Consider the following 57,671-nt stretch of genomic DNA (forward strand, 5'->3'; position numbering starts at 1 on the left):
AGGCATTTCTGCAATCGCGAGGGCTGGCGGCCATGTCATCATTCAGGATCCGCAGACTGCATTTGCCGCCGCAATGCCCGAAGCGGGCCTGGCGTTGTGCCCCGACGCGACAGTCCTGTCGCTCGATGGCATATCTGAATATTTGAGGAGGATCGGCTGATATGGGCCAGGTTTCGTTTCTTTTGGTGGACGATCTCGAGGAGAACCTGATCTCTCTCGAAGCCCTGCTTCGTCGTGACGGTCTCAACCTGCTTAAGGCCCGCTCGGGCGATCAAGCACTGGAGCTTCTCCTAGAACACGACGTGGCGCTCGCCCTGATCGACGTTCAGATGCCCGGGCTCAACGGCTTCGAACTGGCCGAACTGATGCGTGGAAACGAACGCACGCGTCGGGTGCCGATCATTTTCGTCACGGCTGGGAATACAACTGATAGCCGGTGGCGGTTTCAGGGCTACGAGGCGGGCGCCGTCGATTTCATTCAGAAGCCGATCGAGCCGGATGTCCTGCGGAGCAAAGCAGAGGTTTTCTTCGAGCTTTATGGCCAGCGCCAGCAGATCGCAGCACAGCGTGACGAGTTGCAACAACAAGCCGAGGCGCTGAAGGATGCTGATCGTCGCAAAGACGAGTTTCTGGCCACGCTGGCGCATGAGTTGCGAAACCCGCTTGCGCCACTGCGGAATGGCCTCGACATTTTACAACGCAATCCCAATGGAGGGAATGCAGCAGAGATCCGCGACATGATGGATCGACAGCTTGTCCATCTGGTCAGACTTATTGACGATCTTCTCGATGTATCGCGTGTCAGCCAAGGTAAAATCGAACTTCGGAAAAACACGGTGCGCATCGATGAAATTATAAGGGCGGCCATGGAATCCAGCCGACCGCTGATCGACGGCGCCGGTCACAAGCTGACGATCGAGATGCCGAGCGATGTCCTGTGGGTAGATGGCGATAAGGTGCGATTGTCGCAAGCGATCTCGAACCTTTTGAACAATGCAGCCAAATACACACCCGAAGTTGGACTGATCGATCTCCATGTGAGCCATGACGGGCAGCAGGTGGCTATTCGGGTCACTGACAACGGCGTCGGCATTCCGCCAGACATGCAATCGAAGGTCTTTCATCTGTTCACGCAGATCGACGATCACTTGCAGCGATCGCAGGGGGGGTTGGGTATCGGCCTTGCGCTGGTCAGGCAACTTGTCGAAATGCACGGCGGTTCGGTTGACGCCTACAGTTCCGGCCCCGGCAAGGGGAGCCGGTTTACGATCAGGCTTCCCATGGCGGCTGCGCCAGAGCAGCCGGAGGTCGCGCTACCGCAGAACCAGGAAACGGCATCCTTCCGTTCCCTTAGAGTGCTCGTGGTCGATGACAATCCGATTATCGCCGACACGCTGGGCATGATGCTGGAAGACATTGGCCACGAGTTCGAAGCAGTCCACGATGGCCGCGAGGCCCTAGATGCCGCACGGCACTACCGTCCGGATGTCATTCTACTCGATATCGGTCTGCCGGGGATGAACGGTTACGAGGTCTGCAAAGCCTTTCGGGGCGAGCCCGACTTCGTACATATACCAATCATCGCACAGACCGGCTGGGGTCAGGATCGCGACAAGGAGCTGGCAACGGAGGCTGGGTTTGATTTTCATCTGACAAAACCCGTTCCCCTTGAGCAACTCCAAAAGGTGTTTGCCGGACTTTAGGCTGAACGGCTCGCTTGCGGGATTGGATCAAGAAGCCAATATATCTAGGTGGATGGTTCAGCGCGCCAGTCGCTCGTTAAGTCTTAGCGTGAACTGCTGAGATCGGTAGAGTCATGTTATCGGTTTCACGAGTTTCATCGCCGACGCTGGCTTCAAGCAAAGGACCGAGCAGTAGAGCTCTTGAGCGGAGCCGAATTAACGACGCCGCTCTTCTAGTAGGTCTGGCGCGATATTCTAGAGAGGTCAGGACCTAGAAGGCTAAATCCTCGCGTTCCTGGCCTCCGGCCTGCCGCTGATGGAGGATGATCGTCGGTTTTCGGTGCATGGGCCACAGGGGACACGGATCACTGCCCAAACGCTAGTTTTATGTCATGCATCTGATCACTCAACATCAGGACGGTGAGACTGCTTAGCTAGCTGGCTGCCCTGGACGGCGCTTCCTCCAGATCGTTGCCGCAGCAAGACCTGCACCGCAGTAGCTCGACGGTAGTGGGGTTGCGACAAAGCACATCTAGTGTGCGGTGCACTCAAGCTAACCAAGCATCTCGCGGTAGACTGCTCTAAAAGCCCAGCGCCCATCAAAGGTGCTTCGTAGACACAGTGGCGAGCGATGCCGCATCCTGCACAAGCGCAGAAGTTGCTCGTTCCCACGCCCCATCGTCCGCGTTGAGAGCCGTCTGAAGCCAGGCAAGTGTCAGGCGCCGCGTCGCTTCCAGTACGTCTGGGGATTCTGTTTCCGTTTCCTTTGCGTCAAGTGAGGCGATTCCGCCCAAGCCGTGACCGACGCCATGCATGGTCAGCATTGCTTTAGCGCCCGGCGCATCGTGAAACGCATCTGCATGCCACTCAGGGCCGCGGGTGGTGAAATGTGGATTGTCCATATCACTACAGACAACGAGGCTGTTTGTCTTCAAGGTCGAGAAGTCGACATCAAAGAATGGAAACCGAGCAGCGTTCTCTTCGGTGATATCCTTGCCGCCGCGGCCCGGCGTTGTCAGGAGAATGCCCGTCGAGATGCGAGGATCAGAAAAATCCTCACCATTCAGCTGCGCTCCCAGCAGAAGTCCAACGGTATGGCCGCCAAGGGAATGACCGACTACACCGATGCGTGAATGATCCATCCGGCCCGCGACAGCGGTAGCCTGCCGCTCGACCTCGCCCAAATGGTCGAGGATTGCCTTTATCTCCTCAACACGCTGGCGCCAGAAAAATGGTGCGCCCGGGGAATCCTTCGGTAGGCCGCCGACCCGCGAACTCGCATGGGTCGGCTGGATCACGACGAAGCCTCTTTCCGCCCAAAACTGGACGAGGGGAGCGTAGCCATCCTTAGAGGGGATATAGTTTGAAGGGCCGTAGCCATGCGACAGCAGCACGATCGGCAGCTTGTGGCCGCTCGCGGGCGCGGTCAGCCGCAGTTCCAGGGGCTGGCGGCCCGGCATCAGAAGTCGGATCGGCGTGTAGGCGACAGTGAGAGCGGCTTCAGGCGTCGGAATACGCTTGGCGAGATTGATCAGATTGTTCATGGCTCTGGACCTTCAAAGGAGGGTTTCGGATGGTGACGTTCAAGCGAGCAAATGAGCCGCTTCGCGGTACGAGGTTTCCGCATCAGTGCCGGCGGGGATCTTCATCGGCGCGTCACTCTCAGTCACAGACCGCCAGACGGCCTCTGCAACCGCATCCGCTGTCGTAACCTCTTTGTCCGAACGCAGCTTCGTCATGTAGTCGTCGACGAAGGCGGTGTAGGGCTCGGGAATTTCCATGCCCATGCGCGAGACAGCATTCTTGCCGAAGCCGGTCGTCGGCGCCGAGCCAGGCAAAACAAGTTTTGCGCGGATGCCGAACAGAGCCGCTTCGAGCGCAAGGCTCTCCGTAAACGCGTTGAGCGCTGCCTTGCTGGCGCTGTAGACCGAGAGAGCGGGCAACGGCCTTATCGTGACGGCGGAGCTGACATTAACGATGACGCCGGAACGACGGACTCGCATCTGCGGGAGGAAAGCCTTTGTCATCGCCATTGCGCCGAAGACATTCGTCTCGAACAGTTCGCGCACCTTCGAAAGATCGGTGCCTTCGAGCACATTCAGCATGCCGACGCCGGCGTTGTTGACCAGAGCATCGATCGTGCCGGCGGCTTTGACCGCCTCAGCAATGCTGTCCGTGCTGGTGACATCCAGCGGCAGGATTTCGAGCCCGTCGTTCGAAGGCAGAAGGTCCTTTTGCGGCGTGCGCATGGTTGCGACGACGTGCCATCCGACGTTCAAGAATTTCTGTGCGATGGCGAGGCCAAAACCGGACGAGCAACCGGTGACGAGGATCTTTGGCATGTTCCGTCTCCTGACATTTGACTAGGCTGAAGATGGACCTAATAACCCGGACCTGCTATAGGCGTACGTCCGAAAGCGTTTAGCGAAAGTCCGAATTTATGGCCGATCCGGTTGCTGAGGTGGTTTCATTGTTGAAGCCGAGCCCGTCGATCTCAAAGCTGGTGACGGGCGGCGGTCGGTGGATGGTTGAGCGCACGGAGCTCGAAAGCCCCTTTTACTGCGCCGTGGTCGAGGGCCGTTGCCTGATGACGATAGCCGGTCGTGAGGCCATGGTGCTGGCTGCGGGCGACTTTGTCCTGGTTCCGAAGATCTTCTCGTTCATGATGAGCAGCATGGAGCCGCCGCCACGGGGCGCACTTGCCCAGCGCCTGGAGACCAGCCCCGGTGTCTTTCGTCTGGGCGATCCGGAAGGGCCGGCGGAGATCAAGGCACTGGTTGGTCATTGTCAGTTCGGCTCGGATGACAAGGCCCTTCTCGTATCACTGCTGCCGGAGGTCATCCATGTTCATGGTGAAGAGCGACTGACGGCTCTCGTCCGGATGATTAACGAGGAGACGAGGGCCGACCGTGCCGCGCGTGAGATGGTGCTCCATCGCTTGCTCGAAGTGTTGTTCATCGATGCAATACGGTCGGCCGCAAGCGCCAAGGCACCGCCGGGTCTCCTGCGTGGCATGGCCGATCCATTGCTGGCGCCGACATTACGCCGTATTCACGCAGATCCAGGTCGCAGCATCACGGTGGAGACGCTTGCCCAAGAGGCTGCCATGTCTCGTTCGACCTTCTTCGATCGTTTCCGCAAGGAGGTAGGCGTCGCGCCGATGGAATACGCAACAGGGTGGCGGATGGCCTTGGCGAAGGAGCTTCTTCGCAACGAGGTCGCGATGGCGGAAATCGCTGAACGCGTCGGCTATGGCTCGACGAGCGCTTTCAATGTCGCCTTTAGCCGGCATGTGGGGATGCCGCCTGGGGCTTATTCTCGCGCAATCGCTGCCGCGTAAGCATGTATGACCTTTTGAAAGGCTGGCTAGCGAAGCTTCAGCAGCCGACCGCCGCGCGTCATGAACTCGCAACTGTGCGAAAAGCTTAACAAGTGGTGAGGCGGCACTCGCGTCATCGATGCGATGGAGCCGATATACTTTCCGAAACCTTGTTTACCCTAAGTGCGTAGTTGACCGTCGATATCTGCGTATATTTTCAGCGGGTGACTGCACCCGTTTCTGCGACACGGCCGATCGGGTCTCTTAATCGCCCTCGCAAGCATCGGCTGCGCATAGCACCCCTGCGCGAGGCGTATTCTGAATCGAACAAACTGGAGTGTGGAGTGTCTTATGAATGCTCGATATAGAGACGGGCGGTCATGCCCGCGCTCGTCATGACGATCCTTAGCTTCAGCGTGATGACCGCGAGTTCCACCTCGGCCGCCCTGGCTGTGGAAGAAGCGGCAACGTCCGGTACGGTGATTTCTCACAGGCCGCACAACATTTCACCGCAGATCAGGGACGCGCAGAGCTCATCGTCCACACCATTCAATCAATGTCCGGAGACCTTATAACGGCATCGAGCCTTCTTTTTGTGCCAGACGGACCGGCGCCACACGGTGGATGGCCAGCGATTGCCTGGGCACATGGGACGACGACACCTGGCAATAAGCTGTGCGCAGCCAGCCTCACAGATGAACTTGATGGTTGGCGCCACGGTCTCCAGGATCAAACAGTCCCGCAATTTGAATTGGAAGGAAGGCGACATTGTTGTTGCCTTACTCGGGTTGGCATACCCATGCCATCTCCGACGGAAGCGATTTGCGAGACATCGATCCGCATGCCGCTCCGATCTCGACCGGACTGCGTGTCCTGGGCATGACCCGCTTCTCAGCCTATGCGGGCCTGCGCAACATCGGGCGCCCGAAGCCCGGAGAGTGTTATCGTCGCCGCAGCCAGCGGAGGGGGTGGCTCAGTCGTTGGTTAGCTGGCCAGGATCGACGGCGCGCGCGCCATTGGAATAGCCGGGGTGCTCAGAAGTGTGCGTTCGTCAAAAACGAACTGGGCTTTAACGCCGCGATCAATCACCGTGATTCAGACTCCGCGCAACAGCCCGCCGAGGCCTTCCCGTATGGGATCGATGTCTATTTCGCAAACGTCGGCGGCGCCGTCTGGAATGCGGTCATCCCACTCCTCAACAATTGCGCGCGTGTGCCACTCTGCGGAATGATCTCCCACTACAATGACGAGGCCCTGGGACCGCCATCCGTTGACCGGCTTCCTTCTTCCATGAAGGTCATTCAGCAGAAAAGCATCACGGTTCGAGGTTTCATGAACGTGGAGTTCATTGAGCAGCAACCCACCTTCTTGAGGAAGCCGCTGGTTGGGTCGCTGACGCAGGTTGAAGTATCGAGAGGACATTGTGGACGGTCTCGACAACGCTCCCACAGCATTCATAGGTCTTCTTGAAGGGCGCAATTTCGGCAAGCTGGTCGTTAGGGTGTAGGACCGCTAGTAGACGACGGCGCGATCGTCAGGGAGCTAGCCTCGCTGGCGATCGTATTCTATTTGCGCTCGCTCGAGCTCCGGGCCGTAGGTCATGGACCAGGCGTATAGCGCCTCGAAGGGCTGCTGAAGCGAGCGGCCGAGCGCGGTGATGGTATATTCGACGCCGACCGGCGTCGTGGTCGTTAGAACTTCACGGCGGATGAGCCCGTTGCGCTCCAGTCTTTTCAAAGCTTCGGAAAGCGCTTTATGCGTGATCCCATCGAGGCGCCGCATGATCTCGTTGAACCGTGACGGTCTGGTGCATAATACAGTCAGGATCAGCACAGACCACTTGTTAGCGATCTGCTCCAGCACCGGCCGGGCCTTCTCGACGTCCAACAAAGCTTCAACCGAGACAGGCTTGGGCCGGCTAGGCATGCTGGCTTTGGTGGACACGCCTCCGTCATTCAATGACATAGGTATACTCCGCGATATCTGCTTTACACATAGTGCGTAATTGACCGTAGGTATCGAAAATATATCTGATTCCATTATCAGTGATGGAGTTAGCATGAACAGTTTAGCAAACAAGATTGCACTCGTTGTTGGGGGCGTCGGTGGCATAGGCGGAGCCATTTCGCAGAGATTTGCCAGCGAGGGCGCGGTGGTCTACGCGACCAGCCGCAAGGGCGGAGAGAAGAACATTTCAGAAGCAGAGGCCACTGGCGGAATCCGGGTCATTCAAGCGGACGCCAACGAAAAGTCCGATCTGAAGGGCGTCATCGAGCATATCCGGTCGAAAGAAGGCCGCATTGACATACTTGTCGTGAACGCGGGCTTGTCCGAATACGCACCGCTCGAAGAGATTTCGGACGACCATTTCGATCGGGCATTTGGGCTGAACGTCCGATCCCTCGTATTGGCAGTGCAGGGTGCGGTCGACCTCATGCAATCCGGCGGAACCATCGTCCTCATCGGCTCTATTGCGGGCGACATCGGCACGAAGGGCTATGGCGTGTATGGAGCGACGAAAGCAGCAGTCCGTTCGTTTACGCGTACCTGGGCCAACGAACTTGCTCCCAGAGGCGTTCGCGTCAACGTCGTCAGCCCTGGACCGACTGACACCGCGATGATGGCAAGCGCCTCGCAGGAGGTGCGAGATGCACTGTCCAACATGATCCCTCTTGGACGCATGGGGAGGCCCGAAGAGGTGGCCGCGGCCGCGCTCTTCCTGGCAGGCGACGAGAGCAGTTTCACGACGGGTGCAGAGCTCGTTGTCGACGGAGGCATGGCACAGGTCTGACGCCAGCCTTCCGGCGTCAAGAGCATCTAAGCTACACCATCGGTCACACTGCAGACCAGATCCTCCGGAGATGAAGTATGCCCGTCTCTGGAGGGACAATGCTTGAGTTCAGTATCAGCTGATCGCGCCGAGCGACCAATTTCCGTTGATTCGTGGCAACCACAATTGAAGGTCTTGATGAGATCCGGACGATCGACCCCGTAGTAAGCTACGGTGGCGACAACGACGTCTAAATTTCAATTTCCAATCATTATCATCAACAGGACGGGCAGCTTCACTGAGAGGAGCAGTGTGACGATGTGTGATCCATCAAGATCCAAATGTCTGAACCCTGCTACAGGCTGCTGGGCCAAGCTGCACATCGTCCAAGAAGCAACTCACGGCTTCAGGTTGAACCGAAACCGCGCGAGACATCTCCTTTCAGCGATAGAAGGGGCGCCGTCAGCACCCCCTCGATCGCTTCTACCTAGGTGGTTTCCTTCTGCTCAAAAATCCTCCCAGTCATCTTTGGCCATAGCTGGCACGGCCACTGCCGCAGCACTGCGGCCGCCGCCGAAGGCTTGGGCGATCTTGCTGACCATACCACGCGCCGGCGACGGGCGGGCGACGGATTGGCTGGAAGCTGACCGCACCGGAGCAGCCATGACCGAAGCGGTCTGGTGCAGTGCCGCGGTCTGGTAGGACGACTGCATCGCGGTGGCGCCTCCCAGCTGGAATTGCCCGACGATCTCGCGCAGGCGTCCGGCTTCGGTGGCAAGCGTGGCGCCGGCGGCGTTGGCTTCCTCCACCATGGCGGCATTCTGCTGGGTCACCTGGTCCATCTGGTTGACCGCAGTATTGACCTCCTGCAGGCCGAGCGACTGTTCGCGCGCCGAAGTGGCGATCGCATCCATGTGCTCGTTGATGGTGACCACATAGCGCTCGATCGTCTTCAAGGCGTCGCCCGTGGCGTTCACCAGCTTGACGCCGGTTTCCACCTCGATCGTCGACTTGCCGATCAGGTCCTTGATCTCCTTGGCGGCACTGGCCGACCGCTGGGCAAGCTCGCGCACTTCCTGGGCGACAACCGCAAAGCCCTTGCCGGCTTCCCCGGCACGCGCCGCTTCCACGCCAGCGTTCAAGGCGAGCAGGTTGGTTTGGAAGGCGATGTCGTCGATCACGCCGATGATGTTGGAGATCTGGCCCGACGACTGCTCGATGCGGCCCATCGCATCCACGGCATTGGCGACCACGGCACCCGAGTGGCGGGCACTGTCGTTGGCCTGGATGGCGACCGCGCGCGCTTCTTCCGCCCGCTTGGTGGAGTTGGCGACATTGGTGGTGATCTGGTCGAGCGCGGCTGCGGTTTCTTCCAGCGAAGCCGCCTGCTGTTCGGTGCGCTTGGACAGATCGTCTGCACTCTGGCTGATTTCACGCGAGCCGCTATCGATCGCGCTGGTCGCCTTGGCCACCGAGCCCAGCGTGCCGCGCAGCTGCTCCACCGCCGCGTTGAAGTCGGCGCGCAAGCTCTCGAAGTCGGACGCGAAGGGGCGTTCCAAGGTGAAGGTCAGGTCACCGGCGGACAGGTGCTTCAAGCCGGTTGCCAAGCCATTGGTGGCTTCCGCCATGGCTTCGGCGCGAAGGCGCTCCTGCTCGGCATTGCGTCGGCGCTGGTCTTCGGAAAGGTTGCGCTGTTCTTCCGCTTCCCGCTCCAGCGCTTGCGTCTTCAAGGCATTGTCCTTGAACACCTGTACGGCCTTGGCCATTTTGCCGATTTCATCAGGGCGACCGTCGCCGGTGATCTCCGCATGAAGATCCCCCGAGGCCAGCCGGCCCATCGTGCCGGTCAAGCGACCGATCGCATTGCCGAGCGACTTGGCGAACAGAAGGAAGCCGAGCGACGAGAGCAGCGATACAACAACAGTGCCGGCTATCGTCATCCAGGTGGCAGCTTCAGCGTCCTTGACGGCAGACGTCACATCGGAAGCAATCTCGATCACGCCGATCTTCTCGCCGGAGAAGTTCGTGAATGGCGTCGCTTCTACCCGGTAGATGCTCTCGCCGAGCGTCATTTGCTGCCGAACAGCGTCGCCATCATAGGCAGACTTCAGCTGATCCTCGGTGAGGAGCACCGTGTCTGCAGTCGAGGCTTGCTTCTGGAACTTCCCATCAACCAGGACATGCACATTGATCTGTCCGCCCATGCGGTCGGCCAGTGGTTTGAAGTAATCGTTGGTCAGGCTGGTGCCCGCGTCCACGATACCGATGACCTTGCCATCACGGACGACTGGCGCCGATGCAAACATGCTGACCGCGGTGCGGCCTGGCTCGGTGCCGGCAACCAGCTTCCCGCTGGCTAGTGCGGCGACGATTGTCTTGCGGCTGCCCTTCATATCGTCGCCGAACTTATCGGGCGTGTGGATCCGCGCGACTGCTTCGCCGGCAGCGTTCACGAAGGTGATGAGCTGAACGTTACCTTCGCTGACGATGTTTCCCATGCTGTTGGCGTAGCGCGCGATAATCTCTGCGCGGGCGTTGCTCTCGATGAGACTGGCAATCTCCGGCTCGCCTGCAATCGCAAGGGCAAGCGCTGAAGTGGCCTTCTTCTGCGCAATCATGTCGGTGTCGAGGAGAGCCTTGTCGCCCAGCGCTTCGCGCGTCAGAGTGTCTTCCTTGGCAGCTTCCTGACCGTACCATGCCGTTCCACCAATGACCGCGCTCGAGAACAGCACGGCGGCAAAACCACATGCCGTGATCTTGACCCAAAGCGGCTTCCTAACTTTATTCTCAGACACTGCTTGAACTCCCCCATAAGCAACGCGCTCGCGTCTGCGAACATGTAGAACAAAGATCAATTTTTACTGAATGACCCTTGTTTGCCCCTACAATTCTGGGGTTTGGCGACTGTACTTGATGAGGAGTGGCATTCGATGCCGCGCAGATCATCTACGTCCTGCCACTTACTTGGCGGTAGGACTGTCCTCCCAGCCACTTAACCAGATCAGAGGTTCTAGGAACGATCCCCGACGTCATGAGCAACACTACTCCGGCACGCTGACGACACGTATCTTGCCGTCAAAGACCGAGACAGAAGCTATGGCACCGGCCACATCATTCGCAGGCGATGCATCTCCCTTATGCTCAAAGCTATTAGGGGATGCTTCAAACACCCAGGCCCGTTAGCTTTTCCAGAAGGCTCGACACCTTCAAGATTGATTAGGAGGTGCTTTCTCTTCGAATGCGTTGACGAACCGAGACGCTAGCGAGAGGAAGCCTCTGAGCGGTGAGCTGGACGTATCGCATCATCTCTGGCTCATGAACCCAACCAAAACGCCCACGGACGGTGAGGAATGATGCGCCACGCCGGCTGCAGCTATCTTATGCTGAAGGGAAAGTACTTCGCGTTGATGGTGTCGTAGGTTTCATTGGCCTGGATCGCTTCCAGCGCCTTGTTCAAGCGAGCGAGGAGATCTTTGTCGGTGGGCCGGACGGCGATACCGGCTCCGTCGCCGAAGAAGTCGGCGTTCTTGATGTCCGGGCCGTAGAACTGGCAACAACTTCCAGCCTTGGTGTTGGTGAGCCAGTCATAAACCGCAAGCTTGTCTTCGAGAATGATGTCAACACTTCCGTCCGCAAGGCTCTTGTAGAGATCGGGAGAGGCATGCACCACCTTGGCTGGCATGTCGCCATAGAAGGCTTTGGCATAGGCTTCCTGCGACGTGGCGGCCGTGACACCCAGTGTCAAGCCCTTAAGGTCGGCGGGCGAGGTCCCCGCGGTGGCAGTGCCTTTCCTGACAATAAAGATGGAAGGACTGTCATAGTACGGTTGAGTGAAGGCAACCTTCTCGCGACGTTCAGCACTCATGGACATCGACGAGACGATGGCATCGGAGCGGCTTTCGAGCAGAGCGGGTATCATGCTCGTCCACTCCTGGATCACGAACTCGCATTTCAGCTTTGCGGCGTCACATAGAGCCTTGGCGACATCCACATCGAAACCCTGAAGCTGGTTGTCAGAGTCGATATAGTTGAACGGCGGAAAGCCCCCTTCCACCGCAATGCGGATCGTGTCCGCCGCCGTATCGGATCCTGTCGCGGACCCAACCGTGAAGAATGGCAACATAAAGGCCGCGGTTAGAACGACCAGCCGGAAAGCAGCGCTGCGCATGAACATCCTTGACCCTCGCGTGATGGGAACCCCGCCGTTATCCAAGCATACGCGGGTTAAGAAGAATCCTTCGCATTCGCTTACTTTGGAAGCTGCTTGAAAAGCCTTTCGTAAACAATGTTGGTCAGTATCGTGTTGTCTGGGAGAAGATGACGTGCCTGCTGAGCCACATCCTATAGCCGTTAAGTCCCGCAGCATCTGGACGTCATCCAGCTTCACCTTGATGCTGCTCGCGGTCAGTGGGCTCGCAATCCTTGGTCTGGTTTTTCTTGCTGCCATCTGGGCAGGCACTGAAAGCGATGCAGCGGCGCTCGATCGCCAGCGGCAACTGGTGGATGCACGACTTCAAGATCAGGTGCATCGGGTGGCCCAGGAGATCCAGTTGATCGCTGCAGGCTATGCTTCGCTTCTTCCGGTGACCTCAGTCCAGGTTAGAGTCGCCTCAGCAGACGTACAACCAACGGAAAGCTCTCTTTCGGTTCAGGCATTCGACACGATCGTTAGCTCCGTGTTTGGCTACAACGCGGCCTTCCTCGTGACGCCTGAGGGTGAGCTTGCGTTTGACGCCGATGCCGATGGTGTGCGGCGCTTCAAGTGGGTCCGCCCCCTGCTACGCCCACTGATCGATGACTTGCGACACCGGCAAGTTATGTCATCACAACCAGGACAGAGCGTCGATCCGACTATTGTTCAGCTCATGCGGCTGGAGGGCCGACCATCCATTGCAGGTGTTATCGCCCTGCCCGAAGCAAAGATTGAAGTGGCATCTGCAGAGCAGAGTCAGCGACTTCCTTATCTTCTCGTTTTTCGCTTCCTTGACGGCGCCACGTTGGATGCGCTGAGCCGGGAACAGGGTCTTGCGGGTGCACGCTATGCTCGCACCGCGGATCCCGAGGAGAACGAAGTCGCTTATCAAGTTCAGGCGACGGCCACCGGAGATCCGATCGGCTACATCATCTGGGAGCCGGACCTTCCAGGTTCACGCGTGCTCGGGCGGCTGGTCCCGGTTTTATCCGTTGCGGGCTTGATCATCGCAGCGCTCTTTTTCGCGCTAATGATGCGGCTTCGCCAAAGCCTGACCGACTTGAGCGCAAGCGAACATCACGCCCGACATCTTTCCGTTCATGACGTGCTGACGGGGCTCCCGAACCGGGCGTATTTCGCGGGTCGGCTGGAAGAAGCGATCGCCGAGGTCCGCATCGACCAGCGCAAAGCCGTTATCGCGCTCATCGACCTGGACAAGTTCAAGGACGTCAACGACGTCTACGGTCATGCTGCCGGAGATGAACTTCTCCGGCTCGCCGTTTCCCGGATGAAGGCGCTCGTCGGGAGCCAAGGCACTCTGGCGAGGATCGGCGGCGACGAATTCGCCCTCCTGATCCCCCATATCGAGCAGGACGATGATTGGCACATTGCGCTTTTGCACGTGGTCGTCCGCGCGCTGGACAAGACCTTCCACCTTCGTGGTGGGGACATCGTGGTTCGCGTGGGATGCTCGATCGGTATGGCGAGCGTGGAAAGGGGAATGCTGATCAGTAGCGAGATCCTGCGCCGGGCGGACGTCGCCCTTTATGAAGCGAAGGCCACCGGACGAGGACGCGTTGTCGCCTACGATCCTTCACTCGATCATTGGGTTGAAACGCGTGAGAACCTCAAGAAGGAGCTCCGGCTGCTGTTGCAGGAAAACGCGGGCGGGAACCTGGTCGAGGCGGATCACCAAGTTGGGCATCTGGAGGTGTTCTTCCAGGGCGTGCACCATGCCAATGGACAAGCCAGCCTCTCCGGTGCGGAAGCGCTGGTGCGATGGCGCCATCCGGCTCGAGGCCTTTTGTCACCCGATCTATTCATTCCCGTTGCCCAGGAAGCCGGACTGATCGATCGACTGGGAGACTGGGTGCTGCGCATCGCCGCTCGGGAAGCGTCCGGATGGCCCGACGCGCTTACGCTGGCGGTCAACGTCTCTCCGTCACAGATCCGTCGGACCGATTTCGATACCCATGTCATGACCATACTGGCAGAGGAAGGCCTGCCGCCATCACGGCTTGAGCTCGAGCTGACCGAGGCAGCACTCTTCGACATCGACGAAAAGGTTCTCGCAAGCCTCGGGCGCCTGCGGGCGCAAGGGGTGCGCATCGCGCTCGACGACTTCGGCACCGGCTATTCGTCGCTCAGCCATCTGATCCAGTTCAACATCGATCGCATCAAGATCGACCGCGCCTTTGTCCGGCTGCTGGGGAGCCAGGCCGAAGGGGCCGCGATCGTATCTGCTGTTCTCGGGCTCAGCAGGACGCTCGGCAAGGCGACGACAGCCGAAGGCGTTGAAACCGAAGCGCAGAAAGATTTCCTTGTGGCCGCGGGCTGTACGGAGCTGCAGGGCTTTCTTCTTTCGAAGCCAATGCCCGCGCATGACTTCGCGATGATTCTTGGTCTGGATGGGAGTCACGATAGCGCGCCCTATTCCGGCCGCGACATGCCAGGGCTGAGAGCCATCTAATTCGATTGAACGTTGCGCCTCGCAGCAGCTTGATGCGACGGGTCATGATCTGGCGAAGCACCGTCCTTAATAAGCACCAGACTTAGGTAGGCGAGCTGAGGACCGCGTATGGCGCCCACTACATCCAAGCGGGTGCTGCAGAACATCCGGCCCTTCCTGGTCAGCTTGACTATCTCTCGGAGATTGCCCCACTCCGGAATGGCATGTCGACTGGATGACCTTAGGCGCAGGCCTGCGGCATCGAAGCTGGGTTGACGGCAGAACTGGAAATGCAGCTCCGGCTGGGTGCAACTGAGCCGGGCGTCCTCGTCTCGCTCTTGAAAGGATTCGAACCAACGGCCCTGTCAATTCTCAGTCACTGCAGAAACTCAAACCACCGAAATCATTGTTAGCGTAAGGCTCATGGGTGAATTAGTGCCGGCTGAAACGCCGATATCCAATCATCAAATGAAACAGTGATCTAGCCACGCAGCGGCAAGTATCTTTCCGGACTCATTTTTTCTGTCACTAAAGGGCGTCAGCGCCGCGGCGCGCAGCACCTCCGGACTCCGATTTCCGTCGTTCACGAGATTTGGCGACCCTTCTTGCTTCTCTGAGCTCGTCGAGTGTCGGGTTCCACCATCCCCGAAGCAGCTCATATTCTCCAGGCTCCGACCTCGCTGGCCAGGTATGGACGAGTTCATCAAGGGTAGAGGGTCTCCACCCGGCCCACACATGCTCTTCAGTCGCCGCCGGATGATGTTCCGCGATCTGTTCCGGATCCACGATCTCGCCCGACACATCAGTGATGACGACGATTCCATACGCTGCCGTGGCGACCGGCCTGCCAGGTGGCGGGAGGTCGTCGCTTGATACCGGTAACCTGCGCTTCTTTCGTTCGGTCAATCGACGCTTGGCTTTGGCTTCCTCCTCTGTCCCCCTGCGGGCCTCGGCACGCTTCCGGCGTTCTTCGGGCTCTGACCGTCTCGCGGCTTCCTCGATCGTCTCCCAACGGTGTTGGAGATCATCGTATGAAGCGAACGGGATTTCCCAGACTTTGTCGTCACCATTCCATCGCGCGAATGGCACCTGCCGGAGCTCATCGACAACCGTTCTGGAATACGGCGTCCTTATGCGAAAACCGCTGTCGAACACTTGCAGGTACGGGCTCAGGATCGGCTCGAACGCGAAAGCATCGCGGCCGCGCTCCTCTTCGTAGGGTTTACGACGCTCAGCCTCCAACGCAAGCCATCGTTCTATGCGCTTTCGAGCTGTTTTTCCGGGCACCGTCCAGGCCTGGAGACGGTCGCTCCACCTGGCATTTGGGAAGGTCTCCCTGAAACGCGCGACGGTCATCCGGTCGAACGTAAAGGAAACTGTCTCCAGAGGTGGGCGGTCTGCGTCGGCCTGTTCCTGGTGGTCATCGGTCATGGGAGAAGAACGATCCGCCCGCCGTCGAGTTTCCGCTAAAGCAGGATCTTCTTCAGAAAAGACTGTGCTTTTTGAGGGCCCGTGCTGGAAATCGTGTGTCCGGTTCCCCGTTCGATGTCTAGTTCCAGCTTGAAGCCGGCTGTTCCGAGCTGCGCGGCCGCGAGCCGCGAGGCCATGGGAGGGATGGTGGTGTCGTTCTCGCCATGGACCAGAAGCACGGGCGTGCTGTTGCTTACGGGCGAAACCGGCTGCGGGGGAGCAGGCCAGAGAACGCGACCAGTGCACCGACCTTCCACCTTCCAGACGCAACGGCGTCGAGCGCGACGATGGCGCCGTGCGAAACGCCGACGAAGGCGATCCGATCATGGGCGTCCGCGAACCCTTCGCGCCCGACGACATCGTTCATAAGTCCGTCGAATGCTTCTCTGGCGGTGTGGATACGCTCCGGATCGAGAGGATTGCCCTCCGTGCTGAACCACTGATGTCCGTACCTATTATGCATCGGGGCGTTTGGAGCAACGAAGCGCGTCCAGGAAGGGTAACGCGCCAGGACGATGCCAGCGGCATCAGCTGCGCGCCTGTGGCACCGATCTCAAGCAGAAAGACGATCAACGTTTTATCGGACAAAGGCTCTCGCTTTCAGGCTGATGACAAGTCGAGGGCGCTCGACCCGTAACGGGGAGCGCCCTCGTTCACCCGGACGGCCGAGGCCACGCGAAAATCATTTCACGGTGCGGCTGTCGTTGGTTTCGGGTGGTAGTCGCTAAATGAGGTTTGCAAAGCCGATCTTCAAGATCGGTTCCAGGTCGCCCTGATCACCGCCAAAGGCTTTTCGACTGAGCGTCGCGCGTGGCGACATGGACGAGAACAGCCGTCGATAGAAGTATGCCGGAGACGAGAGCGGCGATCGAAAGCAGGCCGCCGCTGGAGACATCGGCGCTTGCGCGCAAACCCGTGTTCTTCGTGAAGCTGATCTCGACTTCCACCCGTTGACGGTCGCCGTGTGGCGGAACTAATCCTGCGCGAGCTTCAGTCGCTGAGCTTGCGACCCTTTTATCCAGCGTTTGATCCATCAACCTTTTAGATCCGCTTCCACCTTCTTGCGGCTGTTGCCGACCTTCTTGACGGCGTCTTTCACTTCACCTTTCGAGACGCCTTCCTTCTTCGCTTCATAGCGGACTTCATGATCCTGTCCGCCTGCGACCTTCGTTCTGTCCTGCGCCCGGCCGCGTGTTGTGGTCGCCATATCGAGATCTCCTTGCTGACTACGTGATCTTGCCCCTAAACGTGTGATGATCCACGTTGTTCCTCGTCATAGGCGGCGATGATCCCATCCTCCGCAGGTGCCTTAACTTGCGCCAGTTTATGGAAGCTCTACGTGCTTCGAGGGAACGAGAAACAGCGCCCCTTAGACAAACAGTCGATTGTCAGTCGCAAGCGCTATCCCATGTAAAGGCGCAAGCGCTTCAAGAGAACGATGTTGTTTCATGACAGGGAATGCTGAATCGGAGATCCTGCGTTTCGTCGCACGCAGACCTGCTGGCACAACGTGCCCGAGCGAAGTGGCACGCAACCTTGCAAAGGATGACAACGCTCCGCTCGAATGGCGTAAATTCATGCCCGTTGTCCATGAAGCGGTAGATGTCCTGACGGCGCGCGGTGAGATAACCCTTACGTGGAAATCTATCGTATTGGCTGAGCGAGCAGGTCCTTACCGAATAAGCGCTCGTAAGCAGAAGGGCTGAAGCTTGGAGCCATCTAAGGTGATGGTCCTGCGCATCAGCTCAATTTCTGGGCTCTCAACCCATAGTAAGGAAGAAGAAGTTGTCATCGCTGAGGGAGTCTCTGGCGAGTACTTGCTCAGAAGGCGCATACACAGGCCGTCTGATCCACGAGCACCTAGCGCTCCCAATTCAGAACCGTACGTGAAAGAGCCGCAGGTTATCTAGCTTCAGGAAGCCTCGTCGTGGCACGATTGATGTAGTCGACCAAGGCGCGGGCGGCTGCGAAGGATTTCACTGTTTCCTCTACCAAACTGGCCAACATCAATTCCTCGTCTGGAACGCTGCGACATGCACCAAAGTTCTTGAGGTTAAAGGAACAGAGCGCGTCGTGGTTTTTGACAAACCCTTTAGCACTGACATCATGACCGTCGGTCAAACCGCTCGGGAAATATTTCCGAAAGATCGGACCTTCAACGATACCACGCCATTTTCCGGTGTGGCTCGCGATCGTCTGCCTCAGGATGCGAGCAAGGCGCGGTGGCGGCGACAATGCACCGCCTCCGCTGTAAGAACGGCCGGGTGAAATCTGCATGAAGTAGGTTGCGGCAGCGTTCTTCGATAGCGAAACTCGTACAGCGATCGACCCTATCCCTCTTGAGATGGGCGCTTTGGCGAGACATTTTCGCGGGTCGGAGTTTGCGTCCCCAATACGAGGGTCTATCAGTCCGGCGCTAGCGATCAGTTGCGATGTAAACTCTATCAGGTTGCGCCGCGCGCAATCGGTTTGGGCTCTGTTGTCGGCCAGCCACTCCGCGCCATGATTACTGGAAGCTTCCGACAGAAATCTCAAAGTCGATTGGTCGATCATCTTCGTTCCGTACGCATTGGCTGCGGCTTCGCGCTCGATGGGAGCGGAATGGAACATAAAAGGAACAGAAATAGGACCGTTGTGGCTGGTCATAAGCCTGGCGACGCTCATGTGCAATCGCATACTGCGGTAATCGGCGGTCGGGTACCCGCGCCGCGCCAGAACTAGTTGCCGCCTCTGCCTGCGGCTCGAAGGATTGACCGATGTTCGCTGGTTATCATCGCTGAGAAAATTACCCGCGGTCTGAAAGACCCTCGCAGTTTGCACGTGTCACGTCACTGTTGATGCTCGTGCAGATGAGGGCCGAACGATTCCTCTACCCCGATTACTTCGTCACCGGCATGACGAATTCGGCGCCGTCTTTGATGCCCGAAGGCCAGCGGGCCGTGATTGTTTTGGTCCTTGTCCAGAACTTGATCGAATCCATGCCGTGCTGGTTGAGGTCGCCGAAGGACGAGGCCTTCCAGCCGCCAAAAGAATGGTAGGCGAGCGGCACCGGGATAGGCACATTGATGCCGACCATGCCGATATTGATCCGCCAGGCGAAATCGCGGGCCGCGTTGCCGTCGCGGATGAAAATGGCGGCGCCGTTGCCGTATTCGTGCCGCATGGGCAGGTTGAGCGCCTCCTCATAGGTGCCGGCCCGCACCACCGAGAGGACCGGCCCGAAAATCTCCTGCTTGTAGATGTCCATGTCCGGCGTGACGTTGTCGAACAGGGTGCCGCCGACGAAATAGCCGTTTTCGTAGCCCTGCAGCCGGAAGCCGCGGCCATCGACCAGAAGGCTGGCGCCCTGTTCCACACCACGGTCGATCAATCCCTCGATGCGCGCTTTTGCCTGCGCGGTGACGACGGGGCCCATATCGGCGCGATCATCCGTATAGGGACCGATCCGTAGCGCCTCGATCTTCGGCACCAGCTCTTCCACCAGCCGGTCGGCGGTCTCGGCACCCACCGGCACCGCTACGGACACCGCCATGCAGCGCTCGCCGGCCGAACCGTAACCAGCTCCGATCAGCGCGTTGACGGCCTGGTCCATGTCGGCATCCGGCAGGATGATCATATGGTTCTTGGCACCGCCGAAACATTGCGCGCGCTTGCCGTTCATGGCAGCCGTGCCATAGACGTGGCGGGCGATCGGCGTCGAGCCGACAAAGGAAATCGCGGCGATATCGGGATCCGCCAGAAGCGCGTCGACCGCCTCGCGGTCGCCGTTAACGACATTCAGGATGCCGGCGGGCAGGCCTGCCTCGATCATCAGTTCGGCAAGCCGCAGCGGCAGCGACGGGTCACGCTCGGAAGGCTTGAGGATGAAAGCGTTGCCGCAGGCGATGGCCGGGGCAAACATCCACATCGGGATCATGCCGGGGAAATTGAAAGGCGTGATACCGGCGCCGATGCCGACCGGCTGCCGCAGCGAGTACATGTCGATGGCCGGGCCGGCGCCCTCCGTGAACTCTCCCTTGGAAAGATGGGGAATGCCGATCACGAATTCGCAGACTTCCAGTCCCCGGATGATATCGCCCTTGGAATCCTCGATGGTCTTGCCGTGTTCGCGCGACAGCAGCGTTGCCAGCTCGTCTATGTGACTGTTGAGAAGCTCGACGAAGGCCATGAACACGCGAGCCCGGCGCTGCGGATTGACCGCGGCCTATTTGGGTTGAGCGCCGGCGGCATTCTCGACGGCGGCGCGAACCTCCGCGGCGCCCGCCAGTGCCACCCGCGCCTAGACTTCGCCGGTTGCCGGATTGAACACGTCGGCCGTACGGCCGCTGGTGCCGGCCACGTGCCTGCCGCCGATGAAATGTCCAATTTCTTGCATGGTATTCCCCCCCTTTTTTCCAGTTTGTGCGGATAAGTAATTAATATTTTCACATTCAATGGAATGATTTGAGCATCTCTATAGTATAATTTTGTCCTGCAGAGCGTTCTAGATCGTGAACGCCGTTCGAAAAGCTTCCAGCGCTTTCAAGGGATCGGTCTTAGCAAACCCCTCTAGCCCGATCGGACCGCGATAACCTATGTCAAATAGCGCTTTGGCAACGCCTGTGTAGTTGATCTCGCCGGTTCCCGGCTCACAGCGACCCGGCACATCCGCCACCTGGAGTTCGCCGATGAAAGGCAAACACGCGCGGCAGGTTTCGATCAGGTTCCCCTCACCGATCTGGACATGATAAAGATCGAGGTTTAGCCGTAGACGCGGGTGATCAATGCTTTCGACCAGTGCCAGCGTGTCTTCGGCGCGACCGAAAGGCGTGCCTGGATGATCGACTGGCAGGTTGAGGTTTTCAAGCGTGTAGACGACGCCCTCCTCTTCCGCCAGGTCGGCGATGCGTGCCAGCGTGTCGCGGGCCTTCAGCCACATGCGCCCGGTCGTGACTTCGCTGGCGCGACCAGGCAGGCCGCCTTCGCCAAGACCCGTGCCATGCAGATTAAGGCGTGCGACGCCAAGCCGCTTTCCGACCTGTGCCGTCTCCCGCGCCGAGCGCAACATTTCGTCGGCACCTTCGTCATCGGCCAGCCGGCCCGTCAGATAGCCGTTCATGATGGAGAAGGTGGCGCCTGATTTTTCAAGCGCGGCGAGATCATGCTCCGGCCAGTTCCATAGCCCGACCTCGAAACCCAGTTCCTTGAGCTGCGCGCATCGCCATTCGATCGGCCTGTCGCGCCAAAGCATTTCCGCACAGGCGGCCAGCGTAAACGGTTGATCCATCGTGATTGTCCGTAATCGAGAGGTCAGCGCATCAGGTGCTCGACCGGCGGCGCGGCGACAAAACGCCATTTCCGCAAGGGCCCGGCCATGACGTTCAAGTAATACATCTCGAAACCATGCGGTGCGCCGCAGGGGTGATGCCCGCGCGGCACGCAGACGACATCGCCGTCATGTACGGCCATGGTCTCGTTCAGCTGCAGATCGTCGGTATAAACCCGCTGGATGCCAAAACCGTCGGCCGGGTTGATCCGGTGGTAATAGGTCTCTTCCAGATAGGTGATGCGCGGAAAATCGTCTTCGTCGTGGCGATGACTCGGATAACTCGACCAGTGCCCGGCCGGTGTAAAAACTTCCGTCACGAGCAGGCTGTCGCAATAGTCCTCGTTTTCCATAGCGATATTGTTGATGTAGCGGGTGTTTGTACCCTCTCCACGTTGGGTGAGCGTGATACCATCCGGGTCAATTCGCCGAGCCTCGTGCCCGCTTTTGCCCGGCGCGGAGCAGACGGCGATCACGCAATTCGTCTCCGCCACGGCTTTCCAGTCGCTGCCGTTGGGCAGGTAGACGCAATGCGGCGTTGATTTTTCAAACACACTCATGCGCTCGCCGAGCACGCCCCAATCCCGTCCGGCACCGTGAAACGCCGCCTTGCCTTCGACCATCACCAGAATGACCTCGTGATCACCGGTCGCCTCCGCCGCCGTTTCTCCGGCGCGCAGCCGGTAGAGCGAAAAGCCGACGTAACGCCAGCCGGCAGAAGCCGGGGTGATCTCGTGGACCTTGCCGTGAGAACCGAACGGGCGATGGAGAAGATTGGGCATTAGATACTCCTGCTTTTCTCTCAGACGAGACCGACCTTTGCGGCCGCGGCCTTCAAGGTCTTCAGACCAAGCGACTGATACTTGAAGGGATTGCGCACATCCGGGTCCTGCTCGGCCTCGATGACGATCCAGCCGTCGTAACCGGCATTTTTGAGGATCTGCAGCAGCGGTTCGAACTCCACACCGCCCTCTTCATCACCCGGCACGGTGAACACACCGGCGCGCACGCCGTCCATGAAGGACAGGCCCTCATCACGCACCCGCTGCATGATGGCGGGGCGCACATTCTTGGCGTGGAAATGGCTCACACGATCGACATAACGGGAAAGAACCGGCGCCGGATCGCGACCGTTGCCGCCAAAAAAGCAATGGCCGGCGTCGAACAGCAGCCGTGTTGCCGGTCCCGTCGCCGCCATGAAGGCATCGATTTCTTCCGGCGTCTCGACCACCGTGCCCATATGGTGATGGTAGACGAGGTGAATGCCCTGACTTGCGGTAAAGGCCGCAAGCTCCTCCACCTTCGCGCTAAAAACCTTCATCTCATCGCCCGACAGTACCGGGCTTTCGGAAAGCGGTTTTTGCAGCCCCTGCACGCTGTTGGAGGTTTCGCAGGCGATACAGATCCTGCAGCCATTGTGTTTCAGCTTGTCGAGATGCGGCTGGATAGCCTTCTTTTCATCCTCCACCGATTGCGCCAAAAGGTTCAGCGAATACCAGCCGGAAACGAAGGCGAGACCGTAGGACCCGAGCAGGTCCTTCAGTGCCCGCGGCTCATTCGGCCAGCGGTGGCCGTTCTCGATACCGTCAAAACCGATCTCGCTGGCCTCGCGCAAAATCTGTTCGGTCGGAATGTTGGCGCCAAGGCTCTGGTCGTCGTCATTGGCCCAGGCGATGGGATTGGTGCCGAAGCGGATCATTTTTCTGCCCTCAATTCACGGTGTTCTGCTTGGCGGCGCTTGCCAGATAGCTTGCGTAAGCCTGTTTCAGCTTGTCGGTGGAACCCACTGCGGGCACGGCGACATCCCACCAATGGCCGGCATCACCGAAACCCGGACCATCCGTCGGGTCGGTATCGATGACGATCACGGTCGGGATATCGCGGTTGCGGGCATTGGCAATCTGCGTTTCGAGATCGCCGATATCCTTTGCCTTCACGGCGAAAGCGCCCATCGACCCGGCATGAGCGACAAAATCGATCTCCGGCTGCTGTTCGACATTGCAGTCCTTGTAGAGATTGTTGAACGCCTCGCCGCCGGTGCCACGCTGCAGGCGGTTGATGCAGCCGTAACCACGGTTGTCGGTCAGCACGACGGTGAACGGCACCTTGCGCATGACGGCGGTTGCGAGTTCGGAATTGGCCATCATGTAGGAACCATCGCCGACGAAGCAGATCACCTCGCGCTCCGGCCGCGCCAGTTTCAGGCCCATGGCACCGGCGATTTCATAACCCATGCAGGAATAACCGTATTCCATGTGATAACCGCCCTGGCTCGGCCGCCAGAGAAGCTTTAACGCACCCGGCATCGTGCCGGCGGCGCACATGGCGATGGCATTCTCAGCCGTTGCCCGCTGCACTGCGCCGATCACCTGGGCATCGCTTGGCAGGCCATCTCCCGAAGGAGCCGCGCAATGCCGGTCCACCGCCGCAAGCCATTCACTGCGCAAGGTCGCATCGGGCTGGGACGCACGGTGATCGCCCAGTTTTTCGCCAAGCGCGGCGATGGCGACTTTGGCATCGGCCACGAGACCGATCGCACCATGCTTGTCGGCGTCATAAGCCTGCACATTGATTGAAACGAGTTTTCGCGCCTTGGCCTCGAACAGCGACCATGAGCCGGTGGTGAAATCCTGAAAGCGCGTGCCGATGCCGATCACCAGATCGGCCTTGCGGGCCAGCGCATTGGCCGCCGCCGAACCATCGACGCCGGCCGCGCCAAAATTCATCGGATGCTTCTGGGCCAGCGCCGACTTGCCGGCCTGCGTCTCGATCACCGGAATGGCATGGCGCGTGGCGAAATCGGCGAGATCCTGTTCGGCATCGCTGTAAATCACACCGCCACCGGCAACGATGACCGGATTTTTGGCCGTTCGGATCAACGCCACAACGTCATCGAGATCACGCGCGTCCGGCTCCGGTCGGCGGATGCGCCAGACTTTTGGCTCGAAAAACGCTTCCGGCCAGTCATAAGCCTCCGCCTGCACATCCTGGCAGAAGGAGAGCGTCACCGGCCCGCAACTGGCGGGGTCGGTCATCACGCGCAGTGCCCGCGGCAGGGCCGTCAGAAGCTGTTCAGGGCGGGTGATGCGATCGAAATAACGGCTGACCGGACGAAAGCAGTCATTGGCAGAGACCGTGCCATCATCAAAATCCTCCACCTGCTGCAGAACGGGATCGGGACGGCGATTGGCGAACACGTCACCGGGGATAAGCAAAACCGGAAGGCGATTGACATGCGCCAGCGCCGCCGCCGTCACCATGTTGGTGGCGCCCGGCCCGATCGACGAGGTGACCGCCTGCACGCGCCGGCGTTTTTTCGCCTTGGCATAGGCGATGGCGGCATGGGCCATGGTCTGTTCGTTCTGGCCGCGCCATGTCGGCAGGCTGTTGCCGGCCTTCTGCAGGGCCTCGCCAAGGCCCGCGACATTGCCATGGCCAAAGATCGCCCAGACGCCATCGACCAAACGCTCGCCGTCCTCGGTCATCTGCGCGGCCAGCCATTTCACCATGGCCTGCGCCGCCGTGAGTTTGATCGTGCTCATGCCGCCTGCTCCCCTGCTTTTTCACGTGCCGCGTCCCAGATGTGGCAGAGGCGCTGGTAACGCTTTGCCATCTCCTCGACCGCATCGGCATCCGTCATTTCGCCAGTGAACCAACGGCGCGCCGCATCCCCAAAAATCGTGCGACCGACCGCAAAACCCTTCACCAGATCGAATTGTGCGGCGACCTCGAAACTGGCGGAAAGCTCTGCTTCCGGCGCATCCAGGCCGAGCACGGCGATGCCGCGCGTAAACCGGTCATGTGCCTCGATGGCGGCAATCGCATTCCGCCAGCCGGCAGAGGTTTTCATCGGCTCCAGTTTCCACCAGTCGGGATAGATGCCGGCCGCATAAAACTGATGGATCAGCGTCGCGACCGTGTGGTCATCGGTGACGCCGACCTTAGACGGAATGATTTCCAGCAGGAATTCGAGGCGATTGCGCCGCGCCGCCTCGAACAGTCTTTTGACCGTCTGTTCCTGCGCGGCGCGCGTCGATGCGTCATCATCCGGGTGGCAGAAGCACAGAACCTTGACGACATCCTCACGCGCCCATTCGGACAGCGTGCCGCAATCCGTGCCCAGTTCCGGCTCCAGCATCAGCGGCCGCGATCCCGGCCATTCAGCGGGGCGGCCGATCCACAGGCCCGAACCGGAAGCGCGATGCAGCGCCGACCGGCCGATGCGATTGTCGCAGAGAATGCCGTAACCGGGTTTGCCAGCCTGAACCTGCAGCGCTGCCTTGAGGCACAGTTCCTTGAAAGCGGCGCCCTTCTGCAGCGTGTAGCCCGGCATCTGTTCCAGTTGCACACGATGATCGAAGGCAAACACCCGCATGGTGGACCAGTCACCATCCACCCGCCTTTGCCGCGTTGTCGACCAGTGCAGCTGTTCCAGTTCCGGGTCATTGCGCAAATCGGGGCGAACCACACCACGTTTCAGGAAAAACTGCAGTTCCTCGAAACTCGGATAGGCCGGCGTGCAACCATGGCGGCTGACGGCGAAGGCGCCGCAGGCATTGGCGAATTTCAGCGATGTCGGCCAATCCTCGCCGGTCATCCAGCCGCGCAGGAGGCCAGAGAAAAATCCGTCGCCGGCACCGAGAACATTAAAGACCTCGATTGGAAAGCCCTGCCCGCTCTGGCCATCATCGAGACTGCCGGGAATGTCGCCTTCGAAAGCCACAGCGCCGAGCGGGCCGCGTTTGCACACCAGCGTCGCATCACTCACCTTGCGCACGGCACTCAGAGCCTCCAGCGTATCCGTGGAGCCGCCGGCGATGTGAAACTCTTCCTCCGTGCCGACGATCAGGTCGAACAGATTGAGCGTCGTCTGCAGTTTGGCCGTCACCCTGGCGCTTTCGACAAACCTGCTTTCACCATCGCCATGGCCGGCCACGCCCCAGAGGTTCGGTCTGTAATCAATATCGAGCGCGGTGCGCAGGCCGTGTTTTCGCGCCAGCGTCAGCGCCTTGAGGACGGCGGCTTCCGTGCGCGTATTGCTGAGATGCGTGCCGGTGACGACGACGGCGCGCGCCGAGGCGATAAAGTCCTCGTCGATATCGTCTTCGCACAACGCCATGTCGGCGCAGTTTTCGCGGTAGAAAATCAGCGGGAACTGGCTGTCGTCGCGGATGCCGAGAATGACCAGCGCCGTCAGACGGTCCGCATCGGTTTTGACGCCTTCGGTCGAGACGCCCTCTCGCTTCAACTGCTCAAGGATGAAACGACCCATATGCTCGTTGCCGACGCGGCTGATCAGCGCCGTCTTCAACCCCAGCCGTGCGCTGCCGCAGGCAATGTTGGTGGGCGAACCGCCGATATATTTCTCGAACGAGCCCATGTCTTCCAGACGTCCGCCAACCTGCGCGCCATAAAGATCGACGCCGGCGCGGCCGATAGTGATGACATCGAGTTTTTTGGTCATGTCGTCTGCCTTTCGATGCGGATGCTGCGACCGTTGGAGGCGGCCATGGCGTGGATGATCTTTTCGATCTCCAGTCCATGGGCGAAATCCGGTCCCGCATTCGGCCCACCGGCGATCGCGGCCAAAAGATCTCGCGCCTCCACCACCTTCTGTTCGTTGAAACCAAAGTTGTGTCCGGGCGCCGGGCAGAAGGCCTCGAAATCCGGCTGGTCCGGCCCGGTCAGGTGGCGCGTGAAACCGGCCTCGCCGACGCGGTGCAACCAAAGCTCGTTCATGTTTTCCTGATCGAAAACGATCGTGCCTTCGCTGCCATGCACTTCCCATTGCAGCCGGCATTTGCGGCCACGCGCCACGCGCGACGTGGCAAACAAGCCTTGTGCACCGGAGGCGAAACGCAGCATGGCCAGAGCACTGTCTTCGTTTTCGACCGGTTTCGGGCCATCCGTCGAAGGCCGCGTGGGAATGGCGACCTGGGTCTGGGCGACGACATTCGTCACCGGTCCCATCAGCACCAGCATATGGCTGACGAGGTGGCAGCCGAGATCGCCAAGCGCGCCCAGCCCGCCACCTTCGTGAGTCATCCGCCACGACCACGGGAGGAGAGGATCGGCGGAATAATCCTCGTCATAAACCCCGCGGAAGGCGAGCGGCTTTCCGATCCCGCCATCGCGGATCAGGTTGCGCGCCGATTGGAAAGCCGGGCTTCGGAGATAATTGTAGCCCAGGATGGTCATTTGGCTCGGATGGGCGGCCGCGGTCGCTGCCATCGCCTCGGCATCGGCAAGCGTCAATGCCATCGGCTTCTCTAGCCAGACATGTTTTCCGGCTTTCAGTGCCGCCTCGGCCATCGGTCGGTGCATGCCGTTCGGCGCGGTGATCGAGACCACATCAACTTTCGGATCGTTGACAGCTTCCTCCCAATTCGCGGTGGCGCGGCCAAAACCAAACTGGTCGGCAAATTTTTGCGCGCTTTCCGGCATGGCATCGGAGAGGATTTCCAGCCGGTGATGCGCACCGCCGAACACGGCGCTAACATTGCGCCAGGCCATGGCGTGGCATTTGCCCATGAAGCCGGTGCCGATCAATGCGATGCCAAGCGGACGATCCGGCAGAGTTTTCGTCTGTACCATCAAAAATGCCTCAGATCGTTCCGCCGAGCGAACCTTCCAGCGCGGCCATTTCCTGCCCGCCTGCCATCATGTCTTGAAGCTGGGCGGCATTGATGTCCCCACGAGTCGCGGTACCGAGCGTCTGGCCGCGATTGAGCACGGTGAAACGATCGCCGACCGCCATCGCGTGACGGACATTGTGGGAAATGAACACGACGCCGATGCCCTGTTCTCGCACGCGGTTGATGGTGGAAAGAACGTTGGCGGTCTGGCGTACGCCGAGCGCAGAGGTCGGTTCGTCCAAAATCAGCACCTTGGCGCCGAAATAGACTGCTCTCGCAATTGCCACCGTCTGCCTTTCACCGCCCGAAAGCGTGCCGACCGCCTGATCTGGACCACGCAGGTTGATGCCCATCTTGCGCATCTCCGCCATGGTGATCTCGTTGGCGGTATCGAGATCGAAGCGCTTGAAGATGCCCCTGCCCTTGGTCGGCTCGCGCCCCATGAAGAAATTGCGCGTCACCGACATCAGCGGGATCATCGCCAGATCCTGAAACACGGTGGCGATACCCGCCTCCATCGCATCACGTGGACTGCCGAAGGAAAGGGGCTTGCCTTCGAAGGTGATGGAACCCTCGGTCGGCTTGTGCACGCCCGACATCGTCTTGATGAAGGTGGATTTGCCGGCGCCGTTATCGCCAAGCAGGCAATGGCATTCGCCGGCGCGAAGGTCGAAGGTCACGCCGTTGAGCGCAATGACATTACCATAATGCTTCTTGATGTTTTCCATATGGATGATCGGTGCGGTCATGTTCAGCGCTCCCCGGTCACACGTCGGCGGATGACGTTGTTGAAGATGACGGCAAGCAGAAGCATCGCGCCAAGGAAAACCTGGAACCAGTCCTGATCGAACTTGGTGTAGGTGAGGCCGATCGTGACCATGCCAAAGATTATGGCACCGAAGAAGGCACCGATCGCCGAGCCGTAACCGCCCGTCAGCAGGCATCCGCCGATGACGGCCGCGATGATCGCCTCGAATTCCTTCATGAAACCACGACGGGCATCGGTCGAACCAGCATCGATGACGGTAATGATGGCCACAAGGGCGGCGGCAATCGCCGTCAGCATGAACAGCGAGATCTTGACACGACGGACCGGCACGCCGGAATTTTTGGCGGCCAGCGCATCGCCACCGGTCGCAAAAATCCAGTTGCCGATGGGGGTGCGCAGCAGGATGTAGGTGGAGATCGCGGCAAAGGCGATGAACCAGAGGATCTCCACTGGAATGCCCGGCACTTTTGGCACGCCCGATTTGAAACTGTCGACGATGCCGGCTTCGGCCAGCCAGCGCATAACGAAGCCAAAAGCGTCGCCGGAAAAGATCGGTGCCAGGAAATCGCCTTCGATCGCTTCGCGAATACCGCGCAACTGGGTCGAGCCACCGGTGAAGAGTTTCAGGCCCACAAGGGCTGCGCCGCGCAGCACGAACAGGCCGGCCAGCGTGACGATGAAGGACGGCAGGCCGGTACGCAGCACGATCATGCCATTGGTGGCACCGAGCGCCGCGGCCAGCGCCAATGTCAGCGGAATGGCAATGACGAGCGGCATGCCGATATTGACGACAAGGACGCCGAACACCATGCCGGCAAAGGCGACCATGGAGCCGATCGACAGGTCGAACTCGCCGCCGATCATCAGCATGGCGGCGGCGATGCCGAGAATGCCGAGTTGGGCAGCCGGTGTCATGAAGTTCATCACGCCCGACAGCGTGAACATCGAGCTGTCGGCGGTGATCATGAAGAAGATCGTCACGAGGACCATTCCCCCGATTGCGCCGAGCTCCGGCCGCTTCATGAGTTTCGTCAAAAATGGCTCGGATTTGATGCGCTCGTCGCCACGCGCCAGCGTGTCTATCGACATGAATCTGTCTCCTGGGACCTGTCTCCTGAAGGCGATGACCGGGCCGCGGCTAAGCTTGCGGCGACCCGGACGAGGATGTGCTTAGCGGATGCCCTTGGAGGACAGGTCGATGACCTGCGCTGCGGTTTCCTTGGTCACGAGGTTTGGACCGGAAGCGACATCACCGCCGGGCATCAGACCGTATTGCGCGTGGAGTGCCAGGAAGGAGACCGGCAGATAACCCTGCAGATACTGCTGCTGATCGATCGAAAACGCAGCCTTGCCGTCGGCGATATATTTCAGGAAACCGGCGGACATGTCGAAAGTGGAGATCAGGACGTCATCGCGGCCGAGTGCCTGTGCCGCCTTGACAGCCGGTTCGCCCACCAGAGAGGCGTTGAGCGACAGGAGGACATTGACGTCCTTGTCGGATTCCAGCGCCGCGCGCACCTTGGATTCAACCTCGGTCGGATCATTGCTGGTCGGCAGAACCTTTACGTCCTTGCCGAAACCTTCGGTGAAACCGGCGCAACGCTGGTCGAGCGACACGTTGCCGACTTCCTGGTTGACGCAGATGGCTTTCTTGCCGCCCATTTCCGCAAGCTTTGCACCGGCAACCTTGCCGGCATCGAACTCCGACTGGCCGACATGCAGTTTGGCGCCGAGCTTGTGGGCGACATCCGAGCCGGAATTCATCGAGATGACCGGAATGCCGGCATCGACGGCGCGTTTGATGGCCGGGCCGAGCGCATCACCATCCGGGATCGAGACCACGAGACCATCCGGGTCCTGATTGACGGCGGCGTCGATCAACTGACCCATGGCCACCATGTCAAAGGTTTCCGGCGAGCGGAACTCGACATTGACGCCGGTATCCTTCGCGGCCTTTTCGGCACCGTTCTTGACCACCGACCAGAACGGGTCGTTGGCCTGACCATGTGCGACGACGACGATATTGGTGGCGAGCACCGGGGTGGCGGCGGCAACGAGCGCGATTGTTGCTGCGGCTGCAAGCAATTTCTTCATGACTTCCTCCCAGTTGAATACCGGAACGCCACTCCCAGGCGCCCCGTCGTCCGGTCAGGCGGGACCGGCACCGAAAGTCTGCGGCACACTCCCCTGCTCCGCAGCAATCTCATGCGGCGCCGACATTCGCCGGCGCCTTTGACCGATCAGGTCAGCGCAACCGGCTGGCCGGACTTCACCGATGCGGTCGCGGCTTCAGCCAGCGCCAGTGCCGCAACGCCATCCTTGAGCGTGACCGGAATGGCGGCGCCATCGAGAATGGCGGCGACAAATGCATCCCATTCAGCCGCATAGGCGCGCATGTAGCGCTCGAGGAAAAAGAATTCCGGCTTGGCGCTGGTGACCCCCTGTTTGGTTGCCTTCGAGACCGTGTTCTGCAGCACGTTCCCGGCAGACAAAAGCCCTTCGGAGCCAAGGATCTCAACCCGCTGGTCATAACCATACACGGCACGACGGCTGTTCTTGATCACGGCGATTCGGCCATCGGCATAGGTCAGTGTCACGACGGCGGTATCGACATCGCCGGCCTTGCCAATCTCGGGATCGACGATCGAGGTGCCGCTCGCATGCACCATTTCCGGCACATCACCCATCAGAAAATTCGCCATGTCGAAATCATGGATCATCATGTCGCGGAACAGGCCGCCCGACACTTTGACATAGGAAACCGGCGGCGGCGCCGGATCGAATGAAGTGATCGACAACAATTCCGGCTTGCCGATCTCGCCGGCAGCGATTGATGCCTTGATCGCAAAAAAATTCGGGTCGAAACGGCGGTTGAAGCCGATCATCACAGGCACGCCGGTCTTGCTCACCGCATCGAGGCAAGCCTGCGCCCGCGCGAGCGAAAGATCGACCGGCTTTTCGCAAAGGATGGCCTTGCCGGCGGCAGCAGCCTTTTCCATCAGGTCCGAATGGGTATCGGTCGAGGTCGCGATCAGCACCGCGTCGACCGAGGCATCCGCAAGGATCGCGTCCGAACTGGCAGCCTTTGCGCCATAAGCTTCGGCCAGCGAACGCGCCGCGTCCTCGTCCACATCCGACACGGCAACCAGCTGGCTGCGGCCGTGACCGGCAATATTGATGGCATGCACGCGACCGATACGGCCCGCGCCGAGCAATCCGATTTTCAGCACTCTTATCCTCCCAAAGGCAGCTCCCGACCGCTTTGGATTTGAACATTGCAAGTTTTGCTCCCGCGAGCAAGAGCATTTTGCACGCGGGAGCAATATTAGTTTCAGGGGGTCGAAAAAACCGTTATGTATGAGGCAGACCGATCCACGGCGGATTCGGGAGAGTGCGATGCCTGACGAAAAAAAGCCCGCCTTTGCGGCGAACATCACCGCCGACGACGTGGCAGCCGAGGCAGGGGTCTCACGCTGGACGGTGAATCGCGCCTTTCGCAAGGACGCGTCGATCTCCCCGAAAAGCTTGGAAAAGGTGCGCAACGCGGCCGAGCGGCTGGGTTATGTGCCGGACCTTCGCGCCGCAAGCCTGGCCTCGGATCGATCCAATCTCGTGGCGCTGCTGATCGATGATTTTGCCAATCCCCACAAGCTGGTGATGATGGAGCGGCTGACGCGCATCCTGCGCCGCGAAGGCTGGGATATTCTTCTCGTCAACACGCTGGACCGGGCCGATGCCGGCCACGCACTGATGAACGCCAGCCAGCGCCGGGTCGATGCGGTCATCCTGATCGGCATCCAGTTCGACGACGAGGTGCTGGATACGGCGCTGCATGCCCGCCGTTTTCGCAAGCTGATTATCTTTGCCCGGACATCGAAAAATCCGAACACGATCTCGATTGCGGTCGACGATGTTCACGCAATGAAGGAAATTGCCAATTACGTGCATGAGCGCGGTTACCGCCGCCCGATGTTTCTAGCCGGCCCGCGAACCTCATCGGCACACCTGCTGCGCAAGGAAACCTTTGTCGATTACTGGCGCCAGCATTTTGGCAGCGAGCCGGAAACGGTTTCGGTCGCGGCTTACGATCCGGGGCTGGCGGCAGGCATCGTTGAGGATGCGCTGGCGGCAAGGACCAAGGCGACATTGCCGGATATTCTCGTCTGCGAAAACGATGCGCTGGCGATCGGTGCCACCGACGTGATCCGCCACAAGCTCGGACTGCGCATTCCGCAGGACATCGCCATTACCGGCTTCGACGACGTGCCGCAGGCAGAAGGCGCCAATTATCGCCTCACCACCTACCGTCAGCCGCTGACGGACATGGCGGAATACCTCGTCAAGGTTCTCGGCAACGAGGAAGATCGTGATTTCGATCGGCTGTTTGCGGGAAAACTGATGGTGCGCGATAGCGCCTGACCGCGATGATGCCGGCGTTCAGGCGCCCAAGACGGACCTGCGCCAGACGAGCTCCGCCGTCAGCCGTGAACGCAGGCCGTTGGCGGCCGCCATCGGCTGGGTGAGCCACGATACAGCCTCTTCCGCAATCCTGTCCACCGGCTGCGCAAACGTCGTGATCTCATACGACGCCCAGGAGGATTGCTCGATATCGTCGAAGCCGATGACACAGAGATCAGCGGGGACATCCAGCTTGAACTGATGCCGCGCCGTATCCAACACACCGCAGGCGAGAAGATCGTTGGCGCAAAAGATCGCATCCGGCCGCGTCTCCCGCGTCAGCAGCCGCTGCGCCAGCGTGACGCCGCTCTGGTAACGGGTCGGCCCGAACCGCTCGACAACCACCTCCATGCCGAATTCACGGGCGGCGGCGCAAAACCCCTCCTCACGCGCCATCAGGCTAGGGGTTCCCACATCGGAATTGGCAAAGGCAAGGTTGCGACAGCCGGCACGATGGAAGGCGATGAAGGCCCGCCTCGCCGCCTCATGGTCATGCAGGTTGATCATCAGCGCGCCATCACGCTCCTCATCGCGATTGATGAGAACGAGGCGTTGACCGCTTTTCACGCACAGGTCCGTGATCGATTTATCCGGCATGCCGGACAGGACGATGGACGCATCGGCACGATAGCTGATCGCGAGCCTCAAGGCATCGTCGACGCTTTTGTCGGAGCGATCGGTATTGATCAGCATCGCGATCTTCAAAACGCTTTGTAGTTGCCTGGAAATTGCGCGGATGAGGCTTGCCCTATAGGGCGTGTCCATCTCGGAGACGATCAGGCAGACGAGGCCGCTTTCATTGCGCATCAGGCCGCGGGCAAGATGGTTGACATGGTAGCCGAGCGCCTCTGCCGCCTCGATCACGCGACGACGGGTCTCTTCGGAAACGCTTGCGCCGGGCGTGAACGTGCGCGACACAGCCGACCGTGAGACGCCGGCACGATCCGCGACATCCTTAGCGCTGACGAATACCTTCTCAGTCACGGACGGCCTCCCAATGCTTAACTGCCTCTTTTTGCAAGCGAGTGCAACAAGCGTATGACAAGCGTCGCGCGGCTTCTGCGGTTTCGCACGCGTTCTAATGTTGACAAGCTACATAGACGCGTGAAACCATTGCACTCGCTTGCAAGAGCGGAATGATGTGGAGGCGTCATTCAAATCTGGGAGGATATCATGCGTCTTGCTTTGATGGCGTCGGCAGCCTTTGCCGGCCTGATGATGAATGCATCGGCGGCAAATGCCGCCGAAGATCTCAACCTCATCTGCTCTGCGGATGTGGTGATCTGCGAAATGATGCAGCAGATGTTCGAAAAAGACACGGGCATCAAGGTCAACATGGTGCGCCTGTCCTCGGGCGAGACCTATGCCAAGATTCGCGCCGAAGCCCGCAATCCGAAAACCGACATCTGGTGGGCAGGCACCGGCGATCCCCATCTACAGGCCGCATCCGAAGGCCTGACGCAGGAATACAAGTCGCCGCATCTCGATGAATTGCAGGACTGGGCGAAAAAGCAGGCTGAAAGCTCTGGTTACAAGACCGTCGGCGTTTATGCCGGTGCGCTCGGCTGGGGTTACAACACCGATCTTTTCAAAACGAAGAACTACAAGGAACCCAAATGCTGGGCCGACCTGCTGGACCCGGCCTTGAAGGGCGAGATCCAGATGGCCAACCCGAATTCGTCCGGTACGGCCTACACGGCGCTGGCTTCGCTGGTGCAGATCATGGGCGAGGACAATGCGTTCGATTACCTGAAACAGCTCAATGCCAATGTCTCGCAATATACAAAGTCCGGCTCGGCGCCGGTGAAGGCGGCGGCACGTGGCGAAACGGGCCTCGGCATTGTCTTCATGCATGATGCCGTCGCCCAGACCGTCGAAGGTTTCCCGGTCAGGTCGATCGCGCCTTGCGAAGGCACCGGTTACGAGATTGGCTCCATGTCGATCATCAAGGGCGCCCGCAATCTGGACAGCGCCAAGAAATGGTACGACTGGGCGCTGACGGCAGAAGTGCAGTCGCACATGAAGGAGGCAAAGTCCTTCCAGTTGCCGTCGAATAGACAAGCGGAAGTCCCCAAGGAGTCGCCGCGCTTCGAAGACATCAAGCTGATCGACTACGACTTCAAGACCTATGGCGACCCGACCGAGCGAAAGAAACTGCTCGAACGCTGGGACAAGGAAATCGGTGCCAACGCCAACTGATCCCATCCGTCTCTGCCGCGCTTCGGCTCATCCGGGCGCGGCATGATCGACTTGTCATGTGGTGAGGTCGCATCGAACCATGAACAATCGCAATCGCAGACTGGATATCGTGCTCACCCTCGGCTTCGCCGCCATGGCGCTGTTGCCGTGGTATCGCATCGAGCAGGGTTTTTATGCTTTTGGCTGGCTTGGTGTCCTTCCCGGCGAGCCGTCTGTCGCGCCGGGTATCCTGCAGATCCTTCTGCATGGTCGCGTATGGCTGATTGCAGTGCTGGCAGCCTATGGGCTTGCCGTCGCCGCCCGCTTCACAGCCGATCCGATGTTGCGCGGAAAGCTGTTGGGTCTGGCCGGCGGTTTCGGCGTGCTTTTCCTTGCCTTTCAGGGGCTGGCGATCGGCGTGACCGGCTTTACCTGGACGATCAGTGAAGCGATATTCGGCCAGCTTGCGGACGGGCAGCCGCCACTGGGTGCCGGTGCCGTTCTGTCTGCCATCTGCTTCGTGCTGATCTTTGCCTTCGGCCTTGCCGAACGCGGCGTCATGCGCGGCGATGCGTTTGTGGTCGCCACCATTTCCATGCTGATCTTCCTCGTGGCGGTCTTCGTATTTTATCCGATCGGCTCCATGTTCATCGGCGCCTTCCAGGATTTCGACGGCTCGGCGAATTTTGACGGTTTTACCCGCAACATAGCCGACAGCTCGATCTGGAGCCTCGATTGCGTTATCGGCGGGGCGCGCTGCGGTGTCGCGTGGCGCACGCTCTTTCTCGCAACCATGACGGCGGCGGGCTCGACCGCGCTTGGCCTTGCCTTTGCGCTGGTCGCCACCCGCACCCGGTTTCCGTTCAAGAAGGGCCTGCGGCTTCTCACCATCCTGCCGATTATCACGCCGCCTTTCGTCATCGGCCTTGCACTGACGCTTCTTTTTGGCCGTGCCGGCATTGTCACTCACGGCCTGTCTACCACATTCGGCATCGAACCGAGCCGCTGGCTTTACGGCCTTACCGGCATCTGGATCGCGCAGGTCCTGTCGTTCACGCCGATTTCCTTTCTCGTGCTGATCGGCGTTGTCGAAGGGGTCAGCCCATCGATGGAGGAAGCTTCGCAGACCCTGCGTGCCGATCGCTGGCGCACGTTCTGGCGCGTCTCGCTGCCGCTGATGAAACCCGGTCTCGCCAACGCCTTTTTGATCGGCTTCATCGAAAGCATGGCGGATTTCGGCAATCCGCTCGTACTCGGCGGGTCACATGGCGTGCTGTCGACGGAAATCTTCTTCGCCGTCGTCGGCTCGCAGAACGATCCCACCCGCGCCGCCGTCCTTGCCATGATCCTGCTGGCGTTTACCCTGTCCGCCTTCCTTGCCCAACGCATCTGGCTGTCGGGCAAAAACTTCGCCACCGTGACCGGCAAGGGAGACAGCGGCGCCCATATCGCCCTGCCCCGGCCGCTGTCGATCGGCGCGCACGCCGTTGTCATTCCGTGGATGATTTTTACCCTCGTCGTCTACGGCATGATCCTGTTCGGCGGCTTCGTCAAAACCTGGGGCCTCGACAACAGCCTGACGCTTGCGCATTACGCCAAGGCGTTTTCCATCACCTTCCGCGATGGTTCGCTGGTCTGGACCGGCGTCGCCTGGAACTCGTTCTGGACGACGATGGAGATCGCGCTGATCGCCGCACCGCTGACGGCGGCCGTGGGACTTGCCACGGCTTACGTCATCGTAAGGCAAAAATTCGCCGGGCGCGAATTGTTCGAATTCGCACTGATGATGAGTTTCGCCATTCCCGGTACGGTCATCGGCATCAGCTACATCATGGCTTTCAACCTACCGCCGCTGGAAATGACGGGCACGGCGCTGATCCTGGTCGCCTGTTTCGTATTCCGCAATATGCCGGTTGGCGTGCGCGGGGGCATCGCGGCGATGAGCCAGCTCGACAAGAGCCTCGACGAAGCCTCGATGACATTGCGGGCGACCACGTTTCGCACTGCCCGCAAGGTGATCCTGCCCTTGCTGCGACCGGCGATCACCGCCGCTCTCGTTTATTCGTTTGTGCGCGCGATCACCTCGATCAGCGCCGTCGTGTTCCTCGTCAGCGCCCAGTATAACATGGCGACATCCTACATCGTCGGGCTGGTCGAGAACGGCGAATATGGCGTGGCCATCGCTTATTCCTCGATGCTGATCGTGGTGATGATCACCGTCATCACCGGTTTCCAGCTGTTGGTCGGCGAACGGCGATTGCGGCGCGAAAACCGTGTCGCAGGCCTCAACCAGCCGACACTTCCCATCATCTCCAAGGAGCAAACCGCATGACCAGAAATGCCGGCTCGGTCACGTTCCAGAATGTCCGCAAGTCCTTCGGCTCGTTTACCGCCATCCATGATCTGTCGCTGACGGTCGAGCCCGGCACGCTGGTCACCCTGCTCGGTCCTTCCGGCTGCGGCAAGACGACCACCTTGCGCATGCTGGCCGGGCTGGAACACCCGACCTCGGGCCGCATCCTGATCGGCGGCAAGGATGTCACCATGTTGCCGGCCAATGAGCGCGACGTGTCCATGGTGTTTCAGTCCTACGCGCTGTTTCCGCATATGAACTCGCTCGACAACGTCGCCTATGGACTGGAATCCTCCGGCCTGCAGAAAAAGGAAGCCCGCCAGAAGGCAGAACACGGGCTGGAACTCGTCGGCCTTACCGGTATGGGCGGGCGGCTTCCGGCGGAACTCTCCGGCGGCCAGCAGCAGCGCGTGGCCGTGGCCCGCGCACTGGTTCTGGAGCCGCAGGTGCTGCTGCTCGACGAACCGCTTTCCAATCTTGATGCTCGTCTTCGCCGGCGGGTACGCACCGAAATCCGCGAGCTTCAGCAACGACTGCAATTCACCGCCGTTTACGTTACCCACGATCAGGACGAAGCACTGGCGGTTTCCGACCAGATCATCGTCATGAAGGATGGCGAGATTGCTCAGCAGGGTTCGCCGCGCGAACTCTACGAGGCACCCGCCTCTCCCTTCATCGCCGATTTCATCGGGGAGGCCAATGTCGTGCCCTGCGAGATCATCAATGTAAGCGGCAACGAAGCGACGATCAGCATTGAGGGGCTGCAGCATGTCGTGCCGGCGCGCGGTGCGATGCCCGGCAGAAGCCAGCTGGCCGTCCGCCCCAGCGCCATCACGCTGGAACCGGCAGAGACGGCTGCCTTTCCCGGCCGGATCAGCCATGCTGCCTATCTCGGCGATCATATCGAATACGAGGCAGAAACGAGCGGCGGGACCCTGTTCATCGTGGACCCGTCGGTCGACCGACCGCTTGCCCCCGGAACCAATGTCGCAATCGGCTTCAAAAACCGCGGCATTGCCATCATCGCGCAGTGACGCTGTCCACCGAGATCAAAGGATCATGGCCCATGACGACAGAAAACCAGGAGATCATGGCACGCTGGAGGCTGGCGGAGCGGATCGCCATCGAAGCCGGCAAGCTGGCGCTCGGATATTATAATCGTCGCGAGACGCTGGTGATCGAAAGCAAAAGCGACCCCCAGGATGTCGTGTCGATTGCCGACCGCGAAGTCGAGGAGCTGATCCGCAGCCGCACCGGCGAGGCGTTTGGTGCGGACGGTTTTCTCGGCGAGGAATACGGCATGACCGCCGGCAATAGCGGTTACACATGGGTGGTCGATCCGATCGATGGCACCAGTCCCTTCGTGCATGGCATGCCGAACTGGTGTGTCTCGATCGCCGTTCTTTACAAGGGCGAGCCGGTGGTCGGCGTCATCCATGTCCCCTGCCATGACGAGCTTTATTCGGGCGCGCTCGGCCACGGCGCGAGCCTGAACGGCAAACCTCTAGAACTGGGTACGGAAAAGACCATACGGAACGCGGTGACCGGCATCGGCGCCAACCATCATGTAACGCCGCAATCGGTCGGAACGATCGTCGAGGATCTACTGGCCAGCGGCGGCAATTTCGTGCGGCTCGGTTCCGGCGCGCTGATGTTGGCCTATGTTGCAGCGGGCCGTCTCGTTGGGTATTTCGAGCCCTACATGCACGCCTGGGATTGCCTTGGAGGGTATTGCCTCGTGCGCGAAGCGGGCGGCTGGTTTTTGCCCTTTCCCAGCGAAGGAGACCGGCTGACCAAGGGAGCACCGGTTCTGGCAGCCGGCCCCGGTGCAATTGCAGATCTGCAGCGTATCGCCGGCATCGACAAGGAAGGTGTCGCGGCCGCGTGACGACAGACAGTGACGGGACCGAGGAGGGTCCCGAAACGATACCGCCGGATCGGCGGCAGGCTTGTTCATAGAAAGGGAGGAAATCGACCATGAAGACCGTTCTGACATCAGTTCTTTCAACCGCAGCCTCGCTGCTGATGGCATCCAGTGCGCTTGCCGCCACGGAAATATCGTGGTGGCACGCCATGACCGGCGCCAATAACGAGGTCGTCGACAATCTTGCCAAGGAGTTCAACGAAAGCCAGGCGGACTACAAGGTCGTGCCGGTCTTCAAGGGCACCTATCCGGAAACGCTGAATGCCGGCATCGCCGCATTCCGCGCCAAGCAGCCACCGGCCATCATGCAGGTGTTCGATGCCGGCAGCGGCGTGATGATGGGCGCTCAGGGCGCCATCGTTCCGGTAGCCGACGTTCTCGAAAAGGGCGGTTTCAAGTTCGACAAGGCGCAATACCTGCCCGGCATCGTCGCCTATTATTCCAAGCCCGACGGCACGATGCTGTCCTTCCCCTACAACTCGTCCTCGCCCATTCTCTATTACAACAAGGATGTTTTCGAGAAGGCTGGGCTGAACGCCGATACGCCACCGAAAACATGGGGCGAAGTTTTCGAGGCGGCTAAGAAGATCAAATCCAGCGGTGCCGCCAATTGCGGTTTTACCTCGACATGGCTGACCTGGATCCAGACCGAAAACTTTGCCGCCTGGAACAACTTTTCGTATGGCAGCAATGAAAACGGCCTCGGCGGCACCGACGTGAAGCTGGCGTTCAATGCCGAGCCGTTCGTCAATCATTTCCAGGCAATCGCCGATCTCGCCAAGGATGGCACTTTCCGTTACGGCGGGCGCACCTCTGAAGCCAAGCAGCTGTTCACGTCAGGCGAATGCGGCATCCTGACGGAATCGTCTGGCGGTCTTGGTGACATCATCAAGTCCGGCATGAAATACGGTATCGGCCAGCTTCCTTATGTCGAGGGCGAAGGTCGACCCCAGAACACCATCCCGGGCGGCGCCAGCCTCTGGGTGTTCGCCGGCAAAAGCGACGCGGAATATAAGGGGGTCGCCACATTCTTCAACTTCCTGTCGCAGACAAAGATCCAGGCCCGCCTGCATCAGGTTTCCGGCTACATGCCGGTGACGATGGAAGCCTATGAGGAGACCAAGAAGTCCGGCTTCTACGACAAGAATCCGGGCCGCGAGACGCCGCTTCTGCAGATGATGGGCAAGCCGCCGACCGAAAACTCCAAGGGCGTTCGTCTCGTCAACCTGCCGCAGGTGCGCGACATCATGAACGAGGAATTCGAGTCCATGCTGGCCGGCAAGCAGGACGCCAAGGCGGCGCTCGACAAGGCTGTCGAGCGTGGCAACGCGGCAATCCAGCAGGCAATCGGCAAGTAACCACCCGCGCCGTCCGCATGGGCAACCGTGCGGGCGGCCATCTCCGAGATCGAGGAGCCTGCCCGTGCAAAGCACCGTCTTTCCGAACAAGATCCTTCCCTATTTTCTGGTCGCGCCGCAGATCGTGCTGACCGTCGTGTTCTTTTTCTGGCCGGCCAGCCAGGCGCTCTACCAGTCGGCCATGCGGGAAGATCCGTTCGGGCTGCAGAGCGCCTTTGTCGGCTTTGCCAACTTTTCTGCGATACTGTCGGACGCCAACTATCTGCATGCGCTGCGTGTCACCGTCGTTTTCAGCGTGGCGACCGCCCTACTTTCCATGGGTATCGCCCTGCTTCTGGCGACGGCCGCCGATCTGGTCGTACGAGGCAAGGGCTTTTACCGCACGATGATGATCATCCCCTATGCCGTAGCACCCGCCGTGGCCGGCATGTTGTGGTTGTTCATGTTCAACCCGGCCATGGGCACGTTCGCCTATATTCTGCGCCGCAACGGCATCGCCTGGGATCCGCTCCTGAACGGCGATCAGGCGATGGCGCTGGTGGTGGTGGCCGCCGCATGGAAACAGATCAGCTACAATTTTCTGTTCTTCGTCGCCGGACTGCAAGCGATCCCGAAATCGCTGCTGGAGGCGGCCTCCATCGATGGCGCGCGCGGGTCTCGCCGGTTCTGGACGATCGTCTTCCCGCTTCTGGCGCCCACCACCTTTTTCCTGCTGGTGGTCAACACTGTCTACGCCTTTTTCGACACGTTCGGCATCATCCACTCCGTCACCGGCGGCGGGCCTGCCAAGGCCACCGAAACGCTGGTCTACAAGGTCTATAACGATGGTTTCGTGAACCTCAATCTCGGCTCGTCGGCCGCCCAGTCGGTCATTCTCATGGTCATCGTCATAGCGTTGACCGCCTTCCAGTTCCGCTTCGTCGAGCGGCGCGTGCATTATGGGTGAGGTGAACCATGATCGAAAATCGCCCCGTTGCCAGCCTGATGGCGCATCTGATGCTGATCCTCGGCATCATTATCGTCGCCTTCCCGATCTATTACACCTTCATCGCATCGACGGCGCCTTCCGGCGCCATCATCCGCCCGCCGCTGTCGCTGCTGCCGGGCGGTCACATGATGGAGAACTATTCGGAATCCATTTCCGGCGGTGTCGAGCGCGTTGTCGGCGTCAGCCTCGAACGGCTGCTGTTCAACAGTTTTGTCGTCGCCGTCGCAATTGCCATCGGCAAGATCATCATCTCGTTCCTATCGGCCTTCGCGATCGTGTTCTTTCGCTTTCCGTTCCGCATGGGCTTCTTCTGGATGATCTTCATCACCCTCATGCTGCCGGTGGAAGTGCGCATCCTGCCGACCTACAAGGTGATCGTCGATCTCGGCCTCCTGAACACCTATGCCGGCCTGACCCTGCCGCTGATGGCATCGGCCACGGCCACCTTCCTGTTCCGGCAGTTTTTCCTCACCATTCCCGGCGAGATGCTGGAGGCGGCGCGCATCGACAATGCCGGTCCGTTCCGCTTCATGAAGGACATCCTCCTGCCGCTGTCGATGACCAATATCGCGGCGCTGTTCGTGATCCTCTTCATCTACGGCTGGACGCAATATCTCTGGCCGCTTCTTGTCACCGACAGGGCAGAGATGAACACGATCATCATCGGCCTGCGCCGCATGGTGGATTTCGCAGATGCCTCTACGCCGTGGAACTACGTGATGGTGACGGCGATCCTGGCAATCATTCCTCCCGTCATCGTCGTGGTGCTGATGCAGCGCTGGTTCGTCAAAGGTTTGGTGGAGACCGAAAAGTAATGGCTACGATTGAACTCAAAGACGTTCGCAAGACCTATGGCACCAGTATCGAGGCGATCAAGGGCGTATCGCTCGACATCCAGGATGGCGAGATGATCGTGCTGGTCGGCCCGTCCGGCTGCGGCAAATCCACGCTTCTGCGCATGGTGGCGGGGCTCGAAAGCATCACCGGCGGTGACGTGACGATTGCCGGCAGGCGGGTCAACAATCTGGAACCGTCTGAACGCGACATCGCCATGGTGTTCCAGAATTATGCGCTTTACCCGCATATGACAGTGCGCCAGAACCTCGCCTATGGCCTGAAAAACCGCAACACGCCAAAAGACGAGATCGACCGACGCATCACGGAAGCGGCGCGCGCGCTCGAAATCGAACCGTTTCTCGAACGCAAACCGCGACAGCTTTCCGGCGGCCAGCGCCAGCGTGTCGCCATGGGCCGCGCCATCGTGCGCAAACCGGCCGCCTTCCTGTTCGACGAACCGCTCTCCAATCTCGACGCCAAACTGCGCGTGCAGATGCGGGTGGAAATCCGACGACTGCAACGGTCGCTCGCCACCACATCCATCTATGTCACTCACGACCAGATGGAGGCAATGACGCTCGCCGACCGGCTTGTCGTGCTCAACGCCGGGCGCATCGAACAGGTCGGCACACCGATCGAGCTTTATGAAAAACCGGCCACCACATTCGTTGCCACCTTCATCGGTTCACCATCGATGAACCTTATACCGCTGGCCGGCAAACAGGCGACGGGCGTGACCTGGCCCGCCGACATCGCCACGATCGGCATCCGTCCGGAGGACCTTGTGATCGCTGATGCCGCTGCGGAGAACGGTTTTCGCGCGGAAGTGCAGGTCATGGCAGTCGAACTGGTCGGTGCCGAAAGTTATGTCCATGGCCTGACGAAGGATGGCAGCGCGATCGTGTTCCGCGTACCGGGCCGCTCAATCATCGCTATCGGCGAAACACTGTCGCTGACCGCCGCACCGGATCGATTTCACCTGTTCGATGCCGAAGGTCGGCGCGTGCAGCCGCAAAACCGGTGACTGCATCATTTCATGTCGGTGCTCGATTACCGCGCCGGCATGGATATCATTAGACGGCTAACAAAAATTCGATAGCATTCGACTGGAATATCCATGTCCGTCATCATAGCCCTGATCGCGCTGGCTGGTCATATCGCCCTCCTTCTTTGGGGGACGCGCATGGTGCAGACCGGCATCCAGCGCGCTTTCGGCCCGAGTTTGCGGTCCTTTCTCGGCCATGCGCTGAGCAACCGGTTCAAGGCTTTCGTCGCCGGCATGGGTGTGACGGCGGTTTTGCAAAGCAGCACGGCAACCGGCTTGATGGCGACGGGCTTCGCAGCCGGCGGACTTGTCGATCTCGTTCCGGCACTTGCCGTGATGCTGGGCGCCAATGTCGGCAGCACGCTGATCGTGCAGGTTCTGTCCTTCAATGTCGCAGCCGCATCGCCAGCACTGATCCTCATCGGCGTGCTGATGTTCAGGCGCGTGCAGAACCCGCAAGTTCACGATCTTGGCCGGGTGTTCATCGGCATCGGCTTCATGCTTCTGGCCCTGCACCAGTTGCTGGATGTGCTTGAGCAATATGCCGGCACAGCCGGTTTCGCCTATGTCCTCAACGCGATCTCCAAGGCGCCGGCACTCAGCCTGCTTTTGGCGGCAATCCTGACATGGGCAGCGCATTCAAGCGTTGCGGTCGTGTTGCTAATCATGTCGCTGGCCAGCCTGGGCCTTCTCGATCCCTATCAGGCCATTGCGCTGACGCTCGGCGCCAATCTCGGCACCGCCATTAATCCGGTGGTGGAAGGACACTCCGGCGCCAATCTTTCGGCACGCCGCGTGCCAATTGGCAATCTTCTCACCCGTGTCGTCGGCATAGTGCTCGCCTTGCTGTTTCTCGACCAGATCACCGCTGCGATGATGGCGCTCGATGACAACGGTGCACGCATTGTCGCCAATTTCCATACCGCCTTCAATCTCACCGTCGCTGTTCTGTTCATGCCAATGCTGACGCCGGTCGCCAATGCGCTGGTCAAATTCATGCCGCATCGCATCGACGAAAGTGATCCCGGCAATCCGCGCTATCTCGACCCATCCGCCAAGGAGACACCGATCGTCGCGCTGCAGGCGGCGGCGCGCGAGGTCCTGCGCCTCGTCGACATTCTGGAAGAAATGCTGGCCGGCACCAAGACGGCGCTGGCTAGTACCGATCGCAAGGCGCTGTCAGCCCTTCGCAAACAAGATACCGTCCTCGACCGACTGAACACCGCCGTCAAATATTACCTGACCTCGATCGATCCTGAAGAACTCAGCGATGCCGATAAGCAGCGGTTGGAGGAAATCCTGATCTTTTCCACCGGGCTTGAACATGCCGGTGACGTGCTGGATCAAAATGTGTTGCCACATCTGGCAAAACGCCTGCGGCGCGGCATAAAGTTCTCAAAACCGGCAAAGCGTGAACTTGACGACCTGTTCGATCGGTTGGCAACGAACCTGCGCACAGCGGCCGCCTTGTTCATGTCGCAGGATGATCGGATGGCCCGCATGCTGGCGGAAGAAAAAGTGATCTTTCGCAAATCAGAGCGGGACGGAACGAGAGCGCATTTCGAGCGCCTGCGGAAAGGGGATTTGGCTTCTGCTGAAAGCAGCTCACTGCATCTCGATCTGCTGCGCGATCTCAAGCAGATAAATTCCCATCTCGTCGCCGCAACGGCCTATCCGGTACTGGAGCAGCAAGGCGAACTACTGCAAAGCAGGATCAGCGCACGCAGTTGATATTTTGATAGTCGTGACCGCTTCGTGAAAGTGCACTAGCAATTTGGTCTTGAGCCGCTTGAACCGCCGACCATGTTACCTCGGCGATCTTTGTTTACGACGGCCCCACCGCCAACATCAACACTTCGCGCGCCGCCCGGCTGCGCACTACCTCGGCGAACCCGTCGTGAGTCGTTCCAATCTACAATGATTCGTGGACCCAGGATTGCACGGATTTGCGAGCTACGCATGGACCGTTGCTACCACTGGAGCGGGTCAGGAAAAGATGGCAACAACTCTGCACGTCAGGTAGGAGATCAGTGCCGCTGCCGGCATCGTGACGATCCAGGCGATGACGATGTTGCCGGCGAGCCCCCAGCGCACCGCCGATATCCGCCTGATTGTCATAAACTGTCATAAAACGCAGCTTAGCCATTGAAGCAACGATGAAAATCAGTAATCCCTCTCGGATGAAAGCTGAGAAAAAGCAGCGGAAGCAGCCAGCGACTAAAAGATCTTCACTGCTACAAGAACTGGCAGCGTTGCCCGATAAGCTGTTCAACGGTGCGTTTCGAACCCAATACGGCGCGCTGTGCTATCGGATGGGGGCGGAGGACGGCAAGTTAGAGGTATTACTCATAACCTCCAGAGGCACCGGCCGTTGGATCATCCCGAAGGGATGGCCCATGAAAAAGAAGAAGCCTCATGAAGCGGCTAAGATCGAGGCTTGGGAAGAAGCTGGTGTGCGCGGGCGCGTAAAAAAGGCACCGATCGGCCGATACACATACCTTAAATGGCTCGAGAACGGTGACGTCTCGCCCTGCGTCGTTGATGTGTTTCAGGTTCAGGTAGAGAGTGTGGCGGCGGACTATAAGGAGCGTGGTCAGCGTCACCTGGCCTGGGTTACTCCCGACGAGGCCGCAAGGCGCGTGCGAGAAGTCGAACTCAAGTCGCTGCTTGTTGACTTTGATCCCAAACGCAAATCTGGAAAACCTTCATCTCGCTGACCGACGCCGCCCCAATAGGTCGAGTTTGGCTCTTGAACGGATTCGAACCTTCCACCTGTGCCTCTAATAGCTAAGAATTGGGGATTGGGTCATCTGGCAAGGGTCCGACTGTTCCCACGCGAGCCGCAAGTGGGCTTTGGTCACAAGACCGATCACTCGATGACACACGTCATCAGTTGAGGCGAATGGCGCCGTCTTCTGTAAAAAGATGAATGGCACCGACCTCCGGCGAGACGTGCATCACGTCGCCAGGCATTCCGTTGATCCGCTCACGGAAGACGCCAGTTACCTGCGTATCTCCCAACCTCATTGTCACCTGGGTCTCCGACCCCATAGGCTCGATGAGCACGATTTTGGCAGGGACGCTCCCGCCACCAGAACGGTCAACCAGTCGAAAGTGTTCAGGACGAACTCCGTAAATAGCAGCCTGCCCCACAGCGGTTTCTATCGCCTTAGGCAGGGGCAAAACCACGCCCGATGTTTGGAAGCCCTGCTCGATTATCGTGCCCTTTAGAAAATTCATTGAAGGCGACCCGATGAAACCTGCGACGAACTGGTTCGCCGGGCGGTCGTAGAGATCAAGCGGCGCACCGACCTGCTCTACCCTGCCGCCATTCAGCACGACGATCCTGTCGGCCATGGTCATTGCCTCCACCTGATCGTGGGTAACATAGATAGTGGTGGTTTTCAGCTTCTGGTGTAGCGCCTTGATCTCGCCGCGCATCACAACACGCAGCTTCGCGTCGAGGTTCGACAGCGGCTCGTCAAACAGGAAAACCTGCGGATTACGCACGATGGCGCGGCCCATGGCGACGCGCTGTCGCTGGCCGCCGGAGAGCTGGCGCGGATAACGATCAAGAAGATTGGCAAGGCCCAATATGCCGGCCGCCCAATTCACCCGCTCGGCGATTTCTGCTTGGCTGCCACCGCGATGCTCTAGTGAAAAGCCCATATTGGTCGCTACCGTCATATGCGGATAAAGAGCATAGGACTGGAAGACCATGGCGATATCGCGGTCCTTGGGATCGAGGTCGTTCACCACCCGGTCCCCGATCTTCAGCGTACCGTCGCTGATGGTCTCAAGACCCGCGATCATTCTGAGAAGGGTGGACTTGCCGCAGCCGGATGGCCCGACGAGAACGACGAACTCGCCGTCGCGTATGTCGAGGTCGACACCATGAATGGTCTTTACCGCGCCGTAGCTCTTGCGGATGTCGGAAAGGGTGACGTCTGCCATGATTTGATCCGGTTGCTCAGCCTTTAAGGCCGGTATGGGCGAGGCCTTCGACGAATTGCTTCTGGGCAATGATGAAGACGATGAGGACGGGCAGCGCCGTCAGGGTGGCGGCTGCGAGCTGGATGTTCCACATTGGCCCGCCATAGGCGTCGGTATATTGGGTAAGCGCCTGCGGCAGCGTGAACATCTCGGCGCTGGAAAGAAATACGATAGGCTCGAGGAACAGATTCCAGGAATGCAGGAAGGTGAAAATGGCCACCGATGCCAGTGCAGGTTTTGCCAACGGCAGGGCGATCCTGGTAAAGATCTTGAACCGTCCGAGACCATCGACGCGAGCCGCCTCTTCCAGTTCGGCCGGAAGCGTCACGAAGAACTGTCGCATGACGAAGGTGGCGAATACGCTGGGCGCGCCGAAGATCGGCACCAGGATCAGCGGCCAGTGAGTGTTGACCATGCCGGCCTTCAGAAAGATCTGGAATAGCGGCACGATCGTCACTTCGGCCGGGATCAGCAGGCCGAGCAGCACGATCATGAAGATCGTGTTGGCATAAGGAAACCTGATCCTGGCAAAGGCATAGCCTGCCATGGACGAGACGATCATCGTGCCCACCGTCACGAGAGCCGCGATATAGGCGGAATTCCAGTACTGCCGGACAAACGGCTGCAATTCGAAGACCTTCGAATATGTCGTCCAGTCGTAGCTTTGCGGCACGAGTTGCGGCGGGAAGGCGAAGATTTCGCTGATCGGCTTGATCGACGATGTCACCATCCACCATGTCGGGAAGACGAAGGGGATGAGCAATACGCACATCACTCCGTAGAGCGCCACTTTCGCGCGCGGGGAAATATCAGCTCTCATAAAAGACGATCCTCTTGCGCATCTGCCACTGGGCGAATGTCAGGATGGCGACGATGGCAAACAGCAGGATGGACAGCGTCGAGCCGTAACCGAAGAAGTGAAACTGGAATGCCTGCTGATAGAGATAGTAGACGAGCACGGTGGTAGAAAGACCCGGCCCGCCCTGCGTCAGCACCGCGATCTGGGCGAAGACCTGCAGCGAGCCGACGATGGTGATGATCGAAGTCAGCAGGATCGTCGGGCTGATCAGCGGCAGGGTGATGCGGCGGAACTGCTTGAAGGCGGGAGCGCCATCGATACGGGCAGCTTCATAGAGCTCCTTCGGCACGCCCTGCAAGGCGGCAAGGAACAGGATCATGTTGAGCCCGACATTCTTGAACACCTGCACGACGATCACCGAGATCATCGCGGTGGTCTCTTCGCGCAGCCAGTTCGGTCCTTCGATGCCGACCATCAACAGCATGCCGTTGATGCCGCCGTTCTTCTGTAGGAGAAAACCCCAGACGATGGTCCATGCGACCAGCGACACGACGACCGGCGAGAAGAACAGCGTGCGGAAGATCGCGATGCCGGCGAGCTTCTGGTTCAACAAGACAGCCAGCAGCAAGGCGAGCGACAGGTTGAGCACCACCAGACCTGCCGAGAAGATGGCCGTCGCGCCGAGCACTCCGGTGAGGCTGTCGTCCTCGATCAGCATCCGGTAGTTCTTCACGCCGGTATAGGTGAAGGTGTTGGCCAGCACGTTCCACTCGTGCAGCGAATACCAGAAGACCAGCCCGAGCGGAATCAGCACGAAGGCGATGATGCCAATCAGTTGCGGCGCGATGAAGAGGAAGCCGGCGAGGCTGTCGCGCCGCGCGATGGTCCAGAACGGCGATAAGGAGCGGCCTTCCGGACGAGCGTTTACCTGCACGACAGCCATGGCACCCTCCTCAGCGCTTCAGAAGCGGCCCGATCTGGCCGCAGATTTTCTGGAGCGTGCCCGGTACATCCGCTTCCGGCCGCCAGATGGCATCTAGGTTCGAGCGCACCATCTGCTGGATCTGCGCAAAGCCAGTATGGCCGGGCATGACCTTGCCGGTGGCGATGCCGGAGATGACGACCTTGTCGATCTGCTCTTCGGAAAGCAGCGGATTGGTCTTCTTCAGCACTTCGGCATTGAGCAGGGACTTTCGCGCCGAGGGGAAGAACTGGCTGAGCTTTGCCGAGTTTTCCGGATTGGTCATGTAGGCGACGAACTCGGCTGCCGTTTCGGCATTCCTGCCCGATTGCATGACGCCGACACCGGCCTGGCCGATCAGCGCGTATTCCCCCGCCGGCCCCTTGGGCAACGGCACCAGATCCCAGCCGAAGGGCTTGTCTTTCGGCAGGAGCGAGGCGCGGCTGATCTGGGTGATCGTCATCGCCGCGTTACCGGCGAAGAAATCGACAGTCTCGCCAGGTCCGGGCATCGCCTTTTTCTTAAAGACCGCATCGTGGATGAAGGCGAGCGCATCCGCCATCGGCTGTTCGGCCATGGTGCAGGTCTTGCCATCTTCGCTCCAGGGCGATGCGCCCCATCCGTTCCACACAGAGGTAAGGTATTGCCATGCCTGATAGTTGAAGTCGCGTACGACCAGACCACCCTTGCCGGATTTGGCGACGGCGGCGGCCGTTCCGATCGCGTTGTCCCAGGTCCATTCGCCTGCAGCGATCATCTCGGCCGGTGTTTTGGCGCCCGCAGCCTTGATCAGGTCGTTGTTGACGAAAACGGCGAACGGCGAAGTCGAAAACGGATAGGCGTAGAGCTTGCCGTCTGCAGTCCAGCGTTCGGTGGCCCCGGTGCCGACTTCTTCGAGATTATAGCCTTCTGCCGCCTTTAAAGTATCGGTCAGCGGGTATAGTGCACCCGACTTGACGAAGTCATAGGCCGAAGTCTCGAAGATCCATGCCATGTCGGGGGCGTTGCCACCGGCGATCTGGGTCGTCAGTGCCGTCGTGTAAGTCTCAAACGGCAGCGACTCGTAAGTGACGCTGACATTCGGATGATCCTTCTTGAAGCCCGCGGCGATCTCGTTGAACAGCTTCAGATGTGCTTCATTGGCGCTCCAGATTGTCATCCGAAGATTGACCGCATCCTGCGCCTCGGCAGTTCCTCCTAGCGCAAGCGATCCGAAGATCGCCAGCGCGCAGGCGGTTGTTTTCAAAGTCCTTTGATAAAGCATTCCCAGTCCTCCTCCAAAGATGGGTTGGATCAAAAATCAGTAGGCGGCGATCTCCGGCCAGCGGAACTCGATGCCTTCACGGGTCAGTGCCGCCTGGAATTCCGCCAGATGACTGTCGGCTTCCTGCACCTGATGCGGCGTCAGTCCCTTTTCCAGGCACCAGGCCGCCAGCAAGCCGGCCACCTCGCCGACATTCCATTCGACCGGGTGCAGGCGGTAGCAACCGTTGGTGATATGCGTCGTGCCTATATTCTTGCCGGCGGGAATAAGGTTCTTCATCCGTTGCGGAAGCAACGCACCAAGCGGGATCTCGAACGGGCAGGATGGCACGTCGACATAGTTGTCGCCGCCTGTCGAGGGATGCAGGTCGATGCGGTACATGCCGATGCCGATGCTGTCGCGATACCGCATCGCGCCTTTTTCCCCACGCACTGTAAAGGAAAGGTCCTGTTCGACGATCCGAGTTACCGGCTTGATGCGCCGGCCTTCGCGGATGTAGGGCGCCATGGCAAGGCCATGTTCGGTTCCGGTGATATCACCACGCAGACGCAAGCCGCGGTAACCATGCCCCCCGTCAAGACGCGGTGCTTCCGTCTGCAGCCAGTAGAAGACGGAATATGAAAGGTCGGCCGCCGATTTGAGATGCCGCGCCTTTTCTTCGTCCGGGACGTCGATGATGGTGCCGTCCATGTAGTCGATCATCGGCCAGTTCACGAGGCAGATGTCGGACTGATAGAAACCCGGCGCAAAGTTCCGGCGTGCGGCGATGCGGCGGAAGATCCAGAGGTTTTCGTCGCCGCCGCCCTTGCGCTGGTCGGCATCGACGAGAAGCGGATCGTCGTCCGGGTTCGGCGTGAACGACCGCGTCGTGTGTTCCAGCGTGCGCGGATGCGGCGCCGTCAAGCCGAGCAGCGGACCGCCCCAGAAATGCGGCTGGTAATTGCGCCAATAGTCGTAGTTTTCCGGCTTGTCTATCGTCTGGTCGCCATCGACATGATCAATCGCAAAGCAGATCGAGACCGCCTGAACATTGTCTGGCTGGGCTTCTGCCGGCGCACTCGGTTCGCCTGTGTCGGACTGCGCCTCGAAGCCTTTCGCGTATTCCGTACCCGTCATCGGCAGAAGATCGCCGAGTTCGGTCGCGTCGAGAACGTAGTCGGCGAAAATGACGATCTCGGCATCCGTATCGCGCTGGCGAACCGTAATCGCGCGAACCGTATCGCCCTCGACATCCGCGGCAACCGGCCGATAGGGTTTCAGCACCGTTAGCCGGCCGGCACCGATATAAGGCATCAGCATGCTTTCCATCACCGCCAGGCTGACGCGTGGTTCGGCGCAGATGCGGCTCACCCAGCCGCCACCGGGATTGAGATCACCCCAAGCGCGGGCGCCTTCGGTCAGCGGATAGTGGTCGCGATAATATTGCCGGACACCACTGCGCAGTTTGCGATAGGACCGTGTGATGCCAAACTGCTCGACCCAGGTGTGTTCGTCGGACGGCACCGCCTGACTGGTCAACTGCCCGCCGATCCAGTCGAATTCCTCCGTCATGATGACGCGCTTGCCTGCGCGTGCCGCGCCAAGTGCTGCCGCGACGCCACCAAGTCCGCCGCCGACGACAAGAATATCTGCTCGCATCTCTTTCACGTCATTACATCCGTTTTCTATTGGCGTTTCTTCGCTGGACCCGAAGGACAGGGTCCCAGTGTTTCGCCCTCGACGGGCCCACAAGTCAGGAGGATCTGGCTGCCGGCGCTGCCGGTCTCGATACGGTTGACCAGCATGGCCGTCGCCTGCCGTCCCATTTCCTCACGCGGGATTTCGTAGGAGGTGAAACGCACCGGGCTGCGGCCGGCGCGGATATGGCTTCCAAGCACGACCATCGAGAAATCCTGCGGCACGGCAAGCCCGCGCTCGCGCGCGGCCGCCTCGACGCGTACCGCATCCGCCAGCTCGATGAAGAAGGCAGCCGTCGCACCGCTCGAAATGATCCCGTCGAGGATCTCGCCGGCCGGTCGGTTCACGGCATCGACATGCAACGCAAGCTCGGCCCCCTCGCCCAAAGTCGACGCGAAACCTCCCCAGCGATCTGCGATGGATTCTGCCGTACCTTCTGGGCCGAAATAGGCGAGTTTCGAATGCCCGAGCGAAACAGCCTTTTCGACGAGTTGCCTGGTGCCGGCCGCATAATCACCGCCGACATAGGGAACAGGCCCGCCAGCGTCGTTACGGCGGCCGATCGCCACAAATGGGTAATCCTCCGCCACCAGTCGCGCGAGTTCCTTGCGGTCGAACTCCCGGCCGAGCACGAGGCAGCCGTCGGCGATCCTGAGTCGGTTGTTCTCAGAAAATATCTTGCGATTGTTGCCGACGCCGGCGCTTGTCAACAGCAGGAGATCATAATTTTGCTGCTGCGCCTCCTCCTCGATCCCAAGCAGGAAGGGCGTGAAAAAGTCGGCCTGCGCACTCGGAAAGGCCGGCTCGTAGGTGAAGACACCGAGGATACGGTTGAGCCCCTTGGCCATGCGCCTTGCGATCGGGTCGGCGACATAACCGGTCGTGCGGATGACGGCCTGAACGCGTTCGCGAGTTTCGGCAGGTATCCGTGCCAGCGCTGTCGGCGCGCCATTCAGAACGAGCGAAACAGTCGCCTGGCTGACGCCGGCAAGCTTCGCGATATCGTTCTGGGTCAGTCGCTTGTGGCCGGTCACGCAACGCCCTCCCAAGCATCCGGAACTCTGCTAATGCGTATTAGCTGTTAATGCGTATTAGCATGACGTCTTGGTGCGCTGTCAAGAGGCGATAGCCGTAAAGTTAAATTCCGCGCCTGCATTGAAGACATCGTGGCGGAAGCAAACAAGACCTCTATTCGCTAGCAGGTTTTCTGGTCGTTAGTTTTGCTGGCGGCATGCTATGCGCCGGCGCGGTTCTGCGAATATCCGCCGGCACTTACGGTCTTGATGAAGATCGAACCTTTGGCTCACTTATTCGTCATGAGCTGAGAGGCAGAGGATCAGTGCCTTCGCTTAGGATTGCAAGGTATCGTCGATAACTGAACACACGGCCACGCCTGCGGCCGGTTACCTCATCAACGATGCCCAATCGCTCCAGATCTGCGAGTGCAGCGTTGACTGTTGGTGCGGACAGACCTGTGATCTGAACGATCTGGTTCGCCGTGTGAAAAGGATTCTGTTGGAAAAGCTCGTGAATGCGAAGGGCAGACCCTGCTCTATCACTCTCCATCGTAATCCGCTCCCGATCTTCCTTGAAAAGATCGACGATCTGAGTGGCAGCCTCAAATGCCTGATCGGCAGTATCGGCGACGCCGGCGAGGAAAAAGTCCAACCAGCCTTCCCAGTTTCCGTTTTCGCGAACCTCCTGCAGCAACCGATAATATTCTCTCCGATGGGACTTCAGATAAAGGCTGAGGTAGAGCAGCGGCTTTCGCAAAACGCCGTTCATGCACAGATACAGGGTTACAAGCAGGCGACCGATACGGCCATTGCCATCAAGAAACGGATGGATCGTTTCGAACTGCACATGCAGCAGGCCAGCTTTGATCAGTGCCGGCAGCCGGGATTGCTCATCATGCATGAAGCGTTCGAATGCATCGAGGCAATCGGCCATTTCCGTGACGGGTGGCGGCACGAAGAGTGCGTTGCCGGGCCGCGTGCCACCAATCCAGTTTTGCGAGCGGCGGAACTCTCCTGGATCCTTGGTACCTCCTCGCCCACTGTGCAGGAGCCTGGCGTGCATCTCTCGGATCAGACGCAACGACATGGGCAACGTTTCCAAGCGTTCCAAACCATACATCATGGCGTCAACATAGTTGGAGACTTCACGAATATCGTCAACCAGCTGTCCAGCCTGAGCTTCGGTCTCGAACCGCAAGAGATCGGAAAGTGTCGACTGCGTGCCTTCAATCTGCGAAGAAAGAACAGCCTCCTTTCTCACATACATGTAGAGAAACAGCTCATGTCGGGGCAGCAGGGTTGTGATACCATCCAAGCGTCCCAGCGCGCGCTCTGCCAGGCTGAGACGCTTCAGCAATGAAAGCACATCAATCGCGGGCTCGGGTGGCAATGGCGGAGGCACGAACGCCCGTACTGTTTCACTGGCAGCGATCGTCTCGACGAAACGACCTAGGCGATGTTTGGATTGGGAATCAGACATGTCTCAGTATCAACCGCGCACCTTATTTAAACAAGACGCACTTCATTTAATTAAGCGGCGGACTTAGATAAGCGCGCTTAATTAACGTTCGGGCATCGAGCTCCCGAACCCTGCTCCAGAGTAATTGGCATGGGAGTAAAATGCGATGACTAAGCTGAGTGCATGGTACCGCGTCCGGTACATCTTTTCTTAAAGCTCCCCTCCTACTTCCGCTCGCCCTCGGCATTGGTGCCGAGAGTAACGGAAAAAGCATGACCAAAAAAGACCTTTCATCACGGCATTTTCAGCGAAAGATATCCGAATTCTGCGAGCTGCGTATCGCGCCGTTCACATCCAAACGAGTGCTGGAGAACGTCCGCCCTTATCTCCTAAGCTTGATCATCTACCGAAAATCGCCGCCGTTCCTGAATGGCCATATCGATTGGGCGACAATCGGTCAGTCCTGTGGGATAGAAGTCGAATTGACGGCGGAACTGAAAAGGCAACTCCGGCCAGGCTTGGATGCAATCATCCGATGGCTCGGGGCACCACCGGCAGCCGAAGAGCGACGGTCCCCAAAGCCAAAGACCCGCCCGAACAAAATAGTGTCTGCAAAGAAGGTAGCTTCCATATCCTCGACCAGAAAGCCTCAACGCGCAACAACCGACGGTACATTTGCGCGGTCTGGGTCCACACCACGAGGTCCTGCACCGAAGCCGATCAGTCCTTTCCCGGAACCGCTATTCGAAGCGACAGAGGATCCGGCAAGCTTTCAGGATGCGTTGGTCTATCATATGCGCCGGTTCGGCGACACCTATTGGCAGCTCTACCGAGCCGTTGTTCATCTCAATGAGACCTTCGACAACAAGACGCTTCTATCCTGGATCCAGGGCGAGCGCGTACCCCGATCTGTTGCGAGTTTCGATATCCTCCGCCGCATTGAGCGACGCTACCGACTTCCAGAGGGATATTTCAAAGAGAAGCTGCCGCATCAGGCACGTTCGCTTCATGGTCACGAACTCGGTGATATTAACCCGGCCGAGCGGCGCAGGATCTCGCTGCATCTTCCAGATGACTTCAGCAGCCTGCCCTTCACCAAGCGCGAAGAAATCCTTGATTGGGTGCGCCGTGTGATCATTTCCGGATCGACAGAGTATCGTCGATACCAGGCCGCGGCCAGCAAGCAACGTTATGCCATCCGCTTTCCCGGTATCACTTATGGCGGGAGCGCACTATCGGCCAGATCCTTGGCATCCGCAGTTGGAGCAAATCAGAATATTGAGGCCGAGTTCGATGATCCTGATCTGCTTTCAGGCGTCGTCGATGCGCCGCCGCAGCTTGCCATGGAAATGGCCGATCTCATTCGTTTCAAAACTTCGACACTGACAGCGATTGGATTTCAGCGGAATGGTGTTTGGGGAGAAGAAACGGCTTCTCAGAAAATTGAGCACCTTGGTCTGATGTTCGGCGCATTGGCCGCGTCACCGAATAGCGCCGTGAAGGGCTACGGCGTACCACTCAGCCGCTTGAGCTTTGGTCTTCTCATCTTTCCTGGTGTTTGGGACTGGTATCTGCAGTGGCGGGAACAACGCCGTGGCTTCTATACAAAATGGGAAGAAGACATGCTGATGGTTGCCCAGGCCCTCTCCCGCGCCGACGTTGGCTGGATCCGACAGCACCCGGAGTTGCTCCATAACGTCAGGCCTATTGCGGGTTTGATTGAGAAGGAAGAAATCGACTTCGCAGCTCGCGACTGGCATGGCGCCTGTGACGCATTTCATCGGCACGCAGCCAACCGATCGAAGGAAATCCAACGTGTCATGCGCGTCCATCGTGACCCGTTCGAGCCGATCATGTGCGTCCTGGAAGCCGAAAGCCCATTGGCGGAATATCGTAAGATCACGGACGAGATTCTTGACCGCATGCCGGATGAGCACAGATATCCGCGGCCGGCGGCAGAGGCCGTCAGGTCGTTCCTGTTACTCCGAATTGGCCTGCACCTCGGGCTACGACAAAAGAATCTTCGCCAATTGCGCGTCTGCCCGCGCGGACATTATCCGACATCGGAACGCCGGCTCGAAGACATGAAATGCGGGGAGTTGCGCTGGAGCGACCGCGATCATGGATGGGAGGTCCTCATCCCATCGGTCGCATTCAAAAACTCTGAATCATCCTTTTTCGGCCAAAAGCCGTTTCGACTGATCCTGCCGGACTTGCTTGATCTCTACAAATATCTGGATGCATATATCGATCGACACCGCGGTATTCTACTTGGCGGTGCCTCAGATCCCGGAACCTTATTCGTTAAGACGGTGAAGACAACCAGCATCAATGCGGCTTACAATTCGACTACGTTCTACGAGGCGTGGCGGACCGTCATTCAGCGCTATGGGATCTACAACCCCTATACCAAACGCGGTGCGATCAAGGGCTTGCTGCCGCACGGACCGCATAACTTGCGGGACATTCTTGCGACACATATCCTGAAGCAGACTGGATCCTATGAGCAGGCAAGCTACGCCATTCAGGATACGCCCGATGTCGTCCAGCAGCACTATGGTCGCTTCCTACCGCAAGACAAAGCAGCTCTTGCTGCCAAAATCCTGAATCAGGTCTGGGAGGCTGCGTAAGCTCGACTGATATGTTCGGCTTGGGTGTTGGCTCAGCCTCCATCCGAGCCGATCTCGTCGTTTCGCTCTTGACGAGATTTGAACCTCCGGCTCGCAAACCGAAAATGTATAGGTCATTGTTTTTATGGATATTCCGACAC

Annotated in this window: 46 protein-coding genes and 3 pseudogenes (1 of these 49 only partly in view); 19 read left to right on the plus strand and 30 right to left on the minus strand. The window is 59.4% G+C overall.

What is annotated here, in order from left to right:
- Positions 1 to 160, plus strand: the 3' end of a protein-coding gene (locus tag ACQKKX_RS15295) for a chemotaxis protein CheB (protein ID WP_427571756.1). The gene continues 410 nt to the left of window position 1, outside the view; the window shows 160 of its 570 coding nt (coding positions 411-570); its start codon lies off the left edge, out of view; the stop codon is at positions 158 to 160.
- A 1-nt stretch (position 161) separates the two neighbouring features.
- Positions 162 to 1,703 (plus strand): response regulator, encoded by a 1,542-nt coding sequence (locus ACQKKX_RS15300; RefSeq protein ID WP_427571758.1) that lies wholly within the window; start codon positions 162 to 164, stop codon positions 1,701 to 1,703.
- 578 nt (positions 1,704 to 2,281) lie between these two features.
- On the opposite strand, the gene ACQKKX_RS15305 is transcribed toward ACQKKX_RS15300, so the two are convergent.
- Both ACQKKX_RS15305 and ACQKKX_RS15310 read right to left on the minus strand, forming a co-directional pair.
- The gene (locus ACQKKX_RS15305; protein WP_427571759.1) at positions 2,282 to 3,226 is read right to left on the minus strand and encodes an alpha/beta hydrolase family protein; all 945 of its coding nucleotides are present in this window, start codon (positions 3,224 to 3,226) and stop codon (positions 2,282 to 2,284) included.
- A gap of 39 nt (positions 3,227 to 3,265) precedes the next feature.
- Positions 3,266 to 4,024: an SDR family oxidoreductase gene (locus ACQKKX_RS15310; RefSeq protein WP_427571761.1), complete on the minus strand. Its 759-nt coding sequence runs from the start codon at positions 4,022 to 4,024 to the stop codon at positions 3,266 to 3,268.
- Positions 4,025 to 4,122: 98 nt separating this feature from the next.
- On the opposite strand from ACQKKX_RS15310, the gene ACQKKX_RS15315 reads away from it, so the two are divergent.
- Both ACQKKX_RS15315 and ACQKKX_RS15320 read left to right on the plus strand, forming a co-directional pair.
- Complete coding sequence (locus ACQKKX_RS15315) at positions 4,123 to 5,022, plus strand: cupin domain-containing protein (RefSeq protein ID WP_427571763.1); 900 nt, start codon at positions 4,123 to 4,125, stop codon at positions 5,020 to 5,022.
- 747 nt (positions 5,023 to 5,769) lie between these two features.
- Complete coding sequence (locus ACQKKX_RS15320) at positions 5,770 to 6,471, plus strand: zinc-binding dehydrogenase (protein WP_427571765.1); 702 nt, start codon at positions 5,770 to 5,772, stop codon at positions 6,469 to 6,471.
- A 72-nt stretch (positions 6,472 to 6,543) separates the two neighbouring features.
- Here ACQKKX_RS15320 and ACQKKX_RS15325 read toward each other — a convergent pair whose 3' ends face one another.
- Positions 6,544 to 6,966, minus strand: a complete 423-nt coding sequence (locus ACQKKX_RS15325; RefSeq protein WP_427571767.1) for a winged helix-turn-helix transcriptional regulator — start codon at positions 6,964 to 6,966, stop codon at positions 6,544 to 6,546.
- Between the two features lie 94 nt (positions 6,967 to 7,060).
- Here ACQKKX_RS15325 and ACQKKX_RS15330 point away from each other — a divergent pair, with 94 nt between their 5' ends.
- Entirely contained in the window at positions 7,061 to 7,792 is a 732-nt protein-coding gene (locus tag ACQKKX_RS15330; RefSeq protein WP_427571768.1) for an SDR family NAD(P)-dependent oxidoreductase, read from the plus strand.
- A 485-nt stretch (positions 7,793 to 8,277) separates the two neighbouring features.
- On the opposite strand, the gene ACQKKX_RS15335 is transcribed toward ACQKKX_RS15330, so the two are convergent.
- Together ACQKKX_RS15335 and ACQKKX_RS15340 are read right to left on the minus strand one after the other, a co-directional pair.
- A complete protein-coding gene (locus ACQKKX_RS15335) occupies positions 8,278 to 10,566 on the minus strand; it encodes a methyl-accepting chemotaxis protein (protein ID WP_427571770.1) in 2,289 nt (762 codons plus the stop codon).
- A 578-nt stretch (positions 10,567 to 11,144) separates the two neighbouring features.
- A complete protein-coding gene (locus ACQKKX_RS15340) occupies positions 11,145 to 11,894 on the minus strand; it encodes a transporter substrate-binding domain-containing protein (RefSeq protein WP_427571850.1) in 750 nt (249 codons plus the stop codon).
- A 268-nt stretch (positions 11,895 to 12,162) separates the two neighbouring features.
- Between ACQKKX_RS15340 and ACQKKX_RS15345 the strand changes: the two genes are divergently transcribed.
- Positions 12,163 to 14,433, plus strand: coding sequence for a putative bifunctional diguanylate cyclase/phosphodiesterase (locus ACQKKX_RS15345; protein WP_427571771.1), 2,271 nt, complete (start codon positions 12,163 to 12,165; stop codon positions 14,431 to 14,433).
- Between the two features lie 507 nt (positions 14,434 to 14,940).
- Here ACQKKX_RS15345 and ACQKKX_RS15350 read toward each other — a convergent pair.
- From ACQKKX_RS15350 to ACQKKX_RS15365, 4 genes and pseudogenes are all read right to left on the minus strand, one after another.
- Entirely contained in the window at positions 14,941 to 15,843 is a 903-nt protein-coding gene (locus ACQKKX_RS15350) for a hypothetical protein (protein ID WP_427571772.1), read from the minus strand.
- 35 nt (positions 15,844 to 15,878) lie between these two features.
- Positions 15,879 to 16,345 (minus strand): annotated as a pseudogene (locus ACQKKX_RS15355) (alpha/beta hydrolase).
- A 313-nt stretch (positions 16,346 to 16,658) separates the two neighbouring features.
- On the minus strand, positions 16,659 to 16,829 hold the full coding sequence (locus tag ACQKKX_RS15360) for a hypothetical protein (protein ID WP_427571774.1): 171 nt from the start codon (positions 16,827 to 16,829) through the stop codon (positions 16,659 to 16,661).
- A gap of 86 nt (positions 16,830 to 16,915) precedes the next feature.
- A complete protein-coding gene (locus ACQKKX_RS15365; protein WP_427571776.1) occupies positions 16,916 to 17,089 on the minus strand; it encodes a DUF3606 domain-containing protein in 174 nt (57 codons plus the stop codon).
- A gap of 241 nt (positions 17,090 to 17,330) precedes the next feature.
- On the opposite strand from ACQKKX_RS15365, the gene ACQKKX_RS15370 reads away from it, so the two are divergent.
- Positions 17,331 to 17,588 (plus strand): DUF3253 domain-containing protein, encoded by a 258-nt coding sequence (locus ACQKKX_RS15370; protein WP_427571778.1) that lies wholly within the window; start codon positions 17,331 to 17,333, stop codon positions 17,586 to 17,588.
- A 196-nt stretch (positions 17,589 to 17,784) separates the two neighbouring features.
- Here ACQKKX_RS15370 and ACQKKX_RS15375 read toward each other — a convergent pair whose 3' ends face one another.
- From ACQKKX_RS15375 to iolG, 12 genes and pseudogenes are all read right to left on the minus strand, one after another.
- Positions 17,785 to 18,546, minus strand: coding sequence for a DUF2461 family protein (locus ACQKKX_RS15375; protein WP_427571780.1), 762 nt, complete (start codon positions 18,544 to 18,546; stop codon positions 17,785 to 17,787).
- Positions 18,547 to 18,760: 214 nt separating this feature from the next.
- Positions 18,761 to 20,257 (minus strand): annotated as a pseudogene (locus ACQKKX_RS15380) (CoA-acylating methylmalonate-semialdehyde dehydrogenase).
- Positions 20,258 to 20,365: 108 nt separating this feature from the next.
- Positions 20,366 to 21,148, minus strand: a complete 783-nt coding sequence (locus ACQKKX_RS15385) for a TIM barrel protein (protein WP_427571781.1) — start codon at positions 21,146 to 21,148, stop codon at positions 20,366 to 20,368.
- 23 nt (positions 21,149 to 21,171) lie between these two features.
- Positions 21,172 to 21,969 carry a 5-deoxy-glucuronate isomerase gene (gene iolB / locus ACQKKX_RS15390; RefSeq protein ID WP_427571783.1) on the minus strand — a complete coding sequence of 266 codons (798 nt, stop codon included), beginning with the start codon at positions 21,967 to 21,969 and terminating at the stop codon, positions 21,172 to 21,174.
- Positions 21,970 to 21,989: 20 nt separating this feature from the next.
- Positions 21,990 to 22,886: a myo-inosose-2 dehydratase gene (iolE, locus tag ACQKKX_RS15395; protein ID WP_427571784.1), complete on the minus strand. Its 897-nt coding sequence runs from the start codon at positions 22,884 to 22,886 to the stop codon at positions 21,990 to 21,992.
- 10 nt (positions 22,887 to 22,896) lie between these two features.
- Positions 22,897 to 24,729: a 3D-(3,5/4)-trihydroxycyclohexane-1,2-dione acylhydrolase (decyclizing) gene (gene iolD / locus ACQKKX_RS15400; RefSeq protein ID WP_427571786.1), complete on the minus strand. Its 1,833-nt coding sequence runs from the start codon at positions 24,727 to 24,729 to the stop codon at positions 22,897 to 22,899.
- Positions 24,726 to 26,651, minus strand: a complete 1,926-nt coding sequence (locus ACQKKX_RS15405; protein WP_427571788.1) for a bifunctional 5-dehydro-2-deoxygluconokinase/5-dehydro-2-deoxyphosphogluconate aldolase — start codon at positions 26,649 to 26,651, stop codon at positions 24,726 to 24,728. The genes iolD and ACQKKX_RS15405 overlap by 4 nt, the downstream gene beginning before the upstream one ends.
- Complete coding sequence (locus ACQKKX_RS15410; protein ID WP_427571790.1) at positions 26,648 to 27,781, minus strand: Gfo/Idh/MocA family protein; 1,134 nt, start codon at positions 27,779 to 27,781, stop codon at positions 26,648 to 26,650. Before ACQKKX_RS15410 ends, ACQKKX_RS15405 begins: the two co-directional genes overlap by 4 nt.
- Positions 27,782 to 27,791: 10 nt before the next feature.
- Positions 27,792 to 28,571: an ATP-binding cassette domain-containing protein gene (locus ACQKKX_RS15415; RefSeq protein WP_427571792.1), complete on the minus strand. Its 780-nt coding sequence runs from the start codon at positions 28,569 to 28,571 to the stop codon at positions 27,792 to 27,794.
- A 2-nt stretch (positions 28,572 to 28,573) separates the two neighbouring features.
- Positions 28,574 to 29,680: an ABC transporter permease gene (locus ACQKKX_RS15420; protein WP_427571794.1), complete on the minus strand. Its 1,107-nt coding sequence runs from the start codon at positions 29,678 to 29,680 to the stop codon at positions 28,574 to 28,576.
- Positions 29,681 to 29,761: 81 nt separating this feature from the next.
- Positions 29,762 to 30,685 carry a sugar ABC transporter substrate-binding protein gene (locus ACQKKX_RS15425; RefSeq protein ID WP_427571796.1) on the minus strand — a complete coding sequence of 308 codons (924 nt, stop codon included), beginning with the start codon at positions 30,683 to 30,685 and terminating at the stop codon, positions 29,762 to 29,764.
- A 146-nt stretch (positions 30,686 to 30,831) separates the two neighbouring features.
- Complete coding sequence (iolG, locus tag ACQKKX_RS15430; protein WP_427571799.1) at positions 30,832 to 31,821, minus strand: inositol 2-dehydrogenase; 990 nt, start codon at positions 31,819 to 31,821, stop codon at positions 30,832 to 30,834.
- Between the two features lie 166 nt (positions 31,822 to 31,987).
- Between iolG and ACQKKX_RS15435 the strand changes: the two genes are divergently transcribed.
- Entirely contained in the window at positions 31,988 to 33,010 is a 1,023-nt protein-coding gene (locus tag ACQKKX_RS15435) for a LacI family DNA-binding transcriptional regulator (protein ID WP_427571800.1), read from the plus strand.
- A gap of 18 nt (positions 33,011 to 33,028) precedes the next feature.
- Here ACQKKX_RS15435 and ACQKKX_RS15440 read toward each other — a convergent pair whose 3' ends face one another.
- On the minus strand, positions 33,029 to 34,033 hold the full coding sequence (locus ACQKKX_RS15440; protein WP_427571801.1) for a substrate-binding domain-containing protein: 1,005 nt from the start codon (positions 34,031 to 34,033) through the stop codon (positions 33,029 to 33,031).
- 189 nt (positions 34,034 to 34,222) lie between these two features.
- On the opposite strand from ACQKKX_RS15440, the gene ACQKKX_RS15445 reads away from it, so the two are divergent.
- From ACQKKX_RS15445 to ACQKKX_RS15485, 9 genes are all read left to right on the plus strand, one after another.
- Positions 34,223 to 35,248 carry an ABC transporter substrate-binding protein gene (locus ACQKKX_RS15445; protein WP_427571803.1) on the plus strand — a complete coding sequence of 342 codons (1,026 nt, stop codon included), beginning with the start codon at positions 34,223 to 34,225 and terminating at the stop codon, positions 35,246 to 35,248.
- A 79-nt stretch (positions 35,249 to 35,327) separates the two neighbouring features.
- Positions 35,328 to 37,559: an ABC transporter permease gene (locus ACQKKX_RS15450; RefSeq protein WP_427571804.1), complete on the plus strand. Its 2,232-nt coding sequence runs from the start codon at positions 35,328 to 35,330 to the stop codon at positions 37,557 to 37,559.
- Entirely contained in the window at positions 37,556 to 38,614 is a 1,059-nt protein-coding gene (locus ACQKKX_RS15455; protein WP_427571806.1) for an ABC transporter ATP-binding protein, read from the plus strand. The genes ACQKKX_RS15450 and ACQKKX_RS15455 overlap by 4 nt, the downstream gene beginning before the upstream one ends.
- Before the next feature lie 32 nt (positions 38,615 to 38,646).
- Entirely contained in the window at positions 38,647 to 39,468 is an 822-nt protein-coding gene (locus ACQKKX_RS15460) for an inositol monophosphatase family protein (protein WP_427571808.1), read from the plus strand.
- Between the two features lie 89 nt (positions 39,469 to 39,557).
- Complete coding sequence (ugpB, locus tag ACQKKX_RS15465; RefSeq protein ID WP_427571810.1) at positions 39,558 to 40,862, plus strand: sn-glycerol-3-phosphate ABC transporter substrate-binding protein UgpB; 1,305 nt, start codon at positions 39,558 to 39,560, stop codon at positions 40,860 to 40,862.
- 64 nt (positions 40,863 to 40,926) lie between these two features.
- Positions 40,927 to 41,808: a sn-glycerol-3-phosphate ABC transporter permease UgpA gene (gene ugpA / locus ACQKKX_RS15470; protein ID WP_427571812.1), complete on the plus strand. Its 882-nt coding sequence runs from the start codon at positions 40,927 to 40,929 to the stop codon at positions 41,806 to 41,808.
- 8 nt (positions 41,809 to 41,816) lie between these two features.
- Entirely contained in the window at positions 41,817 to 42,665 is an 849-nt protein-coding gene (ugpE, locus tag ACQKKX_RS15475; RefSeq protein ID WP_427571813.1) for a sn-glycerol-3-phosphate ABC transporter permease UgpE, read from the plus strand.
- Positions 42,665 to 43,711 carry a sn-glycerol-3-phosphate import ATP-binding protein UgpC gene (locus ACQKKX_RS15480; RefSeq protein ID WP_427571815.1) on the plus strand — a complete coding sequence of 349 codons (1,047 nt, stop codon included), beginning with the start codon at positions 42,665 to 42,667 and terminating at the stop codon, positions 43,709 to 43,711. Before ugpE ends, ACQKKX_RS15480 begins: the two co-directional genes overlap by 1 nt.
- A gap of 93 nt (positions 43,712 to 43,804) precedes the next feature.
- Positions 43,805 to 45,463, plus strand: a complete 1,659-nt coding sequence (locus ACQKKX_RS15485; protein ID WP_427571816.1) for a Na/Pi cotransporter family protein — start codon at positions 43,805 to 43,807, stop codon at positions 45,461 to 45,463.
- Positions 45,464 to 45,718: 255 nt separating this feature from the next.
- Here the strand turns inward: ACQKKX_RS15485 and ACQKKX_RS15490 are convergent.
- Positions 45,719 to 45,841: pseudogene (locus tag ACQKKX_RS15490) on the minus strand (inorganic phosphate transporter); the annotation flags it as partial.
- A gap of 71 nt (positions 45,842 to 45,912) precedes the next feature.
- On the opposite strand from ACQKKX_RS15490, the gene ACQKKX_RS15495 reads away from it, so the two are divergent.
- Entirely contained in the window at positions 45,913 to 46,449 is a 537-nt protein-coding gene (locus tag ACQKKX_RS15495; RefSeq protein WP_427571852.1) for an NUDIX hydrolase, read from the plus strand.
- A 172-nt stretch (positions 46,450 to 46,621) separates the two neighbouring features.
- On the opposite strand, the gene ACQKKX_RS15500 is transcribed toward ACQKKX_RS15495, so the two are convergent.
- The 7 genes from ACQKKX_RS15500 to ACQKKX_RS15530 all read right to left on the minus strand — a co-directional run bounded on the left by ACQKKX_RS15500 (position 46,622) and on the right by ACQKKX_RS15530 (position 54,922).
- Entirely contained in the window at positions 46,622 to 47,686 is a 1,065-nt protein-coding gene (locus tag ACQKKX_RS15500) for an ABC transporter ATP-binding protein (RefSeq protein ID WP_427571818.1), read from the minus strand.
- A gap of 16 nt (positions 47,687 to 47,702) precedes the next feature.
- Complete coding sequence (locus tag ACQKKX_RS15505; protein WP_427571820.1) at positions 47,703 to 48,545, minus strand: carbohydrate ABC transporter permease; 843 nt, start codon at positions 48,543 to 48,545, stop codon at positions 47,703 to 47,705.
- The gene (locus tag ACQKKX_RS15510; protein ID WP_427571821.1) at positions 48,535 to 49,467 is read right to left on the minus strand and encodes a carbohydrate ABC transporter permease; all 933 of its coding nucleotides are present in this window, start codon (positions 49,465 to 49,467) and stop codon (positions 48,535 to 48,537) included. Before ACQKKX_RS15510 ends, ACQKKX_RS15505 begins: the two co-directional genes overlap by 11 nt.
- 10 nt (positions 49,468 to 49,477) lie before the next feature.
- Positions 49,478 to 50,749: an ABC transporter substrate-binding protein gene (locus tag ACQKKX_RS15515; RefSeq protein ID WP_427571822.1), complete on the minus strand. Its 1,272-nt coding sequence runs from the start codon at positions 50,747 to 50,749 to the stop codon at positions 49,478 to 49,480.
- A 36-nt stretch (positions 50,750 to 50,785) separates the two neighbouring features.
- Positions 50,786 to 52,387, minus strand: a complete 1,602-nt coding sequence (locus tag ACQKKX_RS15520) for an FAD-dependent oxidoreductase (RefSeq protein ID WP_427571854.1) — start codon at positions 52,385 to 52,387, stop codon at positions 50,786 to 50,788.
- 26 nt (positions 52,388 to 52,413) lie between these two features.
- A complete protein-coding gene (locus ACQKKX_RS15525) occupies positions 52,414 to 53,460 on the minus strand; it encodes a LacI family DNA-binding transcriptional regulator (RefSeq protein ID WP_427571824.1) in 1,047 nt (348 codons plus the stop codon).
- 280 nt (positions 53,461 to 53,740) lie between these two features.
- Positions 53,741 to 54,922 carry a Fic family protein gene (locus ACQKKX_RS15530; protein WP_427571826.1) on the minus strand — a complete coding sequence of 394 codons (1,182 nt, stop codon included), beginning with the start codon at positions 54,920 to 54,922 and terminating at the stop codon, positions 53,741 to 53,743.
- 251 nt (positions 54,923 to 55,173) lie between these two features.
- Here ACQKKX_RS15530 and ACQKKX_RS15535 point away from each other — a divergent pair, with 251 nt between their 5' ends.
- Positions 55,174 to 57,531, plus strand: a complete 2,358-nt coding sequence (locus tag ACQKKX_RS15535) for a hypothetical protein (RefSeq protein ID WP_427571827.1) — start codon at positions 55,174 to 55,176, stop codon at positions 57,529 to 57,531.
- Positions 57,532 to 57,671 lie beyond the last annotated feature (140 nt).

Origin of the sequence: Neorhizobium sp. NPDC001467 (genome assembly GCF_050275975.1) — a bacterium.
Classification (GTDB): Bacteria; Pseudomonadota; Alphaproteobacteria; order Rhizobiales; family Rhizobiaceae; genus Neorhizobium.

Bases quoted from the DNA above. Each gene is read 5' to 3' on its own strand.
- ACQKKX_RS15300 (WP_427571758.1), top strand. From the start codon at position 162: ATGGGCCAGGTTTCGTTTCTTTTGGTGGACGATCTCGAGGAGAACCTG.
- ugpB (WP_427571810.1), top strand. From the start codon at position 39,558: ATGAAGACCGTTCTGACATCAGTTCTTTCAACCGCAGCCTCGCTGCTG.
- ACQKKX_RS15370 (WP_427571778.1), top strand. From the start codon at position 17,331: ATGACAGGGAATGCTGAATCGGAGATCCTGCGTTTCGTCGCACGCAGA.
- ACQKKX_RS15450 (WP_427571804.1), top strand. From the start codon at position 35,328: ATGAACAATCGCAATCGCAGACTGGATATCGTGCTCACCCTCGGCTTC.
- ACQKKX_RS15345 (WP_427571771.1), top strand. From the start codon at position 12,163: ATGCTGCTCGCGGTCAGTGGGCTCGCAATCCTTGGTCTGGTTTTTCTT.
- ACQKKX_RS15515 (WP_427571822.1), bottom strand. From the start codon at position 50,749: ATGCTTTATCAAAGGACTTTGAAAACAACCGCCTGCGCGCTGGCGATC.
- ACQKKX_RS15500 (WP_427571818.1), bottom strand. From the start codon at position 47,686: ATGGCAGACGTCACCCTTTCCGACATCCGCAAGAGCTACGGCGCGGTA.
- ACQKKX_RS15310 (WP_427571761.1), bottom strand. From the start codon at position 4,024: ATGCCAAAGATCCTCGTCACCGGTTGCTCGTCCGGTTTTGGCCTCGCC.
- iolD (WP_427571786.1), bottom strand. From the start codon at position 24,729: ATGAGCACGATCAAACTCACGGCGGCGCAGGCCATGGTGAAATGGCTG.
- ACQKKX_RS15435 (WP_427571800.1), top strand. From the start codon at position 31,988: ATGCCTGACGAAAAAAAGCCCGCCTTTGCGGCGAACATCACCGCCGAC.
- ACQKKX_RS15495 (WP_427571852.1), top strand. From the start codon at position 45,913: ATGAAAGCTGAGAAAAAGCAGCGGAAGCAGCCAGCGACTAAAAGATCT.
- ACQKKX_RS15530 (WP_427571826.1), bottom strand. From the start codon at position 54,922: ATGTCTGATTCCCAATCCAAACATCGCCTAGGTCGTTTCGTCGAGACG.
- ACQKKX_RS15460 (WP_427571808.1), top strand. From the start codon at position 38,647: ATGACGACAGAAAACCAGGAGATCATGGCACGCTGGAGGCTGGCGGAG.
- ACQKKX_RS15405 (WP_427571788.1), bottom strand. From the start codon at position 26,651: ATGACCAAAAAACTCGATGTCATCACTATCGGCCGCGCCGGCGTCGAT.
- ACQKKX_RS15455 (WP_427571806.1), top strand. From the start codon at position 37,556: ATGACCAGAAATGCCGGCTCGGTCACGTTCCAGAATGTCCGCAAGTCC.
- ACQKKX_RS15385 (WP_427571781.1), bottom strand. From the start codon at position 21,148: ATGGATCAACCGTTTACGCTGGCCGCCTGTGCGGAAATGCTTTGGCGC.
- ACQKKX_RS15445 (WP_427571803.1), top strand. From the start codon at position 34,223: ATGCGTCTTGCTTTGATGGCGTCGGCAGCCTTTGCCGGCCTGATGATG.
- iolE (WP_427571784.1), bottom strand. From the start codon at position 22,886: ATGATCCGCTTCGGCACCAATCCCATCGCCTGGGCCAATGACGACGAC.
- ACQKKX_RS15510 (WP_427571821.1), bottom strand. From the start codon at position 49,467: ATGGCTGTCGTGCAGGTAAACGCTCGTCCGGAAGGCCGCTCCTTATCG.
- ACQKKX_RS15330 (WP_427571768.1), top strand. From the start codon at position 7,061: ATGAACAGTTTAGCAAACAAGATTGCACTCGTTGTTGGGGGCGTCGGT.
- ACQKKX_RS15410 (WP_427571790.1), bottom strand. From the start codon at position 27,781: ATGGTACAGACGAAAACTCTGCCGGATCGTCCGCTTGGCATCGCATTG.
- ACQKKX_RS15415 (WP_427571792.1), bottom strand. From the start codon at position 28,571: ATGACCGCACCGATCATCCATATGGAAAACATCAAGAAGCATTATGGT.
- ACQKKX_RS15535 (WP_427571827.1), top strand. From the start codon at position 55,174: ATGACCAAAAAAGACCTTTCATCACGGCATTTTCAGCGAAAGATATCC.
- ACQKKX_RS15365 (WP_427571776.1), bottom strand. From the start codon at position 17,089: ATGGCGACCACAACACGCGGCCGGGCGCAGGACAGAACGAAGGTCGCA.
- iolB (WP_427571783.1), bottom strand. From the start codon at position 21,969: ATGCCCAATCTTCTCCATCGCCCGTTCGGTTCTCACGGCAAGGTCCAC.
- ACQKKX_RS15520 (WP_427571854.1), bottom strand. From the start codon at position 52,387: ATGCGAGCAGATATTCTTGTCGTCGGCGGCGGACTTGGTGGCGTCGCG.
- ugpE (WP_427571813.1), top strand. From the start codon at position 41,817: ATGATCGAAAATCGCCCCGTTGCCAGCCTGATGGCGCATCTGATGCTG.
- ACQKKX_RS15375 (WP_427571780.1), bottom strand. From the start codon at position 18,546: ATGAGCGTCGCCAGGCTTATGACCAGCCACAACGGTCCTATTTCTGTT.
- ACQKKX_RS15315 (WP_427571763.1), top strand. From the start codon at position 4,123: ATGGCCGATCCGGTTGCTGAGGTGGTTTCATTGTTGAAGCCGAGCCCG.
- ACQKKX_RS15420 (WP_427571794.1), bottom strand. From the start codon at position 29,680: ATGTCGATAGACACGCTGGCGCGTGGCGACGAGCGCATCAAATCCGAG.
- ACQKKX_RS15485 (WP_427571816.1), top strand. From the start codon at position 43,805: ATGTCCGTCATCATAGCCCTGATCGCGCTGGCTGGTCATATCGCCCTC.
- ACQKKX_RS15340 (WP_427571850.1), bottom strand. From the start codon at position 11,894: ATGTTGCCATTCTTCACGGTTGGGTCCGCGACAGGATCCGATACGGCG.
- ACQKKX_RS15480 (WP_427571815.1), top strand. From the start codon at position 42,665: ATGGCTACGATTGAACTCAAAGACGTTCGCAAGACCTATGGCACCAGT.
- ACQKKX_RS15350 (WP_427571772.1), bottom strand. From the start codon at position 15,843: ATGACCGATGACCACCAGGAACAGGCCGACGCAGACCGCCCACCTCTG.
- ACQKKX_RS15325 (WP_427571767.1), bottom strand. From the start codon at position 6,966: ATGTCATTGAATGACGGAGGCGTGTCCACCAAAGCCAGCATGCCTAGC.
- ACQKKX_RS15305 (WP_427571759.1), bottom strand. From the start codon at position 3,226: ATGAACAATCTGATCAATCTCGCCAAGCGTATTCCGACGCCTGAAGCC.
- ACQKKX_RS15425 (WP_427571796.1), bottom strand. From the start codon at position 30,685: ATGAAGAAATTGCTTGCAGCCGCAGCAACAATCGCGCTCGTTGCCGCC.
- ACQKKX_RS15505 (WP_427571820.1), bottom strand. From the start codon at position 48,545: ATGAGAGCTGATATTTCCCCGCGCGCGAAAGTGGCGCTCTACGGAGTG.